The 57,671-nt window shown below is 67.4% G+C and carries 45 protein-coding genes (2 of these 45 cut by a window edge); 30 read left to right on the top strand and 15 right to left on the bottom strand.

Annotated elements, in window-relative coordinates; all coding sequences use genetic code 11:
* The 15 genes in view from ACVKN3_RS03835 to ACVKN3_RS03765 are tightly spaced (at most 31 nt apart) and all read left to right on the top strand, a layout consistent with a single transcriptional unit that may run on beyond the window.
* Window positions 1-142, top strand: the 3' portion of a protein-coding gene (locus ACVKN3_RS03835) for a sugar 3,4-ketoisomerase (protein ID WP_354515777.1). It extends 287 nt beyond the left edge of the window; the window shows 142 of its 429 coding nt (coding positions 288-429); the start codon falls outside the window, past its left edge; the stop codon is at window positions 140-142.
* Window positions 139-804: an acetyltransferase gene (locus ACVKN3_RS03830; RefSeq protein WP_354515779.1), complete on the top strand. Its 666-nt coding sequence runs from the start codon at window positions 139-141 to the stop codon at window positions 802-804. The genes ACVKN3_RS03835 and ACVKN3_RS03830 overlap by 4 nt, the downstream gene beginning before the upstream one ends.
* A gap of 8 nt (window positions 805-812) precedes the next feature.
* Window positions 813-1,766, top strand: coding sequence for a glycoside hydrolase family protein (locus ACVKN3_RS03825; RefSeq protein ID WP_285406562.1), 954 nt, complete (start codon window positions 813-815; stop codon window positions 1,764-1,766).
* A complete protein-coding gene (locus tag ACVKN3_RS03820; RefSeq protein ID WP_354515781.1) occupies window positions 1,753-2,685 on the top strand; it encodes a GNAT family N-acetyltransferase in 933 nt (310 codons plus the stop codon). The genes ACVKN3_RS03825 and ACVKN3_RS03820 overlap by 14 nt, the downstream gene beginning before the upstream one ends.
* Window positions 2,673-3,800 carry a DegT/DnrJ/EryC1/StrS family aminotransferase gene (locus ACVKN3_RS03815; protein ID WP_354515783.1) on the top strand — a complete coding sequence of 376 codons (1,128 nt, stop codon included), beginning with the start codon at window positions 2,673-2,675 and terminating at the stop codon, window positions 3,798-3,800. Before ACVKN3_RS03820 ends, ACVKN3_RS03815 begins: the two co-directional genes overlap by 13 nt.
* Window positions 3,797-5,047, top strand: coding sequence for an O-antigen translocase (locus tag ACVKN3_RS03810; RefSeq protein ID WP_354515785.1), 1,251 nt, complete (start codon window positions 3,797-3,799; stop codon window positions 5,045-5,047). The genes ACVKN3_RS03815 and ACVKN3_RS03810 overlap by 4 nt, the downstream gene beginning before the upstream one ends.
* A 2-nt stretch (window positions 5,048-5,049) precedes the next feature.
* On the top strand, window positions 5,050-5,997 hold the full coding sequence (locus ACVKN3_RS03805; protein ID WP_354515787.1) for a glycosyltransferase: 948 nt from the start codon (window positions 5,050-5,052) through the stop codon (window positions 5,995-5,997).
* A complete protein-coding gene (locus tag ACVKN3_RS03800; protein WP_285406553.1) occupies window positions 5,994-7,151 on the top strand; it encodes a hypothetical protein in 1,158 nt (385 codons plus the stop codon). The genes ACVKN3_RS03805 and ACVKN3_RS03800 overlap by 4 nt, the downstream gene beginning before the upstream one ends.
* Window positions 7,138-8,001, top strand: coding sequence for a Wzz/FepE/Etk N-terminal domain-containing protein (locus ACVKN3_RS03795; RefSeq protein ID WP_354515789.1), 864 nt, complete (start codon window positions 7,138-7,140; stop codon window positions 7,999-8,001). Before ACVKN3_RS03800 ends, ACVKN3_RS03795 begins: the two co-directional genes overlap by 14 nt.
* Window positions 7,998-8,819, top strand: coding sequence for a class I SAM-dependent methyltransferase (locus ACVKN3_RS03790; RefSeq protein WP_285406550.1), 822 nt, complete (start codon window positions 7,998-8,000; stop codon window positions 8,817-8,819). The genes ACVKN3_RS03795 and ACVKN3_RS03790 overlap by 4 nt, the downstream gene beginning before the upstream one ends.
* Before the next feature lie 4 nt (window positions 8,820-8,823).
* Window positions 8,824-10,032 (top strand): amidohydrolase family protein, encoded by a 1,209-nt coding sequence (locus ACVKN3_RS03785; protein ID WP_354515792.1) that lies wholly within the window; start codon window positions 8,824-8,826, stop codon window positions 10,030-10,032.
* Entirely contained in the window at window positions 10,026-10,724 is a 699-nt protein-coding gene (locus ACVKN3_RS03780) for a class I SAM-dependent methyltransferase (RefSeq protein WP_354515794.1), read from the top strand. Before ACVKN3_RS03785 ends, ACVKN3_RS03780 begins: the two co-directional genes overlap by 7 nt.
* The gene (locus ACVKN3_RS03775) at window positions 10,721-12,250 is read left to right on the top strand and encodes a B12-binding domain-containing radical SAM protein (RefSeq protein ID WP_354515796.1); all 1,530 of its coding nucleotides are present in this window, start codon (window positions 10,721-10,723) and stop codon (window positions 12,248-12,250) included. Before ACVKN3_RS03780 ends, ACVKN3_RS03775 begins: the two co-directional genes overlap by 4 nt.
* 31 nt (window positions 12,251-12,281) lie before the next feature.
* Complete coding sequence (locus ACVKN3_RS03770) at window positions 12,282-13,376, top strand: glycosyltransferase family 4 protein (RefSeq protein WP_354515954.1); 1,095 nt, start codon at window positions 12,282-12,284, stop codon at window positions 13,374-13,376.
* Complete coding sequence (locus ACVKN3_RS03765) at window positions 13,373-14,488, top strand: glycosyltransferase family 4 protein (RefSeq protein WP_354515798.1); 1,116 nt, start codon at window positions 13,373-13,375, stop codon at window positions 14,486-14,488. Before ACVKN3_RS03770 ends, ACVKN3_RS03765 begins: the two co-directional genes overlap by 4 nt.
* Here ACVKN3_RS03765 and ACVKN3_RS03760 read toward each other — a convergent pair.
* Together ACVKN3_RS03760 and ACVKN3_RS03755 are read right to left on the bottom strand one after the other, a co-directional pair.
* Window positions 14,472-15,692, bottom strand: a complete 1,221-nt coding sequence (locus tag ACVKN3_RS03760; protein WP_456991198.1) for a nucleotidyltransferase family protein — start codon at window positions 15,690-15,692, stop codon at window positions 14,472-14,474. The two genes, ACVKN3_RS03765 and ACVKN3_RS03760, sit on opposite strands and share 17 nt — an antisense overlap.
* Entirely contained in the window at window positions 15,689-17,155 is a 1,467-nt protein-coding gene (locus ACVKN3_RS03755) for a B12-binding domain-containing radical SAM protein (protein ID WP_354515799.1), read from the bottom strand. The genes ACVKN3_RS03760 and ACVKN3_RS03755 overlap by 4 nt, the downstream gene beginning before the upstream one ends.
* Before the next feature lie 166 nt (window positions 17,156-17,321).
* Between ACVKN3_RS03755 and ACVKN3_RS03750 the strand changes: the two genes are divergently transcribed.
* Genes ACVKN3_RS03750 through ACVKN3_RS03740 form a run of 3 tightly spaced genes read left to right on the top strand, consistent with a single transcriptional unit; the run spans window position 17,322 to window position 21,195 of the window.
* On the top strand, window positions 17,322-18,356 hold the full coding sequence (locus tag ACVKN3_RS03750) for an HPr kinase/phosphorylase (protein WP_354515801.1): 1,035 nt from the start codon (window positions 17,322-17,324) through the stop codon (window positions 18,354-18,356).
* The gene (locus ACVKN3_RS03745; protein ID WP_354515803.1) at window positions 18,350-20,047 is read left to right on the top strand and encodes an ABC transporter ATP-binding protein; all 1,698 of its coding nucleotides are present in this window, start codon (window positions 18,350-18,352) and stop codon (window positions 20,045-20,047) included. The genes ACVKN3_RS03750 and ACVKN3_RS03745 overlap by 7 nt, the downstream gene beginning before the upstream one ends.
* Entirely contained in the window at window positions 20,044-21,195 is a 1,152-nt protein-coding gene (locus ACVKN3_RS03740; RefSeq protein WP_354515805.1) for a pectate lyase family protein, read from the top strand. The genes ACVKN3_RS03745 and ACVKN3_RS03740 overlap by 4 nt, the downstream gene beginning before the upstream one ends.
* Here ACVKN3_RS03740 and ACVKN3_RS03735 read toward each other — a convergent pair.
* From ACVKN3_RS03735 to ACVKN3_RS03720, 4 genes are read right to left on the bottom strand one after another with little or no spacing between them, the layout of a single operon-like run.
* Window positions 21,170-21,535 (bottom strand): hypothetical protein, encoded by a 366-nt coding sequence (locus ACVKN3_RS03735; RefSeq protein WP_354515807.1) that lies wholly within the window; start codon window positions 21,533-21,535, stop codon window positions 21,170-21,172. The two genes, ACVKN3_RS03740 and ACVKN3_RS03735, sit on opposite strands and share 26 nt — an antisense overlap.
* Before the next feature lie 31 nt (window positions 21,536-21,566).
* A complete protein-coding gene (locus ACVKN3_RS03730; protein ID WP_354515808.1) occupies window positions 21,567-24,614 on the bottom strand; it encodes an efflux RND transporter permease subunit in 3,048 nt (1,015 codons plus the stop codon).
* A gap of 1 nt (window position 24,615) precedes the next feature.
* Window positions 24,616-25,704, bottom strand: coding sequence for an efflux RND transporter periplasmic adaptor subunit (locus ACVKN3_RS03725; RefSeq protein WP_354515809.1), 1,089 nt, complete (start codon window positions 25,702-25,704; stop codon window positions 24,616-24,618).
* Entirely contained in the window at window positions 25,701-27,203 is a 1,503-nt protein-coding gene (locus ACVKN3_RS03720) for an efflux transporter outer membrane subunit (RefSeq protein WP_354515810.1), read from the bottom strand. Before ACVKN3_RS03720 ends, ACVKN3_RS03725 begins: the two co-directional genes overlap by 4 nt.
* Window positions 27,204-27,298: 95 nt before the next feature.
* Here ACVKN3_RS03720 and ACVKN3_RS03715 point away from each other — a divergent pair, with 95 nt between their 5' ends.
* Window positions 27,299-27,985 (top strand): response regulator, encoded by a 687-nt coding sequence (locus ACVKN3_RS03715; RefSeq protein ID WP_036140696.1) that lies wholly within the window; start codon window positions 27,299-27,301, stop codon window positions 27,983-27,985.
* Complete coding sequence (locus tag ACVKN3_RS03710; protein WP_285406526.1) at window positions 27,982-29,184, top strand: sensor histidine kinase; 1,203 nt, start codon at window positions 27,982-27,984, stop codon at window positions 29,182-29,184. Before ACVKN3_RS03715 ends, ACVKN3_RS03710 begins: the two co-directional genes overlap by 4 nt.
* Here ACVKN3_RS03710 and ACVKN3_RS03705 read toward each other — a convergent pair.
* From ACVKN3_RS03705 to ACVKN3_RS03695, 3 genes are all read right to left on the bottom strand, one after another.
* Entirely contained in the window at window positions 29,172-29,990 is an 819-nt protein-coding gene (locus ACVKN3_RS03705; RefSeq protein WP_354515812.1) for a MipA/OmpV family protein, read from the bottom strand. The two genes, ACVKN3_RS03710 and ACVKN3_RS03705, sit on opposite strands and share 13 nt — an antisense overlap.
* A 107-nt stretch (window positions 29,991-30,097) precedes the next feature.
* Entirely contained in the window at window positions 30,098-34,144 is a 4,047-nt protein-coding gene (locus tag ACVKN3_RS03700) for a GH92 family glycosyl hydrolase (RefSeq protein ID WP_354515814.1), read from the bottom strand.
* A gap of 194 nt (window positions 34,145-34,338) precedes the next feature.
* Window positions 34,339-37,512: a TonB-dependent receptor gene (locus ACVKN3_RS03695; protein ID WP_285406522.1), complete on the bottom strand. Its 3,174-nt coding sequence runs from the start codon at window positions 37,510-37,512 to the stop codon at window positions 34,339-34,341.
* Window positions 37,513-37,874: 362 nt separating this feature from the next.
* On the opposite strand from ACVKN3_RS03695, the gene ACVKN3_RS03690 reads away from it, so the two are divergent.
* From ACVKN3_RS03690 to ACVKN3_RS03655, 8 genes are all read left to right on the top strand, one after another.
* Window positions 37,875-38,342, top strand: coding sequence for a hypothetical protein (locus ACVKN3_RS03690; RefSeq protein ID WP_285406521.1), 468 nt, complete (start codon window positions 37,875-37,877; stop codon window positions 38,340-38,342).
* 131 nt (window positions 38,343-38,473) lie between these two features.
* Entirely contained in the window at window positions 38,474-40,729 is a 2,256-nt protein-coding gene (locus ACVKN3_RS03685; RefSeq protein WP_285406519.1) for a TonB-dependent receptor, read from the top strand.
* A 31-nt stretch (window positions 40,730-40,760) separates the two neighbouring features.
* Window positions 40,761-42,764 (top strand): serine hydrolase domain-containing protein, encoded by a 2,004-nt coding sequence (locus ACVKN3_RS03680; protein WP_354515817.1) that lies wholly within the window; start codon window positions 40,761-40,763, stop codon window positions 42,762-42,764.
* A gap of 19 nt (window positions 42,765-42,783) precedes the next feature.
* Complete coding sequence (locus ACVKN3_RS03675; protein ID WP_354515819.1) at window positions 42,784-43,794, top strand: dipeptide epimerase; 1,011 nt, start codon at window positions 42,784-42,786, stop codon at window positions 43,792-43,794.
* On the top strand, window positions 43,776-45,101 hold the full coding sequence (locus ACVKN3_RS03670) for a peptide MFS transporter (RefSeq protein ID WP_354515821.1): 1,326 nt from the start codon (window positions 43,776-43,778) through the stop codon (window positions 45,099-45,101). Before ACVKN3_RS03675 ends, ACVKN3_RS03670 begins: the two co-directional genes overlap by 19 nt.
* 10 nt (window positions 45,102-45,111) lie before the next feature.
* On the top strand, window positions 45,112-46,104 hold the full coding sequence (locus tag ACVKN3_RS03665; RefSeq protein WP_285406512.1) for an SIS domain-containing protein: 993 nt from the start codon (window positions 45,112-45,114) through the stop codon (window positions 46,102-46,104).
* Between the two features lie 39 nt (window positions 46,105-46,143).
* Window positions 46,144-47,787, top strand: a complete 1,644-nt coding sequence (locus ACVKN3_RS03660) for a serine hydrolase (RefSeq protein ID WP_354515823.1) — start codon at window positions 46,144-46,146, stop codon at window positions 47,785-47,787.
* Window positions 47,788-47,857: 70 nt separating this feature from the next.
* On the top strand, window positions 47,858-48,850 hold the full coding sequence (locus tag ACVKN3_RS03655) for an alpha/beta hydrolase (protein ID WP_354515825.1): 993 nt from the start codon (window positions 47,858-47,860) through the stop codon (window positions 48,848-48,850).
* 285 nt (window positions 48,851-49,135) lie between these two features.
* Here the strand turns inward: ACVKN3_RS03655 and ACVKN3_RS03650 are convergent, their stop codons facing one another.
* The 3 genes from ACVKN3_RS03650 to ACVKN3_RS03640 form a co-directional block, all read right to left on the bottom strand.
* Window positions 49,136-50,035 carry an IS3 family transposase gene (locus tag ACVKN3_RS03650; protein WP_354515827.1) on the bottom strand — a complete coding sequence of 300 codons (900 nt, stop codon included), beginning with the start codon at window positions 50,033-50,035 and terminating at the stop codon, window positions 49,136-49,138.
* A 213-nt stretch (window positions 50,036-50,248) separates the two neighbouring features.
* Window positions 50,249-50,683, bottom strand: a complete 435-nt coding sequence (locus ACVKN3_RS03645; RefSeq protein WP_354515829.1) for a hypothetical protein — start codon at window positions 50,681-50,683, stop codon at window positions 50,249-50,251.
* Window positions 50,684-50,781: 98 nt separating this feature from the next.
* A complete protein-coding gene (locus tag ACVKN3_RS03640; RefSeq protein ID WP_354515831.1) occupies window positions 50,782-51,591 on the bottom strand; it encodes an RHS repeat-associated core domain-containing protein in 810 nt (269 codons plus the stop codon).
* A 392-nt stretch (window positions 51,592-51,983) separates the two neighbouring features.
* Between ACVKN3_RS03640 and ACVKN3_RS03635 the strand changes: the two genes are divergently transcribed.
* Complete coding sequence (locus ACVKN3_RS03635) at window positions 51,984-52,400, top strand: heavy metal-responsive transcriptional regulator (protein WP_354515832.1); 417 nt, start codon at window positions 51,984-51,986, stop codon at window positions 52,398-52,400.
* Window positions 52,397-54,583: a copper-transporting P-type ATPase gene (locus tag ACVKN3_RS03630; RefSeq protein ID WP_354515834.1), complete on the top strand. Its 2,187-nt coding sequence runs from the start codon at window positions 52,397-52,399 to the stop codon at window positions 54,581-54,583. Before ACVKN3_RS03635 ends, ACVKN3_RS03630 begins: the two co-directional genes overlap by 4 nt.
* An 11-nt stretch (window positions 54,584-54,594) precedes the next feature.
* Here ACVKN3_RS03630 and ACVKN3_RS03625 read toward each other — a convergent pair whose 3' ends face one another.
* The 3 genes from ACVKN3_RS03625 to gcvP form a co-directional block, all read right to left on the bottom strand.
* Window positions 54,595-55,473: a bestrophin family protein gene (locus tag ACVKN3_RS03625; RefSeq protein WP_285407040.1), complete on the bottom strand. Its 879-nt coding sequence runs from the start codon at window positions 55,471-55,473 to the stop codon at window positions 54,595-54,597.
* Entirely contained in the window at window positions 55,470-56,141 is a 672-nt protein-coding gene (locus ACVKN3_RS03620) for a carbonic anhydrase (RefSeq protein ID WP_354515836.1), read from the bottom strand. Before ACVKN3_RS03620 ends, ACVKN3_RS03625 begins: the two co-directional genes overlap by 4 nt.
* A 312-nt stretch (window positions 56,142-56,453) precedes the next feature.
* Window positions 56,454-57,671, bottom strand: the 3' end of a protein-coding gene (gene gcvP / locus ACVKN3_RS03615) for an aminomethyl-transferring glycine dehydrogenase (protein WP_354515838.1). Its footprint extends 1,653 nt past the window's final position; only the last 1,218 of its 2,871 coding nucleotides appear in the window; its start codon lies beyond the right edge, outside the window — the gene reads right to left on this strand; its stop codon occupies window positions 56,454-56,456.

Below are 57,671 nucleotides of genomic sequence, written 5' to 3'. Positions count from 1 at the left end.
GCTTTACGATTTCAGCGACGACTGCGTGCTGATGGTGCTGGCCGACCAGTACTACGACGTGGACGACTACATCGTCGATTACGACGCGTTCCTGCGCGAAGTCAACGGCGTGGCGGCCTACGCCGAAGGCGGTGCCGCATGAGTCGCCCCCTGGTGCTGGTGGGTGCCGGCGAGTTCGCGATGATCGCCTGCGAATACTTCGAGCATGACAGCGACCGCGACGTGGTGGCCTTCAGCGTGGAACGCGACTACATCACGCAGCCGATGCTGGCCGGCCGGCCCGTGGTGCCGTTCGAGACGCTGGCCCAGAGCCATCCGCCCGGCGACTTCGATGTCTTCGTGGCCATTCCCGCCAGCCAGCTCAACCGCCTGCGCATGCGCCTGTACATGGAGGCGAAGGCCCGGGGCTACCGGTTCGCCACCTATGTCAGCTCGCGTGCCTTCGTGTGGCGCACCGCCGAGATCGGTGAGAACAGCTTCATCTTCGAGGGCAATGTCATCCAGCCCTTCGTCGGCATCGGTGACAACTGCATCCTGTGGAGCGGCAACCACATCGGTCACCGCACGGTGGTGCGCGACCACGTCTTCATCGCCTCGCATGCGGTGATCTCGGGTTACTGCGATATCGGGCAGGGCAGCTTCATCGGCGTCAACAGCACGTTCAACGACCACGTCACCGTGGCTGCCGACAACCTCATCGGCGCCGGGGCGCTGGTGACCCGCGATACCGAGCCCGGCCGGATCTACGTCGGCTCGCCGGCCCGTGCCGTGCCCGGCAAGTCCAGTCTCGACGCGAAGCTCTGAGGCGCGCCATGTTCGTGTGGACGCGGAAGGGACTGGTGTTCGACACGGCGCGGCAGGGCGTGGGCGGCTGGATGCGGCACTCCGCACTCACCCCCACGCCGTATCGCCTGGACGACGAGCGCATCCGCGTCTACGCGGGGTTTCGCGACGAGGACGGTGTCAGCCGGATCGGCTACGTGGATGTGCGGGCGGACGATCCCTCGGTGATCCTGGGCGTCAGCGCCGCGCCCGTGCTGGATATCGGCCGCGACGGCTGCTTCGACGACAACGGCGTGATCCTGGGCGACGTGGTGGACGGGCCGGGTGGCCTGTACATGTTCTACGTCGGCTTCCAGCGGGTGGCCAAGGCGAAGTTCCTGGCCTTCACCGGGCTGGCGCGTTCGATCGACGGCGGCCAGCGCTTCTTCCGTACGCAGGAGACCCCGATCCTGGATCGGGCCCACGGACGCAGCACCATCGGCGCCGTGCATACCGCGCTGTACGACGAGGGACGCTGGCGCCTGTGGTACGCGGTGGGCGACGACTGGGAATCCATCGACGGCTGCGACTTCCCGCGTTACCACATCCGCTATACCGAGACGGACGACCTCACGCGGCTGCCGCGCGAGGACCATGTCTGCCTGCTGCCCCAGGGCACGGAATACCGGATCGGTCGTCCCCGCGTCTATCGGCTCTACGACCGCTACGTGATGTATTTCACGCGCGGCAACGTCACCGGCGAGTATTTCCCCGGTGTGGCCTATAGCGACGACGGCCTGGCCTGGACGCGACGCGACGAGACGCTGGGCCTGGCACTGGCCGAGACCGGCTGGGACTCGCGGGTGGTCTGCTATCCCGCCCTGATCCGCCAGCGCGACACGCTGTGGATGTTCTACAACGGCAACGACATGGGCGTGGACGGTTTCGGCGTGGCACACGCCCACGATGCATGGCACGAGGAGGCGAACGGTGCTTGCGGTTAGGCCATATATCGCCGCGGATGCCGCGAACTGGGACGCCCTGGTCGCGCGCTCGCGCAACGGCAACCTGCTGCACCGGCGCGGCTACATGGATTACCACGCGGACCGCTTCATCGACGCGTCGCTGGTGGTGGAAAAGGCGGGCGAGATGGTCGGGGTGTTTCCGGCCAGTGCGCACGACGACGGCATCGTCAGCCATGGCGGCCTGACCTATGCGGGCCTGATTTCCACGGCCGCGCTGCGCGCCGAAGCCATGCTCGATGCGTTCGCCGCGATCGGCGCGCACTACCGTGGGCGCGGTGTATCGCGGATTCTCTACAAGGCGGTGCCACGCGTGTTCCAGTCGGGGCATGCGGACGAAGACCTCTACGCGCTGCACCGGCTCGGTGCGCGGCTGGTACGGCGCGACCTGTCGTCGGCGATCGCGCTGCGCGAACCGTTCGCGTTCTCGCAAGGTCGCCGGCATGACATCGGCAAGGCGCGCAAGGCCGGCATCGACGTGACCCCGGGCGACGACCTGGAGGGTTTCCACGCCCTGCTGACGGACGCGCTGCGCAGGCACGATGCCTCGCCGACACACCGCCTGGACGAGTTGCAGCGGCTGCGCTCACGGTTTCCCGAGGCCATCGCGCTGCACGAGGCACGCCGTGACGGCGAGCTGCTGGCGGGCGTGCTGGTCTACGACTTCGGCCGCGTGGTGCACACCCAATACATGGCAGCCTCGGAACAGGGCCGGGCGCTAGGCGCCCTCAGCCTGACACTGGAGCACCTGATCCGCGACACCTATGCGGACCGCCAGCACTTCAGTTTTGGCATATCGACGGAGCAGGGCGGCCAGGTACTCAATGCCGGGCTGGTTGCGCAGAAGGAATCCTTCGGTGCGCGCGCCGTCGTACACGATTTCTACGAGTGGACGCCGTGAGCGACGTTCCCTTCCTGCCGCTGGGGCAGATCAATGCCAGGTTCGCCGATGAACTGAAGGCCGCCGCGGCGCGCGTCATCGATTCGGGCTGGTATGTCCTCGGCGACGAGCTGGCCGCCTTCGAGCGCGAGTTCGCCGACTACTGCGGCGTGGCCTGCGCGGTCGGCGTCGGCAACGGCCTGGATGCGCTGTCGCTGATCCTGCGTGCGTACAAGCAGCTGGGCATGTTGCACGACGGCGACGAGGTGATCGTGCCGGCCAATACTTTCATCGCCAGTTTCCTCGCCATCAGCCAGAACGGCCTCGTGCCCGTACCGGTGGAGCCGGACCCGCAGACCTTCAATCTCGATCCGCAGCGCGCGGGCGCCGCCATCGGGCGGCGTACCCGCGCGATCATGGCGGTGCACCTCTATGGCCAACTGGCCGACATGGACGCCCTGGGCGAACTGGCGCGCCGGCACGGGTTGTTGCTGATCGAGGACGCCGCCCAGGCGCACGGCGCGCTGGACGCGCAGGGCCGTCGCGCCGGTGCCTTCGGCGACGCGGCGGCCTTCAGTTTCTTCCCGACCAAGAACCTCGGCGCACTCGGTGATGCGGGCGCAGTGGTGACCGACGACGCGCAGCTGGCGGCGTGCGTGGCGGCCCAGCGCAACTACGGTTCCGTCGAGAAATACGTGCATCCCCAGCAGGGCCTGAACTCGCGCCTGGACGAGATGCAGGCGGCGCTGCTCCGCGTGAAGCTGCGTTACCTCGACAGCGATACCGCCGTGCGCCGCCGCGTGGCGGCACGCTACCGCGCGGGGCTGCGCCATCCGCAGATCCTGGTGCCGTCGACGCCCGAGGAGGGCCGCCATGTCTGGCATCTCTTCGTCGTGCGCTGCCGCCTGCGTGCCTCGTTGCAGCGTCACCTGCGGGCGAGGGGCATCCAGACCCAGGTGCATTACCCCACGGCGCCGCATCGGCAGCCGGCGTATGCCTCGCTACGCGCGTTGTCGCTGCCGGTGACCGAGCGCCTGCAGGACGAGGTGCTGAGCCTGCCGATGGGTCCCACCCTGGGCGACGCGGACATCGACCGCGTGATCGCCGCCTGCGCGTCGTTCGACGGGTCTGCATGAGCCTCGTCCGCACGGGTTTCTATTCGGCGCTGGGCACGGGTGCGCGACTGATCGCCGCGCTGGTCGTGATCAAGCTGGTCGCGGCGTACGCCGGCCCCGAGGGCGTCGGCAAGCTGGGCCAGTTCATGGGCCTGATGTCGGTGCTGGCCGTGCTGGCCGGGGGCGGCATCGGTTCGGCCATCGTCAAGTACGTGGCCGAGTTCCGCGACGATCCCGAGCGGGTGGCGCGTTTCCTCGCTGCGGCGCTGTGGTATTCGCTGTGCGCGACCCTGTTCATGGGCGTGGCTGCGCTGATCTTCGCCCGCGGGTTGGCGTCCTGGCTGCTGGACGATGCGGGTTACGCGGGCCTGATCCGCATCCTTGCGCTGGCGCAGGTGGGCATCGCGCTGCTCAATTACATCCTGGCGGTGGTCAACGGTTTCATGGATGTGCGCCGCCTGGCCCTGATCCAGGTCACCGGCTCGGTGCTGGGGATCGCGCTGGCGCTCTGGCTGGCGCGCGGATGGCACCTGTACGGTGCGCTGCTCGCGCTGGTGCTGGGCCAGGTGCTCTGGCTGGTGGTGGCGGTGCCCACATGGTGGACCAGTCCGTACTTTCACCGCGGCATGCTGCGCTGGCGCTTCGACGGCGAGATGGTGCTGCGGCTGGCGCGGTTCTCCGTGATGACGCTCAGCTCCGCGCTGCTGCCGCCGCTGGTCACCCTGGTGGTGCGCAACCGCCTGGCCGGCGAGTTCGGCTGGGAGCAGGTGGGCTACTGGCAGGCGGTGACCCGCGTGTCGGACGCCTACCTGCTGTTCCTCACCGCGGCGATCAATATCTACTACCTGCCCAAGCTGGCCTCGACCCGCGAGCGCGGCGCGCTGGTGCGCGAGCTCCGCCAGGGTTTCCGCATCGTCGTGCCGGTGGTGGCGGTGCTCGCCCTGGCCGTGTACGTGCTGCGCGCGTGGATCACGCAGCTGCTGTTCACCGACGCCTTCGCCCCGGCCAATCCACTGTATGGCCCGCAGCTGGTGGGCGACGTGGTCAAGATCGCCTCGTTCATCCTGTCGTACGTGATGCTGGCCAAGGCGATGACGCGGCTGTTCGTCGTCTCCGAATGCGTGTTCGCCGCCAGCTACCTGGCGCTGGTCTTCATCCTCACCGCGCGGTTTGGCGTCGTCGGCGCCATGTACGCGTTCGCGATCAACTACGGCGCCTACCTCGTGTTCAATATCGTGGTGGTGCGCCGTTACCTGGGGGGGCTATGACCATGGCGGCACAACCGGTAAGGAACGTGGCGGCGATGCCGCTGGTCTCCGTGCTGATCCCGGCGTTCAACCACGAACGCTTCGTCCAGCGCTTCCTCGACAGCGTGCTGGAGGACCCGTACCCGGCCAAGGAAATCGTCGTGATCGACGACGGCTCGACCGACGGCACCGCCGATCGCATCGCCGCCTGGGTGGCGCTGCACGAGGGCGAGTTGCCGATCGAATTCGTGCGGCGGGAGAACAAGGGCATCACCGCCACGCTCAACGAGCTGGTGGCGCGGGCGCGGGGCGAGATGCTGCGCCTGGGCTCCAGCGACGACTACCTGCTGCCGGGCGGCCTGGATGCCCAGGTACGCTACCTGCTGGCCCATCCGCGCAAGGGTGCGGTGATCGGCGATTCCATCGTGGTGGACGGGGAGGGACGCAAGCTGCACGACAGCGGCATGTGCGACCTGCACCAGGCGGACAAGCGCCTGTACCGCACCGATGACGGGATTCGCCGCGCGGTGATCACCCGCTGGGCCGTGGGCGGCCCGGTGACGCTGATCCGCAAGAGCGCGCTCGAGACAGTGTCGCGCTGGACCGAAGGCTTGCGGATCGACGACTGGGACCTGTTCCTGCGCCTGGCCGCGCACGACGCGCTGGGCTTCATCGACGTGGGCGTGTGCGCCTACCGCCTGCACGAGACCAACCTGAGCAAGACCACGCACGTGGCCACGCGGATCATCAACCTGTCCGAGGCACGGCAGGTGGCGATCCGCCGCGCCGAACTGTTCGACGAACCCTATCGCAGCCTGCTTCGCGCCGAATCGCAGTACCTTGGCGCGAAGATCGCCTTCCTGCACAAGCGCTACACGCGCGTGGCGCTGCACCTCGCGGTGTATGCCGGCCTGGTGGTCACGTCCCGCCTGCGTTTCGCCGCGCCGCATCGTCCGGAGCAGGCCACGTGATGCAGCTGCTTCGCTGGCCCTCGGCCTACCTCGGCCTGCCGATCCTGTTGGCCTGCAGCCTGACGCTGCTGACCTACGACCTGCCGGACGGTTACCTGGCCGGCATCCTGCTGCTGATGACGACGGCGGCGGCGATCCTCTTCGTGGATGCCTTCTCGACGACGCGCCTGCCGGCGATGGCGTCGTTCCGCCGGCATCGCTACGCGGGCACGCGCGACGCATTCGTGGCGCTGGCTTTCGCGGCGATGGTCGTGATCGCGTGCCTGGTCGACCTCACCGCGTTTTCCATCCCCCTGATCGACAACCCGGCCTCGTACGCCACGATGGAGAACGGCCGCGAGCACGTGCGGCACATCTCCGACATGTGCTGGACCCTGCCGTCGATCGGCCTGCTCTGCGTGCGGCGCCGCTGGCTGCGCAACGCGCTGATCCTCGTCGGGGTGGTTTTTCCCATCCTGGTAATCGACCGCAACCGGCTGTTCGCCGGGCTGATCGCGATGGGCCTGGTGATCGTGTTCCGGCGTGACGAGAGCCGGCCGTTACCCTGGAAGGTCATCGGCCTGCTGGCGCTGGCCGGCGGCGTGGCTTTCTCCGTGCTGGGCACCTTGCGCTCGGGCTCGATCGAGCATGTCACGCTGCCGTTCGGCTCGCTGTACCTGGCCATGCCGCAGGCGATCAAGTGGCTGCTGCTGTACACCAGCGCGGGGCCCTACAACTTCGGCGGCATCCTGGCCCGGCACTACGTCAACGCCGATTTCCTGGTCAACCAGCTGGTGCCGTTCAACGGCTCGGTGGCCACGGCGGGCACGGACATCCCGCTGGACGCCTCCAACATCAACATCGGTACGGAGTTCTTTCCCTTCGTCATGGCGATGGGGCCGCTCGGTGCCGTGGCGGCCATGGTCGGGCTCTACGCGATGCTGCGCTGGAGCGCCTGGCTGCTGCGCGGGGCCTCGCTGTTTCCCCTGCTGATCTTCCTGCGCGTGGCGTACGTGGCCGTGATGAGCCCGTTCGCGCCGCAGGCCTACACCTTCACCCATATCGGTTTCATCGTCCTGTGCCTGGCGATGCAGCTGTTCGCCGCCTGGCTGCCCGATCGCCGCGCGAGCGCCTTCCCCACACCCCTCGAAGTGAGTTCCCATGGAACCGGATGACATCTACCTGATCGACCTGTGGCGCGTGCTGTGTCGTCGCTGGCGCTGGGTGCTCGGCACGCTGGTGCTGGTGCTTGGCCTGACCTTCGCGTACGCCCGCGTGGCACGCAGCCAGTGGGAGGCGTCGGGCTGGATCCAGATCGGCCAGATCGCACCCACGCCCTCCGGCCAGGATCCGAAAATCGAGACCCTGCTGCGGACCATTGAACGCCTGCAGACCCGTGCGTTCCAGGATGCGGTGACCACCGGTGCGGGCCTGGCCGTGACCTCGCCGGAGGCGTCGCTGTACCGCGCCAGCCTCAAGTTCGATCCCGAGCCCTATGCCAACCTGATCCGCATGAAGGTGCGTGGCTATTCCGCGCGCCAGGCCAGCGACCTGGCCTATGCCACGGCGAACGCGCTGGCGGCGATCCACCGGCAGATCGGCGAGCTGCCACTGCGGCTGGCGCACCAGCACCTGGACGACATCCGCAAGGACCTGCGCATCGCGCTGGAGGATCGTGACCGCCTGACCCGCGAAGCGGCGGCAGGCGGCATGGGCGGCGGTGTGGCGGCCATCGCGCTGTCGAGGAAGAACGACGACATCCGCGGCTTGCAGCAGGCCGAGAGCGACATGGTGGCGCGGCTCATTCCCAACTACACCTTCGAGACCTCCATGCCGTGGCCAGTCTACGTGCCTGCGGACAAGGTCTCGCCGCATCCGGTGATGATCTGGGCGATCGGGCTGGTGATGGGCCTGCTGCTGGGCTGCGGGGTGGCTGTGGCCCGCGATGCCGCCGGCCGGGCACGCCGCGTTGAACCGAATGCGGCCGATGCGGCACTCACGGTTCCGGGCAGGAGAGACAGATGAGCGGTCGGCACACACTGGATGACACACAGCTGCTGGAAACGCAGCAGGCCTTCGACAGCGTGGCAGCGGATTACGATGGCCCGCGCGGCAACAACGAACTGATCCAGCGCATGCGCATCACCCTGTGGAACACGGTGCACGCCCAGGTGGCCGCGGGCGCGCGCCTGCTCGACCTGGGCTGCGGCACGGGCCTGGACGCCATCGAGTTCGCACGGCGCGGGTTCCGCGTGGTGGCCACGGACTGGTCGCCGCAGATGATCGCGCGCACACGCGACCGCGCCGAAGCCGCGGCCCTCACCTCGCGGGTGACGGCCACCCACCTGGGCATCCAGCAGCTGGACCGGCTGGAGGGCACCTTCGATGCCATCTATTCCAACTTCGGTCCGCTGAACTGCGCGCCCGACCTGCCCGCGGTGGCCGCCGAATGCGCGCGGCTGCTGGCGCCGGGCGGCACGCTGGTGTTCTCGGTGATGGGCCGGATCTGCCCCTGGGAAGTGGCGCACTACGCGCGCCGGGGCCGGTTCCGCCGGGCCGCGGTACGTGCGGCGCGCGGCGCCACCGCCGTGGGCATGAACAACCACACGATCTGGACGTACTACTACCTGCCGCGGGAGTTCTACCGCGCGTTCGCGCCGTCGTTCACCCTGGGCAGCTACCGCGCACTCAGCCTGTTCATGCCGCCGCCGTACCTCGTGGACCGCTACCGGCGTCGTCCCGCACGCTACGAACGGCTCGGCCGCTGGGACGATCGCCTCGGCGAGGTGCCGCTGTTGCGCGACATGGGCGATCATTTCCTGATCGTCATGCATCGGCGATAAGGCGATGACGGTGACGCGACGGTGCTCGGACGTCGACCTGCGCGGCGCGGTGACGGTGTCGCCGGAGGGTGTGTCGCGCCTGCCGATGGGCATGCGTGCGGGGCGCGTCGTCATCGCCGCGGGTACCACGTCGTATCGGGTGGACCTGCGCGATCATCTCGTCTTCCCCGGCCTGATCAACGCGCACGATCACCTGCACATCAACGGCGTGCCCCCGCTGCAGCATGCCGCGCCGTTTCCGAACAGCTACGCGTGGATCGAGGCGTTCCAGGCACATTTTGCCGATCCCGCGGTGGCCGCCGCGCTGGCCGTGCCCAAGGCGGCGCGCCTGCGCCACGGGGCACTGAAGAACCTGCTGGCCGGCACCACGTTCGTCGCCCACCACGATCCCGCGCATGCCGTGTTCGATGCGGAGGATTTTCCCGTCGGCGTGCTGCGCGGGTTCGGCTGGAGCTATGCGCTGGGCGGTCCCGACTACGGTCCGCCGGTGAACGAGAGTTTCGCGGCGTGTGCCACGGATCGTCCCTGGATGATCCACCTGGCCGAAGGCACGGACGAGGTGGCCGGCTCCGAACTGACTCGGCTGGATGCGCTGGGTTGCCTGGCATCCCACACGGTGCTGATCCACGGTGTCGGCCTCGGTGCGGACGACGTGGATCGCGTGATCGACGCCGGCGCCGCCGTGGTCTGGTGCCCGTCGAGTAACCGGGCGTTGCTGGGCCGGACGCTCGACCCGCACCGTCTGCACGAGGCCGGCCGCCTGGCGCTGGGTACCGATTCGCGCGTCAGCGGCAGCCGCGACCTGCTGGAGGAACTGCGGGTGGCCGGGTCACGCGACGGCCTGGCCGCCTCTTCGCTACTGGCCCTGGTGACCACCGATGCCGCCCGTATCCTGCGCACACCGGGGCGTGGCGAGCTGGTCCATGGCGCGCAAGCGGACATGGTGATCGTGGAGGACCGTGGCGGTCCGGCGGCACGCAGCCTGCTGAACGCCTCGCGGGCCGAGCTGCGCGCGGTAGTGCGCGGCGGCCTGCCGCGCATCGCCGATCCGGATTTCGCCGACTGGTTCGACGCCGCGGGTGTCGAGACGGTGGCGGTCACCCTGGACGGCCGGCCGAAACTGCTCGACCGCACGCTCGCCGATCCCGCCGTGCTGGCCCTGGAGCCGGGCCTGGCGCGGGTCGAAGCGCGCTCGCGGCAACGCGCATGCTGAGCGTCCCCGTGCTCGACCCCTCGGAAGCCTACGCCCTCTGGGCCGACAGCTATCCGCCCCATGCCCATAACCCCGTGATGCTGGCGGAGGAGCGCGCGATGCTCGCGCTGCTGCCCGGGCGCCTGGACGGCATGCGGGTGCTCGATGCCGGCTGCGGCAGCGGCCGCTACGTGCTGCACGCGCTGGCCCGCGGCGCCGCCCACGTCCGTGGCATCGACCTGTCGCCGCCCATGCTGGAGCGTGCACGCGGTGCGCTGGCCGGGCATGCGGATGCCGGGCGGGTGGCGTTGCACGAAGGCAGCCTCACCGCGCTGCCGGCCCCCGCCGAGACGGCCGACCTGACGGTATGCGGGCTGGTGGTCGGTCATCTGCCCGACCTGCACCCGGCGTTGGCCGAACTGCATCGCGTGACGCGTCCGGGAGGCCGCGTGGTGTGCAGCGATTTCCATCCGATCGGCGCGGCGCTTGGTTGGCAGCGTGATTTCCGCGCAGGCGGCGAACGTTACGCCGTCCGCCACACGCGTCACCTCTACGGCCATTGGCACGCGGCGTGCACCGCGCTGGGCCTGGCGATCGAGCGGGTCATCGAGCCGATGCTCGATCCCGCCGATATCCCTGCCGGCGCGCGATTCGATCCGGCGGCGCTGCACGTGCCCGTCGCCCTGGTGTTCCAGCTGAGGCGCCTTCCATGAATGCTTTCCAGACCACGCCCGCCGGTGCGCGGACGTTGCTGGTCAACCCGACCATCACCTCGCCGTCGAGCGCGCGGTTCCCGCTGTCGTTGCTGCACCTGGCCGCGGCGCTGGACCGCCATGGCGACAGCCGCATCGTCGATGGCAACGTGCACCGCGACGTGGTCGGCGCCACGCTGGACGTGTTGGCGCACGAACGCTTCGATGCCGTGGGCATCAGCGTCATGGGCGGTCCGCAGATCGAGCCGTCCATCGCCGTGTCGAAGGCGATCCGCGAGCGCTTCCCGCAGTTGCCGATCGTGTGGGGCGGCTACTTCCCCACGTTGTATACCGATACCGCGCTGTCGGCCCCGTATGTCGATTACGCGATCCGGGGGCAGGGCGAGGAAAGCCTGCCCGAACTGATGGCCGCACTGACCACACCGGGGCGCGACATGGCGACCATCGGCGGCCTGTCGTGGAAGCGGGACGGCATGGTGGTGCACAACCCCAACCGGCGTTTTTCGCTCGGCGACAGTGGCATCGTGCTGCCTTACGACAAGCTGGGCGATCCACGTCGCTACCTCGCGCGCACGTTCCTGGGCCGGCGTACCGTCGCGCACCAGGCGGCGATCGGCTGCCGCTTCCGCTGTACGTTCTGCGGCGTGGCCGCGATGTTCGGCGGCACCACGGCGCTGCCGACCGCGGCACGGCTGGAACGCGACCTGGGTTACCTCAAGCACGAACTGGGGGCCGACTCCGTCCAGTTCTTCGATCACAACTTCTTCGATCGCGAGGAAGACATGATCCCGCTGCTGGAAGTGATGGCGAAGCTGGAGATGCCCTGGTGGTGCTACGCCCGCTCGGACGCCTTGCTGAAGCTGTCCGAGAGCACCTGGAAACTGGTGCGGAAGAGCCGCCTGCAGATGGCGTATATCGGCGCGGAGTCGCCCAACGGCCAGATGCTGAAGGAAATCCGCAAGGGCACACGCCCGGACCAGACGCTGGAAGTGGCGGAACTGTGCCGCCGGCACGGGGTGATCCCGGAACTGTCCTTCATGGTGGCGCCGCCGGAGAATACGGAGGAAGAGACCCATCTCACGTTCGAGTTCATCCGTGAGCTGAAGAAGATCAACCCCGCGTCCGAGATCATCGTCTACATCTACACGCCGCTGCCGGAGTCGAGCAAGCACGAGAAGGATCGCGGCAAGCACCCCGGCATGGCGTTGCGCGACCTCAATGGCGATCCCGTGGTCTTCCCGACGTCACCGGAGGAGTGGATGCAGAAGCGCTGGGTGGATTACGCCTGCCATGCCGACGCCCCCTGGCTCACCGACGACCTGCGCCGGCATATCCAGGACTTCGTCACGGTGCTGCGTTGCCGCTTTCCCACCGTGCAGGACCTGCGTTCGCCGCCGTGGGCCAAGCGAGGACTGAGCGCGCTGGCCGCACGTCGCTACCGGCAGGGGCGCTACGACCGGCCGTGGGAACTCAACCTCGCCAACCGCCTAGTGCGCCTGCGCCTGCCACAGGTTTCCGGGCTGTAGGGTGCACGTCGCGCAGGTCAACGTGCAGCCCATGCCGGCGGCGTGCAGCCCCGAGGAGCTGTTCGTCCACTGGCCGTCGATGGCGGATATTCCCGAGGCGACGGCCACCGCCGGCACGCGGGTCTCGGTCGTCCAAGCCGCGGCATGCGACCTGCATCTCACCCGGCAGGGCATCGATTACCACTTCGTCGACCTGCGCGGCACGACGTCGGCGGCGACGCGCGCAGTGCGCTTCGTCGACGTGCTGTACCGGCTGTCGCCCGATGTGCTCCACCTGCATGGCCTGGGCTTCGCGCACGATGCCTTCGAGTTGCACCGACGGTTGCCCGACCTGCCCATCCTCATCCAGGACCATGCCGACCCGCCGCCGACCCGCTGGCTGCGCCTGCCGTACCGTCGCTGGTACGCCGCGGCGTCGGGGGTCGCCTTCACCTCGGCGGCCATGGCCATGCCCTTCACCTCGGCCGGTCTGTTCGCGCCCGGCACGCGTGTGTTCGCCATCCCGGAGTCCAGCAGCCGGTTCGTTCCGGGCGACAGGGCGACGGCACGCGCGAAGAGCGGCCTGCATGGCAGCCCGTGCGTCCTCTCGATCGGCCATCTCGCCGAAGGCAAGGACCCGCTCACCGTGCTGGAAGGCTTCGCGCGGGCCGCGCTGCACCTGCCGGACGCGCACCTGTGGATCGCGTTCGGCACCGCACCGATGCTGGCGCAGGTGCAACGGCGCGTGGCCGAGGATGGGCGTCTCGCCCGACGCGTGCACCTGCTCGGCAACCTGGCCCACGCCGATGTGCAGACCGCGCTCCAGGCCGCCGATCTGTTCGTCTCGGGCAGTCGCGCCGAAAGCTGCGGCTTTGCCCTGCTGGAGGCGCTCGCGTGCGGGGTCACCCCGGTGGTGACGGATATTCCCGCGTTTCGCGCACTCACGCTCGGGCGCATCGGCGAACTCTGGCCGGTCGGCGATGCCGGAAGCCTGGCCGCGGCACTGGTGCGTGCGTCGGCCGGGCGACCCTCGGCGGCCAGCGTACGCGCGCATTTCGACAAGGCGTTGTCGTTCGCGGCCGTGGGTAGCCACTGGGCCGAGGCGTATGCCGCGCTCGTGGGCCATCGACACGAGGGCAGGGCATGAAGCTGGCCATCGTGCTTCCCGGGGGTGTCGACCGCTCCGGCGAGTACCGGGTAATTCCCGTGTTCCTGGCGCTGATCGAACGGCTGGCCCGTCGGCACGAGGTGCACGTGTTCGTGCTGTACCAGGAGCCGCTGCCGGCCACATGGCGGCTGGTCGGCGCAAAGATCCACAACATCGGCCGGCGGCGATCGCGCCTGCGCGCCGTCGCGGCGATCCGCGCCGAACACCGCATCGCACCGTTCGACCTGGTCCAGTCGATCTTTTCCGGCGATTGCGGACTGATCGCCGTGGTCGCGGCGATGCTGATCGCTCGCCCGAGCGCGGTCCATGTGGCCGGCGGGGAACTGGTGGCGCTGCATGCCATCGGCTACGGCGGCCGCCGTGACTGGAAGGGTCGCCTGCGCGAAACCTTCGTACTGCGCTTCGCCGATGCGGTGACCGCGGCCAGTGCGCCGATCATTGACGCGTTGCGCGGCCTGCGGGTAGCAGCACGTCGCCTGCCGCTGGGCGTGGACCTCGACGCATGGCCGGTGCGGGCACCGCGTCGCCGCGCGCAGGGCACGGCGCGGCTGATCCACGTGGCCAGCCTCAACCGCGTCAAGGACCAGACCACGCTGCTGCATGCCATGGCGCGGGTGACCTCACCGTTCGTGCTGGATATCGTCGGTGTCGATACGCTGGACGGCGAGATCCACGCGCTGGCGCAACGGCTGGGACTGGACGACCGCGTGCATTTCCTCGGTTTTCGCACACAGCGGCAGTTGCAGCCGCTGCTGGTGGCCGCCGACCTCTTGCTGGTGTCGTCGTTGCATGAGGCCGGCCCGCTGGTCGTGCTGGAAGCCGCCGTGGCCGGCGTGCCCACCGTGGGCACCGCCGTCGGTCATCTCGTGGAGTGGGCCCCGGCGGCAGCGCTGGCGGTGCCGGTGAACGACGCCGGGGCGTTGGCCGGCTGCATCCAGCGGGTGCTCGACGACGAAGACCTGCGGCTGCGGCTTGCCAGGGAAGCGCAGCAGCGCGCCGTGGCCGAGGACGCCGACATGACGTCGCGCGCGTTCGAGACGCTCTATCGTGAGGTGCGCGCCCGCCGCGGCGCGGTCAGCCCGGACGACTGACGCCGTAGCCGAGTGCGGCGCGCACGACGTAGAGCGTGTCCATGCGCGGCACCGGCCGGGTCAGCCGGGTGAGTATCCGCCGACCGTGGCTGCGCTTCACCCAGGCCTGGCCTTGCAGCCACAGCTGCGTACGCGCCAGGTCGGCGCGCTCCTGCACGTTTTCCTCGGTGAGGCGGAAGCGGTTGCGCACGGCGCGGCCGATGTCCCGCATCGTGCGCGCCCATTCGATCCCGGGCAGCGCCTGTGCCCAGAGCGCGGAGCACGACAGTTGCGTGAGCGTGCGGCGGCGCGAGGTGCGCCGTAGCCAGCCGTGGCACTCGCCATCCAGCCGTGCGACCACCGCAGGCGGGATCGACCCGGGGTAGTACCGCGAGACCAGCGCCAGCGGTGGGAACGCCCACCATGCGGAGCCGTCGGTCCACAGCACGTCCCAGTCCGGGGTATCCATGCGTGCGGCAAGCAGGGCGATGTCGTGCAGGTGCAGCAGCCGGATACTGCGGCCGCAGATGTTGCCGGCGGCATGCAGCAGCAGGTGGCACATCAGGGCGCCGTGTGACGGGTAGGGCTGGATGCCCGGCTCGTGCAGCGGCACGCGGGCGGTGATGTCCACCGTGGCGATGGGCAACCGTTCCTGGATACGGGTGTGCAGCTCGATGTTGACCGGCGTATCGCGATGTTCGCCCAGGCCGACCGTCGGCGCGCCCACGGCCGGCTTGAACGCACGATGCCGCCAGTGCGCGAAGGATTCCACATAGCCCAGGTTCTTCAACAGCCCGGACGCGGCGTCGAGGTCGGCCTCGGCGACCAGCAGGTCGATGTCCGCCATCGGTCGCTCGCCAGGTGTGTAGACGCCCAGGGCATGCAGGGCCGAGCCCTTCAGGGCCACCAGCGAGACCGATGCCGCGCGCGCACCGGCATCGATACGTTCCAGCAGCGTCGCGATACGCCGGTGGCGTGCCTCCACATGGGCGCGCTGTTCGGCGAGGAACGGGTTCCAGCACGGGTGCTGCCAGCCCGTGTGCGCGGCCAGCAGGGGCGACACGCCATGCGCGGCGGCCGCGGCCAGGGCGAGCCGCCATTGCAGGTCGGTCCAGTCGGGCGTGGTGCTTTCCGGTGCCGGCATGGCCAGCTGGACGGCCAACGCTTCGGTCGCGTGCCGCAGTCCCCGGCGGATGGACGACAGTGGCGGCAGGCCCGCGCTCAAAGCTGGGTCAAGGCGATACGTCGCCTCGCCTCGCGCGGCACCGGCGTGGGATTCTCGTTGCGGTGCAGGTGTTCGCGGGCCACCAGCACATCCCAGCGGGCGTCCAGCGCGTCGCGCTGTGTCGCGGGTGCATGGCGCAGCGTGACCTCCTCGTGCAGCAGGTCGCGCACGCTGCGGTAGAAAGCGGAATCGTAGGCGCCGCGGAACATCATCGCCAGGTCGCCGCTTTCCTCCCAGTGTGTCTGGTGGCCCAGCTGGGCTTTCACTTCTTCGTAGAACGGCGTGCCGGGCAGCGGGTAGGACACGCTCACCCCCACATCGTCGGGTGCGGCGCGGACCACCAGGTCGCGCGTGGCGAGCAGGTCGTCCAGCGCCTCGCCGAGGTAACCGAGCTGGATGAAGAAACCGACGCGGATGCCCTGCGCGCCCAGTCGTTCGCGCGCGGCGATCAGATCGGGCACGCGCGTGCCCTTGGTCATGCGGTCCAGCACGCGCTGGCTGCCGCTCTCCGCGCCGATCCACGCCTCGGCGCAGCCGGCCCGCGCCAGCGCGGTGACCATGCGCTCGCTGGCCAGGTCCGCGCGCGTCTGGATCATGAAGGGGATGGAGCCGTCGTTCGCCTCGAGGTGCTCGGCGAACGCTGTGACCCAGTCCACGTGGAAACCGAAGATGTCGTCGGCCATCCAGATGTGGTCAGGCGCGTAGGTCGTCTTGAGGTAAGCCATCTCCGCGGCGACGTCCCCGGCGGGACGCTGCTTGTAGTGGTTGCCCCAGATCGGTTTCGCGCACCAGTTGCAGCGGAACGGGCAACCGCGCGATGCGGCCATGTTGAGGCTGAAGTAACCGTGCCGCTCGCGCCAGAACGTGCGGTAGCGCGGCATGTCGATCAGGTCCCACGCCGGCTGCCCGACCAGGCGTCCATCCGGTGGGAGGATGCCGGTGCGGTGAACCTGCGTCTGTCCCGTCACTCGCGTGGCAATGCCGGGCACGCCGTCGGTCCAGGCATGGGCGTCGATGTCCGGCCGTTCTGCGAGCCGGTCCGTCAGCGCGAGCAGGGCGGCGATGCCCTCGCCGATCAGCACGACGTCCGCCCCGGCGTCGAGGAAGGCATCGGGGTGATCCGAGGCATCCGATCCCGCGACGATCACCCGGGCGCCGGCCGCGCGCGCCTCGCCGATCATCCGGCAGGCCGCGTCGCGCATGCGGCTCAGGCACATCTTGGTAAGGAAGTTGAAGTTGTCTTCGTAGAAGACGACCAGATCCGGCGCGGCCTCCTTCAACGTGGGGGCATAGTCCGTGACGCCATCGGCCAGCATCGCGTCGAACAGCGACAGGGCATGGCCGCCGTCACGCAGCAGCGCCGCGATCTGGATCGTGGCCAGCGGGGGATAGGGTTTGCCGCGTTCCCACTGCTTCCGGTCGTCGCGAAGGAAGTAGGAGTGGCCGACCTGGATCGTAAGCATCGCGATTGAGCCTGTGCGCGGTTTGCCTCGTGAGTGCCGCTGCGAGCGGTATGGGTTGTGCTTTTTTGCGGCGGCAACCTTTGCCGGCCGGCGGCGCACTCACGATCACTATTCCGACCGTGGCGTCGCCGGTGTCACGGCGCGGCCCCGGCCAACGAGCGGCGAGATGGCCTTGACCAACCAGCAAGATCCCGACGTGACCGATCCCTTCTCGGAGCGCGCGGTGCTGCCGTTCACGGTATGCAAGGAACTGCTCGGCGGACGCTTTCAGTTCGACAGTAGCAGCGAGGCGTTGCTGGACCTGGTGGAGGCCGCGTATGGCGGACTTCCCGCGCAACGATGGCACGACGTGCCGTCGGTGTTTCGCGTCGAATTGCGGCTGGTCATGCGTAAACCGCGCCATGGCGCCGGGCCACCGCCCGCGGTGCGTACGCAGGCGGGCGCGGGCCTGCTCTGCGGTGTCATGGATGAATCCAACTACGTCGTGGTCTCGCCGGATCGACACCATGCGCTGGTCGTGGTGTCGCAGGACATGCTGGCGCATCCCTATCATGTTCGCTACGAACTGATCGAATTCGCCGTCTACCTGCTGGCGGCGCGCGGCATGGACCTGGTGCCGTTGCATGGTGCCTGCGTGGGCAAGCACGGGCGCGGTGTACTGCTGCTGGGCAGCAGCGGTGCCGGCAAGTCGACACTGGCGCTGCAGTGCCTGTCGCAGGGCATGGACTTCGTCTCGGAGGATGCCGTGCTGGTGCAGCCGGCGGGCATGCTGGCGACCGGCGTGGCCAACTTCCTGCACGTGCGGGCGGATGCGTTGCGCTTCGTCGACGATGAGGCGACCCGCCGCTGGATCGCCGCAGCCCCCGTCATCCGCCGGCGCAGCGGCGTGGAAAAATTCGAAGCCGACCTGCGTGGGCGCGCGCGAGCGCTGGGCACGCCGCTGGCCCTGGTCGGCGCCGTGTTCGTTTCCGACCGGATGGCGGCCGATCCCGATCGGTTGCTGGCGCCGCTGTCCCCCGAGGACGTGGCCGCGCGCATCGAGGTCGACCAGCCCTATGCCGCCGGACAACACGGATGGCGCCGTTTCCTGCATGGCCTGTGCGCGCTGGGCGGTCACGAACTGCGTCGGGGACGGCATCCGCGCGCATCGGCCCACGCCTTGCGCGATCTCCTCCGCCGGCACGACATGGCGGCATGCTGATGCCTGCCGGTGTCCGCTCGCGCGGCCCGTTGCGTTCGCTGGTGACCTCGCTCTCACCGGGTGACCGGATCGCCCTGGCCACCTATGTCGCCTTGTCGTTGGCCTCGGCGCTGGTGGGCAGCCTTGCCGCTCTGCTGCTGGTGCCGCTGATCCAGCCCGGCCAGGCGGCGCCCCTGGGCGCGATAGGCATTGCATGGCGGCCGCCGCCCGACCTGCAGGTGCTCGCCTTTCTTGCGGTTACCACGTCGTTCGCCTGGCTGCGCTGGCAGTCGGCACGTGTCGGTGCGCGACTGGTGGGGCGTTACGGCCTGGACCTGCGGCGACGTGTCCATGCCAGCCTCGTCGGTGCACCGCTGGCGTCGCTGGCCGATGCCACGTCGGCGGAGATCGCCAACGTGCTCACGTACAACATCGAGATCGTGGTGCAGGGTTTCACGGCGCTGCAGCAGTTGCTGGTGGCGGGCGTCACCGCGGCGGTCAGCCTGGCGTTCGCATTCTGGCTGTCGCCCGGCCTGATGCTGGCGACGCCGTTGCTGATGGCGGTGGCCATCGCCGCGTCACGGCTGTTCGGGCGCGAGCAGTCGCGGGTCAGCCGGCAGTACGTGACGGACATGACGACACTGTTCTGGCACAGCGAGGATTTTCCGCGGCGCCTTCGCCACGTACGCTCGTTCGGGCGCGAAGCCGCGGAAAAAGCGAGTTACGGCGCGATTTCCGCTCGCCTGGCCCATGGCTACGCGCGTCAGGTCGAGCTGGTCGCTTCCGGGCGGATGTTGCTGGAACTGCTGGGCGCGGCCGGTATCACCGCCGTACTGGTGCTGGCACGGCACTGGCACGGGATCGATCCCGCGTCCCTGATCGCCGTCTGCCTGCTGCTGGGCCGTCTGTTCCCGTACATGGTGTCCAGCCGGCAAAGCTTCCAGCAGCTGCGGTCCGCCGTGCCGGCTTTCGAACTGTGGGAACGCTATGCGCGACTCGGCGCCACCGCCGGGTCGGTAGCGGTCGCCACCTGCCCACCGGGCACGTTGCGGATCGTCCGCCTGCGGGTCGTGCCGCCCACCGAAGGCGTGGAGGTACGCGACCTGGACCTGGTGCCGGGCCGGATGATCCTGGTCTTCGGCGATTCGGGTATCGGCAAGAGCAGCCTCGTCGACGTGCTGGCTGGCATGGCCGAGCCCGAGGCATTCGAAGCCACGCTCGATGGTCGCCCGCTGGCGTTCGGGCGTTATCGCGACCTCGTGCGGCACGGTGCCTATGTCGGGCAGAACGTGCGGCCATGGCAGACATCGGTGCGCGAGTGCCTGCTTTGGGCCGCACCCGAGGCGGACGAGGCGGCCTTGCGCGACGCCCTGGCGGATGTGGGCCTGGACGTCCGGCTGGCGCGTGCGAGCGAGGGCCTGGATACCGCGTTGCACGGATCGTCCAGCCGCCTGTCCGGTGGAGAACTGCAACGCCTCATGCTGGCCCAGGTGATCCTGCGGCAGCCGGCGCTGGCCGTACTGGACGAGGCGACCAGCGCACTGGATGCCGCTTCCGAGCGGATCGTGCTGGAGCGCCTGAAACGCCGTCTTCCGCGTACCATCCTGATCGTCGTCTCGCATCGCGCGGACGTCGCGACGATCGCGGACCGCACGTTGCATCTCGGCTCGGTGACGGGCCGGTCGACCATCCCCGGGAAGGCGCCCGCATGACCATCAAACGAACGCTTTCGCTGGGTGCCCTCGCCGTGGCCCTGGGTTTGTCTTTGCCCGTGGCCGCCGTGCGTGCCGGTCACAGCGGACACGCCGCCACGGGTGGCTTTTCCACGGCGACCGGCTCCGTTGAGTCTGCGACGACGGTGGCGACGCTGGCGCAGCTTCGTGCGGCGGTCGCGTCGTCCCGGCACCATATCGTGGTGGACGGGGCGATCTACGGCGGTCCGGTGCCGGTCACGATCCTCTTCGGCAGCACGGCGTGGAATGACACGACGATCGAAGGCGCGCCCGGCGGCAAGGCGGTGCTGGAGAACATCCAACTGAAGTTCGACGGCGAACAACTGCCCGTGGGTCAGGCCATCGAGAACATCGTGGTAAGGAACATCACCTTCCACGGCCGCATCGCGGACTTGCAGGCCTTGCCGCCCCAGGTCTTCGGTACGCCGGACACCATCGGCATCAATTACGAGGGGGTGTCGCTTAGGCGGACGGTGAACGCGTGGATCGACCACTGCACGTTCTACGACACCAGCGACGACCTTCTGAGCGTCACGCTCGGCTCCGACGACGTCACGTTGTCGTATGACCATTTCTACTTCACCGAGGCCTGGCTGACCATGGACCCGGACCCTCTGTGGAACTGGGTCGGCCGCTATAGCGACCTGGCCAACGAACGGCTGGCCATGATCGTCGGCGCCAACCCGTCGGACTCCTACAGCTACGGGTCGCACGCGCTGCACGTCACGCTTCACCACGACTGGTTCGGTCCGCGGGTCAAGGGCCGCCCCTTGTTGCGCGGCTGGATCCACGCCTACGACAACTACTTCGACAATGCGTCGCCGCCATCGGCGGGGCCGGCCGCGCGGGCCGGTGCGGGACAGTACACGGCGTTGCAGGTGGGCAGCGGTGCGGTGGTGTATTCGGAAGCCAACTATTTCATGGGCACCCACCAGAGCAACGAGATCGGCCTGGACAAGCCCGGCGACGCCCATGCGTTCTACGAGCGTGACAACGTCTATCGGACGACGACCGGCCAGTCCGCCGTCGGCACGCCGTTCCTGCGGCCGCCGGTCGCCTATGCCTACACCCTCGATCCCGCTTCGGATGTTCCCGACCGCGTCAAGGGGAGCGCCGGGCCGCACTGAGCCCACCCTGGTCCGTCGTCGTCGTCGTTGTCGGCACGGCACGTACGCGGCCCGTGCGTCCGCTGACGTCGGCAACCAGCGTCTTCAGCCCCTGCAGAGCGGCCGCGATGTTCTGCTCGGGTACCGCGATACGGATGGCTGCCTTACGCTGGAACGTCTGGATCGTCACCCCGCGCAGCAACGGCGGGCTGTTGCGCGCGAAGCGCCGGAACGCGGCCCGCCAGCGTGGCGAAGGGGTCGGGTCGAGGATGGCGTAGACGGTCTCGTACCCGGGCGGTTGCGCCCCGGGGTCCATGTCCAGGTAAAGAATACGTACTGGCGTGTCGTGGTGTTCGCGCATGGCGACATTCTCCGCGGGATGGATGACAGAATCAGGTGCGAAACAGCGTGTCGTAAAGCAGCGGAATGAGGCCGAGCGTGACCAGCGTTCCCAGCAGCAGGCCGCCGATCAGCGTGATGGCCATGCCCGTCCACAGCGGACCGGCGAACAACATCAGCGGTATGAGCCCGACGATGCAGGTCAGCTTGGTCATCACGATGGGGCGCAGGCGTTTGACCGCGGCTTCGATCACCGCGTCGTGGTGGGGCAGGCCCTCCGCGATCTCCGCGTCGATACGCTCCAGCAGCAGCACGGCGTTGTTGACGATGATGCCGGCCAGGGCAAGCAGTCCGAACGTGGCCATGAAGCCGAACGGATAGCCGCTGACCACCAGCGCGAGCGTCGCGCCGATCAGGATGAAGGGGATGCTGGCGACGATGATGAACACCTTGCGGAACGAGTTGAACTGCCAGACGAACAGCAGCAGCATCCCGCCCAGGGCCAGCGGCATGTACTGGGTCAACACGGCATTGGCTTCCGCGGAGTCCTCGATCTCGCCGCCCAGGTTGATCGTGTAGCCCGGCGGAAGGGCGATGCGCGCGATGGCGGGCGCGAGGCGGTCGGCGATCTCCTGCGCGGTGAGGGAGGGGTTGCGTGCGGTCACCGTGATGGCGCGGCTCAGATTGCGCCGTTGCACGACACCTGGCTCGGAGTCCAGCACGACGGATGCCACGGCGGCCAGTGGTACGGGCCCACCGTTCGCCTGGCCGTCGGACGGATAGACCACCGTATCGCCGGGATCGGCATCCGAGGCGCGTTCGGTGGCGCTGCCGCGCAGGACCACCGGCACGCTGGTACCGCCGTCGTCGATGGCGGTGGCCTGGTAGCCGCTATAGCGCAACTGCAGGGCGTGCAGCACGTCTTCGCGGGTGATGCCGACAGCGTGCATCTTCGCCGGGTCCGGCACGACCCGGTAGCGCGGAATGCGCGGTCCCCAACTGTCGAGCGTGTCGACCGTGCCGGGCAGGGCACGTAGCACGGCCGCCACCTGGTCGCCCAGCCGGCGCAGCGTGGCTTCGTCGGCTCCGGTGACGCGATAGACCGCCACGCCGGCTTCGGTGGCACCCAGCGAGAAACGCTTCGGTTCGGCGTGCAGGTTGGGGAAGCGATCGGCCAGGTAGTGCTGCGAACGCGCGATGACGGTATCGATATCCGTGCCGGGCCGCACGGACACGGTGAAATAGCCGATGTTCGGACCGGGCAGCGGCGGGTTCAGCCCGAGCACGATGCGCGGGCCACCATCGGCGACATACCCGATGCTGTCCTCCACCTCCGGGTTGGCCTTGCGGTCGCCCAGCCAACGGCTGATGCGGGTGACATCGTCCAGGGTCTGCCGCGCGTCCACGCCGGCCTGGAAGGTCAACGGGATCTGGAACTGCAGGCGATCCGAACGCGGCAGGAAGTCGTAGGGCAGGCGCGATAGCGTCCACCCCGCGCCGCCCAGCAGGGCCAGCATCACGCCCACGTAGAGCAGCTTGTGTGCGAGCACCCAGCCGATCACCCGACGGTAGCCGCGATAGAAGCGCGACTCGTGCGCGGCGTCGTCCGCGGCGTCCGCATGGACGCGGGCGAAATGGAAGCACAGCAACGGCGTGACGGTCAGCCCGAGGAACCACGAGCCCAGCAAGGTCACCGCCAGCACGATGGCCAGCGAGCGCAGGTATTCGTTGGTACTGGTCTGGCCCAGGAAGAACGGCGAGAACGCGAGCACGATGACCAGCGTGGATACCAGCAGCGGCACGGCCAGCGTGCGTCCGGCCTCGATGCAGGCCGAGCGACGTTCCTCGCCCGCCTTGAGTCGCCGCTCGATGTCCTCGGCGATGACGATGCCGTTGTCGACCAGCAGGCCCAGCGCGAGGATGATCGCCGCCATCGACACCATCTGCAGCTCGATGTCGAACGCGCGCATGACCAGCAGCGAACTGAGGATGGTCAGCGGCACGATGGCGCCCACCACCAGGCCCATCCGCCAGCCCAGGAACAGCATGACCACGGCCATGACGATCACCACCGTCTCGCCCATCACGTGGTGCATCTTGCCCATCTCACGCGTGACCACATCGGGCTGGAACGTCACCACGTGCGCGGAGAAACCGGCCGGGAGCGACTGGCCCGCCGTGGCCAGGGTGGCCTTCAACGCACGGCCGAAGCTGGCGATCTCCAGGCCCTCGGCCATGGACACGGAGACCACGACGGCCGGCTGGCCCTGGTAGACGGCCGCGCTTTGCGGCGGATCGGTGGGCATCGCGCGGATGACGGCCACGTCGCCCAGCGTCACGTCGCGAGCGCCGCCCTCGTGGGGCACCGTGAGCGTGACGCGTCGCAGGTCGTCCACCGAGTGCATCGCGCCGTCGACGCTGACCGACAGGCCCAGCCCCGAGACCGAGGGTTGCCCGGCGGAGGCGATGGCGTCGACGGCGGCCAGCTGGCGGCCGACGTCCATCGGTGTCAGGCCCAGGGCAGCCAGCTTGCTCCGGTCGAACTGCACATACAGCTGGGTATCCTGCATGCCGTAGAACGCCACGCGCTCCACGCCCTTGAGCGCATACAGCTGCGCGCGGAACTGCTTCAGCGGCTCGCGCATCTGCGCCAGCGAGAAGCCCGGCGCGGTTACCGCGATGGAGGCGACCGACACGCGGCCGAAATCGTCGTCGAGGAAGGGTCCTATCGTCCCCTGCGGATACGTGGGCGCTACCTCGGCCAGCTTGGACCGCACCTTCTGCCAGAGTGCATCCAGGTCGGTTACCGCGTCGTACGCGGTCAGCTGGATGACCACGGCACCGGGCCGCACGGTGGTGGCGATGGTTTTCAGGCCGCCCAGTTCGCGTAGCCGTTCTTCTGCGGGACGTGCCAGGACATCTTCGGCCTGGCGGGTATCCAGCCCGGGCAGGCTGATGGACACCACGGCGTCGCGCACGGTGACGGACGGTTCTTCCTGCGAGGGAAAGTGCAGGAAGGTCCAGGTGCCGGCGACGAGGATCAGCGCGGCGATGAACAGGGTGAGGCGGCTGGCGCCGAGCGCCGAACGGGTCAGGAACATGTCAGTGGGTCTCCAGCTGGCTGGCGCCTTCGAACGCGTGCACCGACTGCCCGTCGACCAGGAACGCGGTGCCCGCGACGACCACCTGTTCCCCCGCGGCCAGGCCGCCGCCGATCAACACGCGATCGCCCGAGCGACCGCCCACGACCACCTTCCTGCGATGCACGTGCCCGTGGGTGGTGTCGAAGACGAACACGGCGTCATCGCCGGCCCGGGTGCCCGGCACCAGCGCGGTGAGGGGAATCGACAGCCGACCGGCGTCAGCGCCGCTCAAGCGCAGCGGCAGCAACTGCCCGGCGGTGAGGGCCGATGGCGCACCGTCGGTGCGGAAAATCGCTTCCACCGTCGCGCCCTTGTCTTCGTGGTCGGACAGCTGCGCGAGATGCACCGTGACCGGCGTGGTGTCGGCGGCCACGAGCGTCGCCGCGGCACCCGGTGCCAGCGACGCACGCAGCGACGCCGGCAGTGCGGCGACCACCTCGAACTGGCCCTGGCCATCGAGGGTCAGCACCACCTGGCCCGAGGCGACATCGTGGCTGGGTTCCTCCGCACGCGACACCACGTGTCCGGCGAACGGGGCGACGATGTCGCCATGGGCGAGATCGCGCGCGGCCAGGGCCACGGCGGCATCGGCGGCAGCGGCCTTGCCGCGCGCGGCCTCGTCGGCGGCCTTGGCCATGGACAGCGTGGTCTTCGAGGCCGCGCCGTCGTCGAACAAAGCCACCTGCTGGCGCAGCTGCTCCGCGCGGTCGGCCGCTTCGGCATGGGCGGACGCGGCTTCCGCGCGGGCCTGGACCAGGCGCAGGCGGATCGGCTCGGGATCGAGCCGTGCCAGCACCTGACCCTGGGTGAAGGCGTCACCGGGCTTGACCGCGATGCTCGCGATGCGGCCGGCCACGTCGAAGCCGAGCCGGGCACGCTGCGCCTGGCGCACTTCGGCGGTGACCGTATAGGTCGCGCCCGGCGCGGGGGCGACATCGGCCAGCAGCACGGTGCGCGGCACGACGGTTTCGCGATGCGGTTCGCTGCACGCGGCCAGCAGGCAGGGCAGCACCAGGCCGGCGGCCAGGAGGGAAAAACGTGTGTTCACAACGAAGCTCCGTGAAAGGTGGACGCGCCGGGGGCATCGGGCAGCGTCACGCCGTAGAAGGCGCGGAAGACGGCGACGCGGTTGAGCGCCTGGTCGCGTCGGGCGGAAAGGCAATCGATCTGCACCTGCGCCGTGTCGATGGTGTGGACGAGCACCTGGGACGGGTCTTCCAGGCCTTGCTGATGCCGTGCATACGCCTTGGTCAGTCGCGCACTGTCAGCGGCGCAGGCGGTGTCGAGGCTTTGCACGCGCGCCGCCAGCGCATCGCGGGCACCGAGCGCATCGGCCACATCGCGGAACGCCCGCTGCACCGTGGCTTCGTAGTCGGCCACCGCGGTGTCCTTGCGTGCCTTGGCCAGGTCCAGGTCGGCGCGCCTTGCGCCACCGTCGAACAACGGCAGCGTGAGCTGCGGCAGGAACGTCCAGCCGCCCGTGGCCGCACCGAAGAGATTGTCCAGACTGGACGACACATGGCCCACCGACGACGACAGCTGGATCGACGGGAAGAAGGCCGCACGCGCCGCACCGATGTTCGCGTTGGCCGCGCGCAGGCGCTCCTCGGCGCGCACCACGTCAGGTCGCTGCAGCAGCACGGTGGAGGGCAGCGATGCCAGCGAGTCGGCGGCGGTATCCGTGCGGCCGATACGGTCCAGGTCCACCACCGGCGTGGGCAGCGCGTAGCCGGTCAACGATTGCAGGTAGCGCAGCGCGTCGTCGTGCCGGCGCTGGGCCTCCAGTCGCGCGGCGTGCACGCGCGAAGCCTGGTCGATGCGCTCCTGCAGGTCGTCGGCGGAGATCGTGCCCACGGCGTACTGCTTGCGCGCATGACCGGTCAGCGCTTCACCGGCCTGGTCGGCGTAGACCAGCTTGCCGGCCACCTCGACGGCGGCGCGTTCGTCGACATAGGCCGCGAGTACGGCGGCGATCAGTTCGCCGCGTGCCTCCTTCTGCCCGGCTTCGCTGGCCAGGTAGTCGTACGACGCCGCGTCGGACAGGCTGCGCAGGCGGCCGAAGAAGTCGGGCTCGAAGCGGCCGTCCAGCGTGGCCGACTTGAAATCGCGGTTCAGCATCGCCGCGGCGGTGGGATCGTCCATCTGCGTCTTGTCGCGCTGCAGGGTGGCGCCCAGTTGCGGGAACAGCGCGGCGCGCTGCCCCGCGACGCCCGCGCGGGCCTCGGCCACCTGCGACGCGGCGGCACGCAGGTCCGGATTGGCGGCGAGTGCCGTGGTGACGATGCGGGTCGCTTCGGCGTCCGGCGCGAAGGCGCCGAGGAAACGGGCTTCCTCCATCGACAGCGCCGCCGTGGACGGTGTGGCACCGGCGGTCGTCGGCGCCTTCGGCACCACGCGCTCGCCGAGCGTCGCCGGCATGGCGACCGACGGTCGCTGGTACGCAGGCGCCAGCGAACACGCGGAAAACGGCAGGCACGCCACGACCAGCAGCAGGAGTGCTACGGAATGGGGCCAGAGGATTCGATCCTGACGGAATGACCAACGCACTGCATGCTCCCGGGCTGATAAGCTGGGCGCATTGTCAGAGACGTATCTCAAGGCTTCATCGGCCTTTCTTCAAGATTTCATCAAGGGAGAACGCCATGGTGCGACGTGTGCTCGTCGTGGAAGACGATGCCGACAGCGCGAGCATCCTGCAGGCCTATCTGCTGAAGGATGGTTTCGATGTCCATATCGCACCCGATGGCCAGCGCGGCATCGAGGCCCACGCGCAGTGGCATCCGGACATCGTGTTGCTGGATGTCATGCTGCCGCTGGTCAGCGGCACCGACGTGCTCTCGGCTATCCGTCGCAGCAGCCAGACGCCGGTGATCATGCTCACGGCCCTCGGCGACGAGCCCGACAAGATCGGCGCGTTGCGCTATGGCGCCGACGACTACATCGTCAAGCCTTATAGCCCGCGGGAAGTCGTGGCGCGCGTGCACGCCGTCCTGCGGCGGTCGGTGCCGGTATCGCCCACAGTGGCCTCCTATGTCGAAGGCCCGGTCACCGTCGATACCGAATCCGTGATGGCCACCGTGGCCCATGCGCAACGGGGGACGGTCGTCCTGGATCTCACGCCCACCGAGTTCGGCATCCTCGCGCTGCTGATCCGCACACCGTTCAAGGCGTTCACGCGCGCGGAGCTTCTGGAGGCCTGCCTGCCGGACAGCGATGCGCTGGAGCGGGTGGTCGACACGCACGTGCACAACCTGCGCCGCAAGCTCGAGGCCCTGGATGTAACCGGGGTGCTGGTCACCGTGCGCTCGGTCGGCTATCGCTACCGATGACGCGCACCGATCCGTCGAAGCCCGCTCGCGGGCGCTCGCTATGGCGCTGGGTGGCGGTGCGCATGAGCCTGCTCGCCCTGGGCGTGGTGCTGACCATCGCGTTGTGCATGTGGCTGCGCTTTGCCATCGAGGCCTACACGATCGAACGGCGCATCCCGCCCGCCATACGCGATCGCATCGCCGTGCTCAGCGACGCGCCGGAAAGGCACGAGCCGGAGCTATGGGGTTACCTGCGCCAGTACTACCGGCCGCAGGATCTGGTGCCCGGCTTGGTCGGTTCCGACTGGCTGCTGTTCTACGCGCTGGTGCTGGCCTCGGTGCCGGTGATCGTGCTGCTGGGCCTGGTCGCGTCGCGGCCGCTGTCCCGCCAGTTTTCCATCGTAGCCGCGACCGCGCGACGGGTCACGCAGGGCGACTTCTCCGCGCGGGCCGAACACGTGCCCAACGCGCCGGACGAGCTCAACCGGCTGGCCGCGGATTTCAACGCCATGTGCGAGAAGCTGTCGCGCTACGAGCGCGAGGTGCTGGACTCCAGCGCCATCCTCGCGCACGAGCTGCGCACGCCGCTCAACGCGGCCATGGGTCGCCTGCAGGGCATCCTCGATGGCGTATTCGAGCCGCAGCCGGAACAGCTGGGCATGATCCTGCGCCAGCTGGTGCAGCTGAACCGCCTGGTCTCCGACCTGCATTTCCTCTCGGTGGCGCGGGCGGGCGAACTGCGCCTGAGCGAAGACCGTTTCGACCTTGCCGAGCTGATCGCCGAACGGGTGGCCTGGTCGTCACCGGCGCTGGACGAGGCCGGTATCGCGTGCAGCGTGGACGGGCCCGCCTCGTTGCGCTGGTACGGCGACCGCGACCGCCTGGGGCAGGTCGTTTCCGTACTGATCGAGAACGTCATCCGCTATGCGGCCGCGGGGCGGTCGCTGCGTATTCGACTTACCGACGAAGGCGGTGCGCCGCGCATCGCGGTCGAGGATCGCGGCCCGGGCGTGCCGCCCGACGAGCTGCCGCGCATCTTCGACCGCTTCTGGCGCGCGGAACACTCTCGCGGCCGGCATTCCGGTGGCAGCGGGCTGGGGTTGTCCATCGCCAGCGTGGTGGTGGAAGCCCACGGCGGCACCATCCACGCCGCCAACCGTGCCGATGGCGGTTTGCGGGTGACGGTCGCGTTGCCGCTGCGCGGCGGTTACAGCGCGTAGTTCATCGCCACGGCCGATGTGAGCGCGGTCCGTCGCGCCACGATCGGGCTGTCGGAGGCCTTGCCGGTGTAGCGCAGCCCGCTCAGCGTGACGCTGGTCGACCAGTGTGGGCTGAACACGTGGGTCCAGGTCAGCGTGCTGGAGTAGGCATACACGCCGCCCGCAGCGCGGTAAGGCGTGAAGCGGGTGCGCGTGGCCTGGAGCGGCGACACCCCGAAGTAGGCCTGGTTGAATGAGGCGTTGCCGGCATGGATGTCCGCGTTCCAGGTCAGCATGTCGCTGTCGCGCTGGATCAGCGCCCATTGCAGCCCCGCGCGGAAACGGGCGCGGTGGGTGCCGTCCCTCAGCGAGTACTCGGCCTCGGCGCTGGTGGAAAGCACCGGGCTGAACTGCTGGGCCACGATGGTGCGGCTGACGACGGAGCCGGGCACGTCGCCCATGCCGCGCAGTTCGTCCGCGCCCGGTCGCAGGCCATCGTCGCGGTCGCGGCGGCCGAAGTCGTAGTGCAGGGCCTCGCTGACCGAGAAGCCGCCCTGCGTCTGGTATTGCGCGCCAACGCCGCGCAGCGTGTCGATGAACCACGGGCCCTTGGCGATCGAGACGACGGGCAGCACCTGGATGCGGTCGCGCTTCGAGCCGGCATAGCGCGGCGCGGATACCGCCGCCACGCCGACCACGGCCTGCAGCGCGTTGGGATCGGGCGAGGACGCCGGCGCGGCGTCCTGCGCGCCGACGACGGTCGTCACGGTGGCCAGGCCGAGTGCGGAGAGGGTGCGCGCGGCACGAAAGGATCTTAGCGATGTCATGGAAGGTTCCTGAGGGGAGGGGCAACCGTGAGGCTAGGCGCCGATCGTCAAGATGACCTTCATGGATCTTCAAGATTTGATGGAGACGGGTGTCGCCGGCCCCATCGTCAGGGCGAGCTGCCCGCGCGTATCGTGGCCTCGTTGATGGCGCGCACACGGGCCTCGTCCACCTTCTCGACCTTGCGGTCGTAGGTAAACAGGCCGTTGTGCTCGCCTTCCACGTCGGTGATCTGGGTATACACCGCCCCCGACACACCGATGCCCGGGCCCTTGTCACGCAACACCGCGGTGTTGGCCACGTAGCCGTCGTTCAACGCGGCGGCATCCTTCACCTCGCCGTACGGGTTGATCGGCGTGTTCGGCCATACATGGCCGGGGACGCCGAGGGTCAGGCCACCATGCTCGCCGTCCATCGAGGCGCGGGTGGCATCCGGCGCGGGCAGGCCGGGTCCCTGGTAATCGTGGATGTCGATCATGTCACCCGCCATCGGATCGCCCTTGGTATCGCAGCAGTTCGCGCCGCTGCGTGCGTCGACCAGCCTGGATGGATCGCGCCGCTTGATCTGCGCGGCCAGTTCGGCGGCGGAGGGAACGCTCCACTGGCCCCAGCCCTCGTTGAAGGGGATCCAGCCGATGATCGAGGTGTCGCCCTTGAGCTGGTCCACGATGGCGTCCACATCGCGGCGGAAGCCGGCCTTGTCGGCCTCGCCCAAGGCGTCGTTGTGGCCGTTCGGCAGCGCCGGCATGTCCTGCCACACCATCAGTCCGATGCGGTCGGCCCAGTAGTACCAGCGTGCCGGTTCCACCTTGATGTGCTTGCGGATGGTGTTGAAGCCGAGATCGCGGGTCTTCTGGATGTCGAACCGCAGCGCCTCGTCGGTCGGCGCGGTGTGGATCCCGTCGGGCCAGTAGCCCTGGTCCAGCGTTGCCAGCAGGAAGGTGGGCTTGCCGTTGAGCACCACGCGATTGCGGCCGTGCACCTTCGCGATGCCGATGCTGCGCAGGCCGGCATAGCTGGTTGCCTCGTCGCGCGTGCTGCCCGCGACCAGTGTGGCCTTGAACGTGTAGAGGAACGGGTCCTGAGGGCTCCACGGCCGGGGGTGCGCGATGCCAAGGCGCAGCGGTGTGCCGGCGGGTCCGCTGGCCTCGCCCACCGGCGCGCCGTCCGCATAGGCGGTGACATGCAACGTGGCGCCTGCCGCGTCACCCGCGAGCGTCGCGCTCACGGTGAAGGCGTCCAGGCCGGTGGCCGGCAGGATGTCCAGCTGTGCCAGGTGGACGGCCGGCGCCGGTTCCAGCCACACCGTCTGCCAGATGCCGGAGGCGGCGGTGTAGAAAATACCCTCGGGCTTCAGCCGCTGCTTGCCGACCATGACGTTGGCGCCATCCACGGGGGCATGCACGGTGACAAGGATTTCCTGTGGGCCCCTGGCTTTCAGCGCGGCCGTGATATCGGCGCTGAATGACGTATAGCCGCCCGTATGGCGTGCCACCTGCGTGCCGTTGACGTACACGGTGGCGTCCTGGGCCACCGCACCGAAATGGAGCAGGACCCGCTGGCCGTTCGCCGTGAACGTGGCCGGCACGTCCACGAGGCGACGGTACTGCATGAAGTCCGCATGTTTTTGCACACCGGACAATACGGACTCGGCGGGGTAGGGCACCAGGATGCGGTCCTTCAGTGCCTGGCCGAACACGGGCGGTGTGTCCACATCGCTTGCCGCGTACTCCCAGAGGCCGTTGAGGTTGGACCACTGCGGATGCTCCAGCGATGGGCGTGCCAGTTGCGGGCGCGGGTACTCGGGCAGCGCGTTGTCGGGCGATACCTCCGCAGTCCACGGTGTGGCCAGCGGAGGCACCTTGCCGCTCCATGTGGCGGCCTTGGCACTCATGGACGGTGGCGCATCCCCGGGATCGCTGCCCCAGGCGGTGTTCGGTTTCGGGCCCATCGTCAGCACCAGCGTGGCGCCATTGGCGATGTCCGCATGGCTGAACCAGGGTTTGTTCCAGGGCTTGCCGTTGAGCGTGGCGGACTGGATATACGGGTTGGCGTCCGTGTTGTCGCGCGCGACGATCTCGAACACCTTGCCGTTGCCCAGGCGCAGACGCACGCGGTCGAAGATCGGGCTACCGATGATGTACTCCGGCCGCGACGGATCCACGGGATAGAAGCCCATCGCGCTGAGCACGTACCACGACGACGTGGAGCCCTGGTCGTCCATGCCGGGATATCCGTAGCCGGTGGCGTCGCTGCCGTACATCTGGCTGAGGATGCGACGTGCCAGTGCCTGGGTCTTCCACGGCTGGCCACTCCAGGCGTAGAGATACGCCGCCTGCTGGTCCGGCTGGTTGCCCTGCACGTACTGGCCGATCAGGCCGGTGCAGTCGCGGCAGATGCCCTTGGCCGTATAAGGCGTGGCGAAGAACGCGTCGAGCTTCGCGTTGAATCCGTCACGGCCGCCCAGCAGCTGCACCAGTCCCTGCACGTCGTGTGGCACCAGCCACAGCGTGGACCAGCCGGAGGCTTCCTTCATCATGAAGTTGTAATAGGGCTCGCCGGGATCGAACGGCGTTATCCAGGCGCCGTCGGCCGTGCGGCCACGGAAGAAGCCGGTCGAGCGATCGAACACGTGGCGGTAGTTGCCCGCGCGACGCTCGAACATCGCCGCATCGTCGGTCTTTCCCAGGCGGCGCGCCAGGTCGGCCAGCGCGTGGTCGTCCCAGGCGTATTCCAGCGTGGTAGCCACGCCCGCCTTGCCGCCGGCGTACGGCGGGCTGGGACTGCCTTCCGGCACGGTGTCGGCGATCCAGCCCTGCGTATCGTATTCGGCAAGGTAACCGCGCGGCCCCTTCGGGTCCGTGGCGTTCTTGCGCAGGTACTCGTACGCGGCGGCGTAGTCGAAATCGATGCCGCGCTGCCAGGCGCCGTCATAGAGGAACACCGCATGATCGCCGTGGAACGAGGTGTTCATGTAGCCGCGCTCGCGTGCGCGATCCAGTTCGGAGCGCATGATGTCCTTCACCACGTCCGGCTGGAGCAGCATCAGCAGGGCGATCTGGTTGCGTCCGGTATCCCAGAACGGCACGGGGCCGTACTGGTCGTACGCCGCGAGCCGGTCGTGCCCGGTGCTATCGGTGTAGTGCTCGCCCTTGCGCGCGATCATCCGCGGGCTGGCGAAGGAATGATAAAGCGTCGAATAGAACAGCATGCGCTGCTTCGGCGTGCCGCCTTCCACCTGCACGCGATCGAACAGGCGTGCCCAGATATCGCGCGCCTTCGCGTGCACGCGGTCGAACTCCGGGTCGCTGTCCTGCGCGTGCAGACGCTGTTCGGCTTCGGCCGCACTGTGGCCATGGGCGATGCGCAGCACTACCTGGTCACCGGCTTTCGTGTCGAAGGTGACATAGGCGCCGGCATAGTCGCCGGAAACCGTGCGGCGACCGGCCTGCACATCCTCGCGTCCCAGCCCCTCGCCCTGGTGGTTCACCTCGGCGTGGAAGCTGCCGAAGACAGTGAACGGGCGGGAAAACTCGGCGACGAAGAACGGACCGTCTGCGTCGTGATCGTGCCGTCCGGCCTTGGCCACGCCGCGGATCGTTCGATCGCCGACCACCTCCACGTCACCGCCGTCCCTGCGCAGGTTGAGCACGACGTTGGCGCGGTGGCTCTCGGGGAAGGTGAAACGCATGAGGCTGGTCCACTGCGTGGCCGTCAGCTCGACCTTCGTGTGGAACGTGGCCAGGTCTACGGCGTAGTAACCGGGTGACGCCTTCTCGGTCGCCTTGTCGTACGCGGCGGTGGTGTAGTCGGGTGGCACCGTCCAGTCGCCGACCACGGGCATCACCATGGGAGCGCCGCGAGCGCCGTACGTGGAGCCGCCGCCGGTGAATCCGATCATGGCGGGACGACGGTAATCGTAGGCCAGGGGTACGCCGGTGGCGAAACCCAGGTCGGTGTTGATGTTGACCGGCGCGGCCTCCGTGGCGCTTTCCGGCAGGCTGGCACCAGGCGTGGTCATGCCGGTGTACAGCGGCTCGCCCGGCGGTGGCGCATTGCCGATCAGGTCCTGCCGATCGAGCGGCGCGGTGCCGACGAGCGGGTTGGCCAGGTCCACGGGCGAGGGGGCCGATGCCGTGGCGGCCCGAGCTGTCACGTGAGGTTCGGCGGCGGTCCGGTCCGCGGCGACGCCAGCGGGCGCAAGGCCCGCCAGCAGCAGGAGCAGAAGGGTGCGGCCGTACGGAAACGGCCCGCGGGGGCATGCAGGGGAGCGCATCATGGTCGGGTCCAGGCAGGCGAAACGGTTGCGGGGCCGGGCATGACGCACCGGCCCCGCTCGTACGATCGTGCTCAGCTATCCGCACCGAACTTGTAGGTCACACCCACGTAGTACTGGCGCCCGGGATACAGCAGCTGGACCAGCCGGGCACGGGTATCGCCACCCAGGTAGGTATGCGGCGTGGACTTGGTCAGGTTGATGACCGAGGCGGTGACCATGAAGTGCTTGTTGAACTCGTAGTCGCCGTTCACGTCGATCTGGTGGTAGGGCTGCGCGTAGATGGGCAGGCCCGAGGCCAGGCCCTGCATCGTGCGGCCGGTCCAGTTGTCGCTGGCGCGCAGCAGCAGGCCGTTCTTCTCGTAGAACACCGACACGTTGGCCGCGTACTTCGCGCTGCCGATCAGCTCGGACTTGCCCACTTGCGTGTCGCCCAGCGAGACCGGCGTTTCGTTGGTCTTGTTGAGCGTGTAGTTGCCGATGTAGCCGAAGCCCGAGTCCCACGTGTGCTGCGTGTAGAGCTCGATACCCTTGGACGTGCCCGAGCGACCGTTGGCATTGGTGCTGTACTGCATGAAGTTGGTCTGGGTGCCGCCGACGTTCACGTCGACGTTGTTCACCGTCACCGGTACGACGAAGTTCTTCACTTCCTTCTTGAACAGGTCGATGCCGACCACCGAGTGCTCGGCGTAGTACCACTCGCCGGCCAGGTCGAACTGCGTGGCCGTGAACGGCTTCAGGTCCGCGTTGGCGCCGCTGCCGTACCAGCCCGGCAGTGGGGCGCCGAATTGCTTGCGGTCGTTGTAGTACGCCTGTGTGTTGTTGGTCAGGCTGCCCAGCTGCGCCAGGTCGGTGTAGTTGGCCCGGGCCAGGGCCTGCGAGCCGGCGGCACGGACGATAAAATCGTCGGCGATCGTCCAGGCGACGTTGAAGCTGGGCAGGAACTTGTTGTAACGCTTGGTGGTGCTGGAGTTGGTGAAGTCCTCGATGACCGCCACCTCCCGCGGCAGGTACTGGAAATCACCCGGTGCGCAGGCGCCGCCGCCCGCATTCACGCCCGAAGCGGGGCAGATCAGGATGTTGCCCGCCGCATTGTGGTAATACACCGCGTTGTTGGTGGTGACCTGGTTGGCCACGGTAAGGTCCTGCTTCGTGGTGACGAAGCGCACGCCCACGTTGCCACGCACGGTGCCCGTATCGAAGTTGGCCTGCACGTAGGCCGCGGCGATCTTCTCCCCGATCGACGACTTGTTCTGCGGCTTGTTGTAGAGCACGCGGTCGTACGTCGAATTGAGATGGTTGTAGTAGGCGGGAAAGTTGATCGCCGGGAAGGTGCTGTCGTTGTAGGCCTCGCTGCTGCCATCCAGCGAGTTGGCCAGCAGGAAGCCCGGTGGCAGCTGCCCGGCGTTCGGGTCGCAGGTCTGGAACTGCGACGTGGTGCCCTTGCAGTACCAGCGCACTTCGTTGCTCTGCTGTTCGGCATGGGCATCGGAGGTCTTCACGCCGAACTGCAGCGACTGCATCCAGTGCGAGTCGAAGGCCCAGGTGAAGTCGGCCTGCGCGAAGTTCTGCGAGTTGCTGGTGTTGACCATGTTGGAGCCGGTGGAGCCCAGGTCTACCTGGCCGGCACCGTTCTGCATGTTCTGCAGCGTCTGCCCGTCGGCGCTGAGCGTCGGCTTGCCGTTGAGCGTCCACGCGGCGCCGTTGCTGCCGTTGACCCACTGGCCGTCGACGAAGTTGCGCGGCTTGGCGGCCATGCCCAGTTCCACCGAGGGGCCGCCCTTGGCCCAGGTGCGGCCGACGTTGAACGAGCCGCTGAGGCTGCCGCCGTTGTCCCACTCGCCTTCCAGGTTCAGGGTCTGCGAGGTGGCCTTCTCGACGGAGTAGTTGCCGTTCAACCACGGAATCTCGGTGTTGCAGACGTCCACGGCCTGGCGGACCGCGCCGGTGGACGGGTTAACGGTGGCGTTGCAGCCCACGCCCGCGGCGGGTAGCCGGTAGTTGGCGCCGGTGACGATCGTGTGCGAAGGGTCGAAGGTCAGCCCGTTGGGCGCGAGCAGGCGCCCTTGCTGGTCGGCGTAGTTGCTGCTGCCGGGCAGGCCCCACTCGGGTACTTCCAGCGTATTGGTGATCTGGGTCTGCTGGCGCTCGAAGCGGAAATAGTTGCCGGTCAGCAGGAAATGGTCGCTGGGCTTGAACTGCATGGTCGCCTGCGCGCCCTTGGTCTTCAGGTCCAGCTCGTTGCGGGTGGTGGAGAATTGTTGCGGCATCCAGAAACCGTTGGACACGTTGCCGGCCTGGTCGACCACGCCGCCACCGGGCCACAGGTCGATGTTCGAGTTGACGTCTGCGGCATAGGTGCCGCCATGGACGTTACGCGGCGGCTGCGTGCACGCATCGCGGTCGGTACAGTTGTCCGACCACCAGTGCCAGCTTCCCGCGTCGGCGGAGTGGGTGGTGGCATGGCGCTTCTGGTAAGAACCCGCTACCAGCACGCCGAAGGTCTCGTCCTTGTTCTTCCACGACCACAGCGCGGAGCCTTGCGGCTCCAGCTTGCTGCTGGTGTCCGAGCCCGCGGCGGTGCCGGTCACGAAGCCTTCGTTCGCGGCCATTTCCAGGGGGCGGCGCGTACGCAGGTCCACGTTGCCGCCGATGCCGCCCTCGTCCAGGCGGGCTTCCAGGCTCTTGTACAGCTTGATGTCCGAGAACATGTTGGCGGGGAACAAGGTGTAGTTGAATGAGCGTGTGAGGCCGGCCGAGGTGTCGGCCGAGGCGACATAGTTGCCGTTCAACTGGGTGAGGGTGAGCTCGGGTGCGAGGCCGCGGATGCTCACCGTCTTGCCTTCGCCGGATTCGCGGCTGATGACCACGCCGGGCACGTGTGCCAGCGCATCGGCGATGTTCTTGGCGGGAAACTGGGCGATGTTCTGCGCGTTGATCACCTCGACGATCGAGTTGGCCTCGCGCTTGTCCTGCACGTTCTGGTCGATGGACTGGCGATAGCTGGTGACAACCACGGCATCCATGGTGGTGGGACTGCCGGGCTCGCCGGCTTTGGGTTTATCCGTCTTGCGGGTGTCGTCATGGGGCTTTGCCTGCGCCGGTGCGGTGCTGGGTGCGGCAGATGGCGTGGATGCCTGCGCGAAAGCCGGCGCAGGAAGGACAAGACAGCCGGCGACGGACAGTGTGGCGGTGGCTAAGGCGGCGCAAAGCGGCTTGCGCGTGAGCAAGCGTGGCAGATAGGTCATGTGAATGTACTTCCCTCGAGTCGTATGCGCCGCGACGGCGGCGTGGAGATCCCCCGATCGTCAATGCCCTGTACATGACCTATGTCTGCACGCGTTCCCCCTTTGTCCTTTCGGACCCCGACCCCGACGGCCCGGGCACATCGCGAGCGACAGGCGGCACCTGCGACGCGTGTTCCCGATGGAATTTTTCCTGCACGAAATCCCCGGGCCCGTCTTCGCGACATGGCCCGACTTCTCTTACTTGGATCGATCTAAATCCCCTGGCAGGAATTAGGCCGTCAAAGCGGCGGCGTGTCACGCTGCGCCGCAAAAAATCACGCATGCAAAGTGCGACGTGATGCTCATTTCATTAAGCTGACACGATGACGAACAACGACATGCGTATCGGCGCCGCGCTCGCCGACATCGAACACGACCTCCGCCGGCAACTGACAAGCGATGCCTTCGTGATCGGCAGCGCCGCCGTATGCCTCGTCGGTGCGGACATCGACGTCGCCGACCTGGATATCCTCACCACGACCGACGATGCCAGGCGTCTGGAGCAGGTGTGGCAGTCCCGCCGACTGCACGACTACCTGCCGTCGGACGGCGGGTTGTTTCGCTCGCGCTTCGCGCGTTACGCGTTCACGGCGATGCCGGTGGAGATCATGGGCGGCCTGGAGGTGTGTGTGGAGGACGCGTGGCAATCCGTGCGAATCGATGAGTCGCGCCCCCTGGATGGGTACGCCGCGCGTCTTCGCCTGCCTTCGCCGGCGGAACTGCGACGCGTTCTCCATCTGTTCGGGCGGGAGAAGGACTGTCGCCGTGCCGCCGTCCTGCGCGACATGTAGCGTCGCTTGCCGTCGCCATGGTTGTTGGATGGGGATTCACTTTAAGATAGATATGTATCATTGACACGGTTCTGATAACGAGATAACAATGGCTCCCGGGGATATCCATCCACGTGTTCCGGGGAAATGTCATGGCGTGTCGCCGTTCGCTGCCCAACCGTCGCGCTGCCTGCGCAGCCATCGCCGTTGCCTTGATCGGTCTGGTCAGGACCACGCCGGCCCAGGACGCCCCGCAGGACCCGAAAACGAAGGGCGACTCGCGACAGGCCCAGGACCTGACCGCCGTCGTGGTGACCGCCAACAAACGTGCCGAGAAGCTGCAGGACGTACCGATGGCGGTATCGGCGGTGACCGGCGAAGACCTCAAGCGATCCGGTGCGGTCAGCTTCGCCGACTACGCCACCCAGGTGCCCGGCCTCAACATCATCTCGACCTCGCAGGGGCAGACCCAGCTCGTGCTTCGCGGCATCACGTCCGGCAGCGGGCAGGCCAACGCGGCGGTGAGTACCTATATCAACGACGCACCCTACGGCTCCAGCACGGTCTACGCCGGCGGCGGCCTGCTCACCCCCGATCTCGATCCGGCCGACCTCGAACGCATCGAGGTGCTGCGCGGCCCGCAAGGCACGTTGTACGGTGCCAACTCGCTCGGTGGACTGGTGAAGTTCGTCACGGCCAAGCCCGACGCCAGCCATGCGTTCGGTTACGTGTCTGCCGGCTACAGCAGCGTATCGGGCGGCGGCAGCGGCTTCAGCCAGCGCGCCATGTTCAACGTGCCGCTGATCGCGAATACGCTGGCGCTTCGGGTCAACGCCTATTCGCGCAAGGACCCGGGATACATCGATAACGTTGCCACCGGCGCGTCGCGCGTGAACGAAGATACCGTGCGCGGGGGACGGGCGGAGGTGCTCTGGACGCCCGTGGACAAGGTATCGGTCAGCCTTTCCGCACTGGCGCAGAACCTCGCCAGCGATGGCCTAGCCAACACCGGCGTGGACGTGGATCCCGCGACGTTGCGTCCGCTCTACGGCTACCAGAAGCAGAGCAGGGCGGCCGGCACGGGGTTGTTCAAGATCCGCTATCGGTTGTACGACGCCACGGTGAACGCCGACTTCGGCTGGGCCAAGCTGGTGTCTTCCAGCAGCTACAGCACGCAGAAGGTCAACACGAACCAGGATGTCACCGCGGCTTACGGCCCGCTGCTCAATCCGCTGTTCGGCGTGAATAACGGCGGTTACGCCATCGCCAACCCGATCACCCTCGGCAAGTTCACGCAGGACCTGCGGTTGCAGTCGCCGGAAGACCAGACGCTGGAATGGCGGATCGGCGCGTTCTACACGCGCGAGCACACGACCAACGCCCAACGCGTGCTTGGGTTCGACGCCGCCACGGGCGCTCCCCTGGATCTGCCGCCATTGGGCAGCATCGACGTGGGGCCGGGCATCTTCAAGGAGTGGGCGGCCTACGCGGACGTGACCTGGCATGTCACCTCGCAACTGAGCATCCTTGTAGGCGGGCGCTACAGCAAGGACCGCACGACGTTCGCGCAGACCGGCTCCGGCCTGCTGGTGGGCGACGTCGGGTTCCGTACGCGCAGCACGGATAGCCCGGCCACCTTCCTGTTCAACCCCAGCTTCAAGTTCAGCGACGACGCCATGGCCTACCTCCGTGTCGCTTCCGGCTTCCGCCCCGGCGGCGCGAACGTCGGCGTGCCGCCGGGCCTGGGCGCGCCGGTGAGTTTCGGGCCGGACAAGCTGACCAGTTACGAGCTGGGCTTCAAGGCCACCGTGCTCGACCGGCGCATGTCATTCGACGCGGACGTGTTCTACATCGACTGGAGCCACATCCAGCTGACCTCGACCTCCGGTGGTTTCAGCTTCCTGGGTAACGGTGGCAAGGCGAGAAGCCAGGGCGTCGAAGCCAGCTGGAAATTCACGCCGGCACGGGGCCTCGTGGTGTCGGCCAATGCGAGCTATACCGATGCCACCCTGACCGCCGATACGCCGCCGGGCCTTTATGGCTATGACGGCGACCGCCTGCCGTGGGTGCCGAAGTGGAACGCCACGGTGGGTGTGGACTATGACTTTCCGCTCGGTGGCGGATGGTCGGGCACGCTCGGCGGCACCTATAACTACGTGGGCTCGCGGCGCACCGACTTCCTCCCTGTGCCTGGGCCGCGCCTGACCGCACCCAGCTACCACGGCATCGACCTGCACGCGGGGGCGTACTACGGCGACTGGACCCTGCAGGCGTACGCCAAGAACCTCACCAACCAGCGCGGCATCACATCGCTCACCTCCGAGACCATCGATCCGCAGGGCAGCCCCTTCGCGGCGTCGTACGTGCCGCCGCGCACGGTCGGCGTGAACGTCATCTACGACTTCTGATTCGCTCGTCCATCGTCAGCCGGGAACGCCCATGCATCGCCTCACCAAGCTCATCGCCGCGTTCGTCGCCACGGCCGCGGTCGGGATCGTATCGGCACAGGTGCCTGCGCCGATGCCATCGCCCGTGCCATCACCGACGGCACCTACCTCGGGGGCGCACGACGAGGTCGCGATGCCACCGGCATTGACCGGGCAGGACCTAGCGGTGTTCTACGACGGGCTGTTGCCGTTCGCGCTCCAGCGCGGCGACGTGGCCGGCGCGGTGATCTCCGTGGTGAAGGATGGCAGGATCATCTTCGCCAAGGGCTACGGCTATGGCGACCTGAAGACGCGCGCGGTGCCCTCGCCGGATGACACACTGTTCCGGCCCGGCTCCACCTCCAAGCTGTTCGCCTGGACGGCCGTGATGCAACTGGTGGAGCAGGGCAAGCTGGACCTGGATCGCGATGTCAACGGTTATCTCGACTTCGCGCTGCCACCGCGTGACGGCAAGCCGGTCACGCTGCGCGACCTGATGACCCACTCGGGCGGTTTCGAAGAGAGTGCCAAGGGCCTCATCACCGGCGCCGGTGACAAGCAGGTCACGCTGGGCGATTACCTGAAGTCACACGTGCCCGCGCGCATCTTTCCCGCTGGCGAGGTGGTGGCTTATTCCAACTTCGGTTGCGGCGTGGCCGGCTACATCGTGGAACGCGTATCGGGCCAGCGCTTCGAGGATTACGTCAGGCAGCACATCTTCGTGCCGCTGAACATGCGTCATTCCACCAACGACCAGCCGGTCGTGGCGCCACTGGCGCCACTGATGGCCAGCAGCTACCGGACTGCCTCGGATGGCGAGCCGCAGCCGTTCGAAGTGGTCCATCCCGCGCCGGCCGGCGGCATGAGCAGCACCGCGACCGACATGGCGCATTTCATGATCGCCCAGCTGGAAGGCGGCAGCTATGACGGCGCGCGCATCCTGCAGCCAGCCACCGTGGCGGCGATGCACACGCCGCAGCGCACGGCCGCGCCGGGCCTCAACGGTTTCGACCTGGGTTTCTACCAGGAAGACAGCCACGGCCAGCGCATCGTCGGCCATGCCGGCGACCTCAACTACTTCCATACCGATTTGCACCTGATGCTGGACGCGCACGTCGGCTTCTTCATCTCGATGAACAGCGCCGGTAACGAGGGCGGTGCCGGGGTGATCCGCGCGGCGATGTTCCGCGCCTTCCTCGATCGCTACTTTCCGGATCGCACGGCTGCGCCGCCGACCGCCGCCACGGCCGGTGTGGATGCAGCGCGGGTTGCCGGCTGGTACCTGTCCAGCCGCCGCAACGACAGTGCCATGCGTCCGCTCTACCTGCTGACGCAGGTGCAGGTGGCCGCGATGCCCGACGATAACCTCGTCATCTCCGCGCTCACCGACGATGCCGGTGCGCCGATCCGCTGGCGCGAGGTGGGTCCGCTCGCCTATCGCGAGGTCGGCGGCAGCCGGCATGTCACCTTCGTGGCCGATGCGCAGGGTGCCATCCGCTACTGGGCTACCGATGCGGAGCCGCCGGTGTTCCTGTTCCAGCGGGTGACGGGCCTGGAGGCGCTGGGATCGGTGCGCTGGCTGGCGTCGCTGGCATGCCTGGTCGTCCTGGTCACCCTGGTGCTGTGGCCCCTGGGCCGTGGCTTGCGCCGGCACTATCGCCATGCGCTGGTATTGACGGCAACGCAGCGGCGCACGCGCCTCCTGTCGCGACTGGGCTCGCTGGCGCTGTTCGCCGCGGTGTTCGGCTGGTTGCTGATGCTGGTGGTGTTGTCTGCGACCGGGGCGGTGCCGCTGGTGCAGGGCACGATCACACCGTGGCTCTACGTGCTGTATGTCCTGGGGCTGCTCGGTCTGGCTGGCGGGGTCGCCATCGTCGTGCATGCCGTGCGGGTATGGGTGGCACCGCGTCGAAGCGCGTGGGTACGCGTGGGCGAAGCGCTGCTGGCGGTATCCGCCCTCTACCTGGCCTGGTTCATCGTGGTTTTCGGCCTGATCAGCTTCAGCGCCCGTTATTGAGCACGCTTCCGGAGTCGTCATGCAAAGCACCCTGATCCATCGTCTGCAACTGCAGGCGAGCATCGAGACGTGGCCGACCAAGGCCCCCTTCCACATCACCGGCTACACCTTCAACGCCTTCGAGGCGGTGGTGGTCACCCTTCGCGACGGCGACCTGGTCGGCCGCGGCGAGGGCCTGGGCGTCTATTACCGTAACGACACGCCCGTCGCGATGCTGGCGCAGATCGAGGCGTTGCGTCCGCGCATCGAGGCGGGCCTGACCCGCGAGCAACTGCAACAGCTGCTGCCGGCGGGTGGGGCGCGCAACGCGCTGGACTGCGCGCTGTGGGACCTGGAGGCCAAACGCAGCGGCCGGTCGGTGTGGGAACTGGCGGGGCAGGATGCACCGGTGCCCTTGCTGACCACCTTCACCGTGAGCGCCGACGAGCCGGAGGTGATGGTCCGCGATGCGCTGGCCTACGCGACGGCCCGTGCCATCAAGCTCAAGCTCACCGACGACGGACGCAACGCCGAGCGGGTGGCCGCCGTGCGTGCCGCGCGGCCGGACGTGTGGCTGATGGTCGATGCCAACCAGGGCTTCACGCGCGAGTCGTTCGCGCGCCTGTTGCCGACGCTGGTGGAGGCGCGCGTGGACGTGGTGGAACAGCCGTTTCCGGTGGGTAACGAGGCGTGGCTGGACGCCCTGGACTGCCCGATCCGCTTGGCCGCGGACGAGAGCGTGCAGGACCGCGCCGACCTGCCGACGCTGGTCGGCCGCGTGGACATCGTCAACATCAAGCTGGACAAGTGCGGTGGCCTCACCGAGGCACTGGCCCTGGCGATGGAGGCGCGCCGGCTCGGCTTCGACCTGATGGTGGGGAACATGTCAGGCTCGTCGCTGGCCATGGCCGCCGCCTTCGTCGTCGGCCAGCAGTGCGACGTGGTGGACCTGGACGGGCCCACATTCCTGACCCGCGACGTCGCGCCGGCCGCCACTTACGAGGACGGCAACATATGGTGCCCGGAAACCCTGTGGGGCTCGCCGCTTTGAAGGCAGGCCCGGGCCGCGACTGGTTCGGCCATCCGCGTGGCCTGAGCGTGCTGTTCCTGACCGAGATGTGGGAGATGTTCTCCTTCTTCGGCATGCGCGCGATCCTGGTCTACTACATGACCAAGCACCTGGACATGAGCCAGGAGCACGCCTCGCTCGTGTACGGCGCCTATGCCGCGTTCGTCTACCTCACGCCAGTGGCCGGCGGCGTGCTGGCTGACCGCTGGCTGGGCAAGCGCAACGCCGTGGTCATCGGTGCCGCGGCGATGGCCCTGGGCCATTTCATGATGTCGTCGGAGGCGTTGTTCTACCCGGCGCTGGTCACCATCGCGCTGGGCAACGGCTTGTTCCTGCCCAGTCTGGCCAGCCAGATCGAGGGGCTGTATCGCGACGGCGACGTGCGCAGCAAGAGCGCGTACAACATCTACTACGTGGGCATCAACCTGGGCGGTTTTCTGGCGCCGCTGGTCTGCGGCACGCTGGGGGAGGCGTATGGATGGCACTGGGGTTTCGGTGCCGCGGGCATCGGCATGCTGCTGTCGCTGGTGATCTACCTGGCGGGCAGCCGTTACCTGCCGCCGGAGCCGGCACGCGGTGCGGCGATGCGCGCCGCGCGCCCGCCCCTGGACCGCGCGGCACGCGACCGGTTCGCCCTGCTGCTGGGCATCGCCGCCATCGTGGTGGTGTTTCGTGGCGCGTACGAACAGAACGGCAACACCATCGCCCTGTGGGCCGACACCGGCATCGACCGTCAACTCGCCTCGGGCTGGGTGATACCGATGACCTGGTTCCAGTCGATCAACTCGCTGGCCGTGTTCGCATTCACGCCGTTCCTGGTGGCGCGGTGGTCGCGCCTGGCCCGCCAGGGCGTCGAGACGCCGTTGCTGGGCAAGATGGCGTTCGGTGCCGCCGTGGTCGGCGTGTCGTTTGTGGCGCTGGGCGCCGTCGCGGCATGGAACGACGCGCACGGCACGCGTGCGAGCTGGCTGTGGCTGTTCGCCTGGTTCGTCGTATTCACCCTCGGCGAGCTGTACATCCTGCCGGTGGGGCTGGCGTTGTTCGGCCGGCTGGCACCGGAGGGGTTTCGCGCCACCAGCATCGCCACCTGGTTCTTCGCCGGCTTCGTCGGCAACCTGCTGGCCGGCGCGCTCGGCACCCTGTGGAGCTGGCTGGCGCACGGATGGTTTTTCGTCATGGTGGGCGGGGTGGCCGGCTTTTCCGCGTCGCTCCTGTATATGCTTGGACGACGCCTGGGCGATGTTGGGCGGCACGGAACGACGGAAGCCGCCACGGCGATGACACGGTGAGTACGAGACGATGAGCAAGGACATCAAGAAGAAGCTGAAAAGCCGCTGGGATACCTTCACCACGGCCGAGCAGAAGATCGCCGCGCACCTGCTGCAGAACATCGACAGCATCCCGTTCGAAACGGCCGCGTCGCTGGGCAAGCGCGTGGATGTAAGCCCGATGACCGTGGGCCGCTTCCTTCGCAACCTGGGCTACGAGAACCTGGGTGAACTGAAGGAAGAACTGCGCACGGGCACGCCGTGGCTGCAGCTGTACAGCAACCCCGGCGGCGTGGATGCCGCCTCACCGTCCGAGGCGTTGCAGTCGGAGATTCGTGGCCTCACCGCCGCGCACGCGCTGACGCACACCGCGGAATGGGCGCCCATCGTCGACTTGCTGGTACGTGCGGATCGTGTCTCCGTGACCAGCTTCCACCACGGCCGCTTCCTCGGCCTGGGTCTGGCCAGCCTGCTGCAGCACGTCAAGCCGCGCACCGTGTTCGCCGACGGCCTGGATGGCGCTTACGCGGATGTGCTGCTCGACGCCACGCCGAACGGCTGCGCGGTGCTGATCGATTTTCGCCGGTATTCCCGCCATTTCCGCCTGCTGGCCGAGGAAGTGGCCCGGCGCGGCATCCCGCTGGTGATCCTTACCGATGCGTCGTGCTACTGGGCACGCCAGCTCACCGATCATGTGCTCATGTTGCCGATCGACGATCACCGCGCATGGCACAACTTCAGCGCCGCCAACAGCCTTTTCAGCCTGCTGATCGGCGCCGTGAGCAACGAGATGGGCGACCGCTTCGAGCGCATCGGCGACACCACGCAATTGCGCCAGACGTTCGTGGGCTACGTCGAAGCGCCTGCGGCCGGGCATCCGGCGACGGAGAAGGGCTCCGTGAAGAAAACCGCCACGAGAAAAACCGTCGCGAAGAAACCCGCGCTCCGGAATACCTCCGCTGGTCGCGCGAGCACGAAAACCTCCGCGGGCGCGCCGCGCAAGCCGCGGCCGCCCAGGGCCTGATCCCGACCGTTCCCCTCCTGCCGCCAGAGGCCGATGCCGATGACCGTGCTACCGCGTGCGTGCCTGCTCCTGCTGTTGACGACGGGCAGGCTTTCGCCGGCCCTTGCCCTGGCCGAGACCGGCGCCGGCGTGCCTGCCGCGCCGACGGAGGCGACGCCGGCAACGTCTTCATCGAGCGCGCTCGACGCCTATGCGGCGCGGGCGATGCAGGCCTTCGATACGCCGGGCATGGCGGTGGTGGTCGTGGACGACGGCAACACCTCGACGCATGCCTATGGGGTGAGGAAGCTGGGTGCGGCGGAGCGCGTGGACGCCCATACGGTCTTTCCCCTGGGCTCCAATACCAAGGCCTTCACCGCGACGGCGCTGGCCATGCTGGTCGACGGCGGGCAGCTGCGCTGGGACGATCGGGTCGTCGACCGGTTGCCGGGCTTCCGCATGTACGACGCGCAGACCTCGGGCGAGATGACCATCACCGACCTGCTGGTGCATCGCAGCGGCCTGGGCCTGGGGCAGGGCGACCTGATGCTGGTGCCACGTACCGACCGCACGCGCGCGGAGCTGGTGCACGCCATCCGCTACCTGAAACCCGCGCACGCGTTCCGGGCCGACTACGATTACGACAACGTGCTCTACATCGCGGCCGGACAGCTGCTGGAAGCCGTCAGCGGCCAGCGCTGGGAAACCTTCATGCAGCGGCGTGTCCTCGACCCGCTCGGCATGCGCGACACCCAGGTGAGCATCGATGCACGAACGCCCGACCAGGTGGCGCTGCACGCGAAGATCTCCGGGCCGCTACGAGGCGCAGGCCCGCCATCGGTCCTCACCCAGGTCATGACCGGCGATGTGTTCGCTCCCGCCGGTGCGTTGATGAGCAGCGCGGCGGACATGGGCAAGTGGCTGCAGGTGCAGCTCGACCATGGCGTCATGCCCGATGGAAAGACCTTGTTCAGTCCGGCGGCGTCCACGGCGCTGTGGACGCCGCACACGCTGATGCCGATCACCGCGAGACCGCCGTCGCTGGCGCTGGCCGAACCGCAGTTCCTGGCGTATGCCCTCGGCTTCGAGGTGCGCGATTACCGCGGGCAGAAGATCGTGACCCATCTGGGCGGCGTGCTTGGCGGTATCTCGGCCGTGGTGATCGTGCCCGCGAAGCGTTGCGCCTTCGCCGTGATGATCAACTCGGAGGATGCCGGCACGTTGTTCGCCATGCGCGAACACCTGCTGGACCGCTGCCTGGGGCTGCCGTCGCCGGACTGGATCGCGGCCTATCGGGATGCGATGCGGCAGGAGGAGACCGATGCACGCAAGGCACTCGCGACCAGCGCCGCACCGACCCTTGGCGACCGCGGTCCGTCGCTGCCGCTGGCCGACTATGCGGGCGTCTATCGTGATCCGTGGTACGGCACGATCACGATCGCCAAAACCGGCAAGGGCCTGACCATCCGTTTCGACCGTTCGCCCGGCCTGGAAGGGCCGCTGGAGCATGTGCGCCAGGACACGTTCCGTACGCGCTTCAAGGTGCCCGGTGACGAGGATGCCTATGTCATCTTCGCGCTCACGCCCGAAGGCGGCATCGACCGGATCAGCATGAAGGCGGTGTCACCGGTGGCGGACTTTAGCTGGGATTTCCAGGATCTGATGTTTACGCCGGTAACGGCGGCGGGCATCGAAACGCCCTGAGAGGCGTCGGTTGCCTGGGTAGCGCTGTTCGTGCGTCAATGACCGCTGTCGGCCAGGGGAAACGCAACGGATGGCTTATCGCACCACGTTTGGACTGCTGGCGCTGTGCGCCTTGGTGATTGCCTGCTCACGTCCCGGTGCCGAGCCACCGGCGACACCCCTCCGGCCCCCCGCGTCTACGGCCCGGTCGGCGATGGCGCCACCGGCGCCCGCCGAAGCCATGCCGCAACCCTACGTACTCGAGGGCACCGAGGTGCGTACGCTGCACGCCGAAGGCACGGATCGCGATTACCAGGTGTTCGTCAGCTTGCCGCGTGACTACGCGGACCATCCCGAGCATCGCTACCCCGTGCTGTTCGTCACCGACGCCAACTATGCGTTCCCGCTCATTCGCAGCATCGCGCGTCGCGTGGGCGAGCACGAAGGCGGTACCGAGGCCTTCATCCTCGTGGGTTTGTCGTATGCCGTGGGCGAGACGCCGGAGTACAGCCGGCGCCGTGACTACACCCCAACCCCCGATGGCGATCCCGAACTTACTTCCGACATGCCGGGGCGCGCCGTCGTCCATGGCGGCGGCGAAGCCTATGCCCGTTTCATCAAGAACCAGGTCTTCCCGCTGATTGCCGGGCACTACCGGGCCGACATGCAGCGGAAGATCTACGCGGGCCATTCGTACGGCGGGTTGCTCGGCGCGGATATCCTGATCCACGATCCGGGCATGTTCCAGTACTACATCCTGGGCAGCCCGTCATTCCAGTTCGCCAAGGACGCCGAGTTCGCGCGCCTGCACGAAGCGATGGCAACGCGGCGCGACATGCCCGCCAACGTGCTGATCGTGCTGGGCGGCTACGAGTCGCTTTCGCCCGGCTCGCACGATCCTCGTTTCAACCACAGTACCGATATGGTCGCCGGTGCCCGGCGCTTCGTCGCCGAGTTGAAGGCGAAGCATTACCCGGGATTGCATATCCAGATGACCACCGTGGAGGACGAGGATCACCTGACCGTGTTCCCGGCCGTGATTACGCGAGGGTTACTCTGGGCGTTGCCGGGTAAGGCTAGATGATCTGGCGCTGTTGTTTGATGCCGCTTTCCGGACAGTGTTAACTGTGACTATGAGATAGCTGCTTGATTCTTAGAAGCTGCAATTGCCATCGACTACTTCAAGGTGATATCGAGCTATCTGCGCAGTGGGGCTGTTTGGGAAGGCTGCCGACGAACGCAGAGTCGGCGAGAAAGCCAGAAATGGAGCGAAACGCCAGAGGTATCTCGCGGAGATAAGTACCTACAACCCGGGGAAGTGGCGAGTGGTTGTCAAATCCGGGCAAGCTCATACCGACGTCCACCGCCTTCAGTAGCGGTCCGATCTTGAGTTCGGAATTAATGTGGCTTTTTTTGCGTATGCAGCGAGAGTCAGCCTGCCAAGCGTTCTCTTCGGCCGCTCTTCGTTGTATTCCCGTCGCCAGTTTTCGATCTCGGTTCGAGCATGCAGCAGGCTGAGAAACCAGTGTTCGTTGAGGCATTCATCGCGAAGCCTTCCGTTGAATGATTCGATGTACGCTTTCTGATTCGGCTTGCCTGGCTCGATCAGGCGCAGCTGCACGCCGCGTTCGCGTGCCCATGCGACCATGGCCTTGCCACAGAACTCCTTTCCGTTATCGCTGCGAATGATCTTCGGCAGGCCCCGAGTGACGGCCAGGCGATCCATGACGCGCGTTAAGCCGATGCTTGAGATTGCCCGCTCGATCTCGATGGCGACTGCCTCATGTGTAGCGTCATCGACTATCGTCAGGCACTTCAATACGCGCCCTTCGGCGGTGCGATCGAAGACGAAATCGATGGACCAGACCTCGTTTGCGCCCGCGGGCCGAAGCAGCGGCTGCCTATCAGCTGGGGGCACCTTTTTCCGCTTCCGCCGGCGCACCTGCAGGTTCGCCTCCTGGTACAGGCGCTCGACTCGTTTGTAATTGACCATCTGACCGGCCTGGCGGCGCTTCAGGTAGATCATGCCGACGCCGTAGCGTTTATGGCGATTGGCCAGCGCGCAGATAATCTCGCGCAGATCGACGTTGGGGTCGGGCCGCGGTTCGTATCGGTAAGCGCTTGCGCTCATGCCGCCGAACTTGCTTCGCCACAGGTAGTAAGAGGCTTCACTGAAGCCGTGCTTGCGACATAGGTCCTTGACCGGCATGCCTGCCTCGGCCTCGTGCAGGAAGCCGATGATCTGCTCTTCGGAAAAACGCTTCTTCACGTCCAATCTCCTTCTTGTGGGGGATTGAACTCGAAACCGGGGCGCTACTCAAATTTGGGGGGGGACGTCGGCGTGACGGCTAATCCGGCTGCGCGCTTGCTGGACGATGACATCCTGAACGGATTGCTCGATCGCTCCACGGGCTAATGGGATAGTGTGTCGATGCCGAGGGGCGCTGCTCATACTCGCCAATCCAACGAGCTCCTCCTCAGATCACTGGGAAACTACTTCTTCTATGGATACCGCACCAAACTGAGTGACCCTGTTTCGCACGGCCTTCTGGTACGGCTCTAGGCTGTGCGTTGTATTGCAACTCCAAAACGAAAAATCAAATACCGACGACGGCTTTTTGTTCTTTGTACGAATGGAAATTTTTGATGCCCCTTTCGCATCGAATATTTCCAAAAAACTTATGCTCAGAAAGTCCGCCCCCTCCGCTCTACCAACATAGCTAGCACCCAGGGCAATGGGCTCCTTGTCGGATTGCAAGAACGTGATGAAGTCCTGGCGTCGCTCCGGCCGAACCGTCACCCGCAACGCGATGGGGCTCACCTCGCCCGTCGCACAATAAGATTGGCTGGAAACCGCCGGCTGTATCCATCCGACTAAAGCCAGAGCGAACAGCATATTGCAGCGTATTGCGCGCATGGATGGTTTCCTGTCGTTGAGCCGAGTTCCTACACGAGCGAATTTAGCGAGTCAATTCGTAGATGCGCTGTCCATCGTCGGAATTATCGACTCGGCAGTCATTGACTAGGTTCCAAAAAGGAATCCGCTGCATCGTTATAAGCACCTTGATGAGAGTCTTGATCTTTGTTCATTTGCCATGATCCGGATATTCCAAGTGCTTTCCATTCATCGCGACTCTGATGGATTCCCTCATGTAAAAACTCAACCTGTTGCGTCCTTTCTGCATCTCCATAGATGGTGCGACCGGGCTGTAAGCCAGCCTGTTCAACATGGGTCGTGTTTCGCTGTGTATACATAGCTCCAGATTCGGAGGGATCGACGCTGATGACGCGCCTCCCCAAATTTTGGGCAATCGAAGTGCCTGAAATAGAAAATGAGTAAGCCTTGCCCCCACTCTGAAACGATATAACCTGGGTCTTTCCCGAACTAGCTGCCGCGTTGACTGCCGTCGTAAGTGCCTTTTCCACTCCCGCATAGGTTTTATGGTCTTCCGCCGTGGCATTTCGGGTTACATTCCTTCCATTCACCGGCGTGACGACTTGGTCAATCTGACACGTGTAGGTTTTATCGGCTTGCGTACAGGTACGTCCATCGGGATCGACATATCGAACGGGATTGTCATTGGCATAGCCATGCCGATTGAAGCTAAAGATATTCGCCGCTGTCGGCGAAACAGGGTCCACGCTTGAGAAGCGCCCTGTCGCAGCGTCGTAGTATCTTTGTTGCATGTAGATAAGATTAGTATCTGGATCAGCCACATGTCCCGTGTATCCCGGTCCATGGTGTGACGTACCTGATGCGATCGTTCCGTATGGCGTGTAGTCGGACGTTGTAATGATGTTGCCTTGCGCATCGGCTTCCGCCAAGACAGTGCCTTGGGGATCGGTATAATAATAGGTGACGGTGCTGTTTTGCTGAGCGTGAGCGAACTCACTGACCCAAAGCAATAGCACTCAAACAGCGACGACAGCTGCTCGACCGATAACCATCCGTTGATCCCCTGTCCGTTACCCGGTCCGCCATTGCGGGCGTGTCGCCGCGATGTAACCAATAATAGGCAGAGGCGTCAAGCGACTTCCGGCACTTTCGTGATCGGCACACCGCAAACGATCAAGACCGTCCAGTGTGTTCTGAGTGCTCTATTGATCATGGGCAAAGCGTACTTGCGCCTAGTGACAAGATAAAGGGCACCCGACAACCTCTCCTCATGGCGATGCTATTGACTCTTGACCTTGATAAAGGGTCTAGACTTATCCCCATGACCTCACCCGCCTCCCTCACCATCGGCCGCATCGCCCAGAGCGCCGGCGTCGCCATCGACACCATCCGCTTCTACGAGCGCGAAGGCCTGCTGCCCGCCCCGAAGCGCCGGCCCTCCGGTTACCGCGAATACGACGAGTCCGCGGTATCGCGCCTGCGCTTCATCCGTCGCGCCAAGGACCTCGGTTTCACGCTGGAGGAAATCCGCGAACTGTTCGCCCTTTCCTCCGACCGCCACAGTGGCGTGGAAGGCGTGCGCGAGCGCGCCGCGGCGCGTCTCCAGGCGATCGACGAACGCATCGCCGAGCTGCAACGGGTACGCAGCGGCCTGTCCGAGCTGGTCGAGGCCTGCCCCGGACACGGCGCGCCGGAGGATTGCCCGATCCTCAAGGCGCTGGCGGAGCCGGGGGCATGAGCCACTGCTGCTCCCACGGCACCGCCGCGACGCACGCGCCCACGGACGCGCGGCCTGTCGCCCCGATGCCCGCCGGCACGACGTACACCTGCCCGATGCATCCGGACGTCCGCCAGCAGGGTCCCGGTGCATGCCCCAAGTGCGGCATGGCGCTGGAGCCTGCCGTGCCCAGCCTGGAGGACGACGACGGTGAAACGCGGGCGCTGGGCCGTCGGTTGGCGTGGCTCGTCGGCCTTACGCTTCCGGTGTTCCTGATCGCCATGATCCCGCACGTGGCTGGACAGGCATGGCACCAGCCGTGGGCCGCGTTGCTGGGTTGGGTGGAGGCGCTGCTGGCCAGCGTGGTGGTGCTGTGGGGTGGCGCGCCGTTCTTCGCGCGTGGCTGGCGCTCGCTGAACCCCTGGTCGCCGAACATGTACACGCTGATCGCGCTCGGCAGCGGCGTGGCCTGGCTCTACAGCGCCATCGCGTTCGCCGTGCCGTCGGCGTTCCCGCCGTCCATGCGCGACATGCACAGCCAGGTGGCCGTCTATTTCGAATCGGCCGCCGTCATCGTCACGCTCGTGACCCTGGGCGATCTGCTGGAGTTGCGCGCCCGTCGCCGCACGGGCGAGGCCCTTCGGGCGCTGCTGGGCCTGGTGCCGAAGACGGCACGGCGCATCGATCCGGACGGCCACGAGGGCGATGTCGCCATCGACAGCCTGCGCGTGGGCGATACGCTGCGCGTGCGTCCCGGCGAGACCGTGCCGGTGGACGGTACGGTGCTGGACGGCGAAAGCCACGTCGATGAGGCCATGCTTACGGGCGAAGCCGTGCCCGTGGCCAAGCGCGCCGGCGACCGCCTGACCGGCGGTACGCTCAACGGGCACGGGGCCGTCACCCTGCGCGTGGACCATGTCGGTGTGGACACCGTGCTCTCCCGCATCGTCGCCCTGGTGGCGGAGGCGCAGCGATCCCGTGCGCCGTTGCAACGCGTGGCCGACCGCGTGGCGGCATGGTTCGTACCCCTCGTCGTGGTGGCGGCGATTGTCGCGTTCGCGGCGTGGTGGGCCTTCGGTCCGGCACCGGTGCCGGCGCATGCCCTGGTCGCCGCCGTCTCCGTGCTGATCATCGCGTGCCCGTGTGCGCTGGGCCTGGCCACGCCCATGTCGATCATGGTGGCAAGCGGACGGGGTGCGCAGGCGGGTGTGTTGTTTCGCGATGCCACGGCTATCGAAGCGCTGCGCGACATCGATACGCTGGTCTTCGACAAGACCGGCACACTGACCGAAGGCCAACCCGTGCTGGCGGCGCTGCATACGTTCGGCGGCGACCGTGGCTTCGCGCTGGGCATGGCGGCCGCCGTGGAGCGGCCGAGCGAGCACCCGCTGGCGCGTGCGGTCATTGCGGCGGCGGACGCCGAGGGCATCGCGATCCCCGCCGTCTCCGGCTTCCAGGTGTACGTGGGTCGAGGCGTCAGCGGTCGCGTGGACGGGCACGACGTGGTGTTGGGCAACAGCCGTCTGATGGAGGATGAGCGCGTCGAACTGGGCGCGACGCACGACATCGCGGCGAAGGCGCGCGCGAAGGGCGCCACCGTCATGTACCTCGCCATCGATGGTCGTCTCACGGCGGTACTGTCGCTGTCCGATCCGATCAAGGCGTCGTCGAAGCCAGCGCTGGAGGCGCTGCGCGAGGCCGGCGTCAGGTGCATCATGCTGACCGGCGACACCGCGGCCACCGCCGACGCCGTTGCCGCGTCGCTACCGATCGATGAGGTACACGCCGGCGCGTCGCCCGAAGACAAGGCCCGCATCGTGGCTGAGTTGAAGGCGGCCGGGGCCCGGGTCGCCATGGCCGGCGACGGCGTGAACGACGCACCGGCACTGGCCACGGCCGACATCGGTATCGGCATGGGCAACGGCAGCGACATCGCGATCCGTAGCGCGTCGGTCACCCTGCTCAAGGGCGACCTGGCCGGCATCGCACGGGCGCGTGCGCTGTCCGAGGCCACGGTGAGGAACATCCGGCAGAACCTGTTCTTCGCCTTCGTCTACAACGCCGTGGGCGTGCCGGTCGCGGCGGGCGTGCTGTACCCGCTGACCGGCTGGACGCTGTCCCCGATGATCGCCGCACTGGCGATGAGCCTCAGCTCCGTCTCGGTCGTGACCAACGCGTTGCGGCTGCGCCGCGCGGCGATCTGACCGGGCGCTCCTTACCAGAGGATGCCGTTATCCGGCTGCACCGGTTTCAGTCCGTGCGCTTCGCCGAGCGAATCGCGCAGGTCGATCTCGATGCCGCGGGTGAGGGTGGTCAGCGGTACGTCGTCTTCGAGGTTCTCGAACGGATTCTGCATGTCGTTACCGATCTGCAGCAGGGCGAGGAACAGGAAGCCGGCCATCGTGGAACCCAGCGGGGTGTACAGGCCGAGTGTCTCGACCAGGCCCAGTGGCAGCAGGATGCAGAAGCCGTGGGTGAAGATGCCGGGGTAGGTGGCGTACTGCTGGGGCAGTGGCGTGTTCTTGATCCGCTCCATGCCGCCCTGCGCGTTGGAGATGTCCGACAGCGTGCGTGCAAGGCTGGCCAGCAGGATCGGATCGGGGCGCGCGTCGGCGATCAGCACGCCCGTGCGCGCGTGGATGGCATTGGGCAGGTTGGTCACGTGGCGCAGCCGTTCGATCTCGTCGGCGGGCAGGCGGGGCGTCAGTTCGTCCCACGGTGCCTGCCGGCGCAGGTGCATGCGCAGCGCGTGCACATAGGCGATCTGGCGATGCGCCACGGTGGCACCCACCGCGCGGTCCGGTAGCATGGTGCCGGCCTCGCGGGCCAGGGTGCGCGAGGCATTCACCATCGCACCCCACAAGGTGCGGGCTTCCCACCAGCGCGCGTACGCCGTGGTGTTGCGGAAGCTCAGGTACACCGCGACGGCGGAGCCGAGCAGGGTGAGCGGCAGGGCCGGGAATTCCGCGGTGAGCCGGGGATGGATCACGTACCAGAAGGCCGTGACCACGACGTCCCAGGCCAGCAGCCAGATCAGCGGCTTGCCCACGTAACGCAGGATGTGCCCCACATGGGCCCGGCCGGGGAGGATCACGCGTTGTGTTCCCGCTGGATGGCCTCGGCCAGGGGGATGAACTTGAGGGAGTCTTCGTCCAGCACGGCCACCTTGCCGTCGCCGATGCCGTAGACCCAGCCCTGCAGGGCGATGGTGTCGTTGGCCAGCGCGGCGGCCACGGCCGGGTGGGTGCGCAGATGGGTGAGCTGGAGGCGGACGTTTTCCTCGATCACCGCCTGCATCGCTTCGGCGCCTTCCAGCTTGCGTGCGAAGACGGCGCTCCGGGCGGCCTGCGCGTTGCGCAGCCAGGCCTCGACGGTGGGCAGGTCGCGGGTGGATTCGGGGTTGAGCAGGCCCTTCATCGCGCCGCAGTCGGTATGGCCGCAGATGACGATGTGGCGCACGCCCAGCACCGCCACCGCGTACTCCACCACCGCGGAGACGCCACCGAGCATCTCGCCGTAGCCGGGAACGATGTTGCCGATGTTGCGGCAGACGAACAGCTCGCCCGGCTGGGTCTGCGTGATCATCTCGGGAACGACGCGGGAATCGGCACAAGTAATGAAGAGCGTGTGCGGGCTCTGGCCCTCGGCCAGTTCGCCGAAAAGCTTGCGGTTTCCCGGTTCCGGGAAGACCTTGTCGCTGAAGTCCTCGACGCCGCGGAGAAGGCCGAGCAGGCTTTCGTTACGTGGGGTTTCCTGGGTCATGCGCATGGCCTTGGTAAGTGCGCCGCCCGGGCGGGCGGCTGTCCGGCACGCAGTTTAGGACAACACGAGGCCAAAGAAATTCGCGCGGGTATGGAAACCCGCAGGAGCGGGGGATGGGGGCGGTGGCGGTGGCGGGTGTAGGAGCGCACGATGTGCGCGAAATCATTCCACGGTGCGCGACATGGTTTCGCTATGCCCATCGGGCTGGCGCGCCAGCTCAATGGGTTGGCCTCAAAACATGTCGCGCACATCGTGCGCTCCTACGACGCACCGTCGGGATGTACCGGACGGACCCCCGCACTATCCGGGGGCTCAGGCCTCCGCGTCTTCCTTGTAGGCGTCGATGGGGATGCAGGCGCACATCACGTTCTTGTCGCCGTAGACGTTGTCCACGCGGGATACCGGCGGCCAGTACTTGCTGAACTTCAACGAGGGCAGCGGGAAGGCGGCCAGCTCGCGCGGGTAGGCGTGGGTCCACTCCGTGCCCGTGACCATCGCGGCGGTGTGCGGGGCACGACGCAGCGGGTTGTCCTCGCGATCCAGACGGCCATCTTCCACCGCGGCGATCTCTTCACGGATCTGGATCATGGCGTCGATGAAGCGGTCCAGCTCATGCTGCGATTCGCTCTCCGTCGGCTCCACCATCAGCGTGCCGGAGACCGGGAAGCTCAGGGTCGGGGCATGGAAACCGAAGTCGATCAGGCGCTTGGCGACGTCTTCCGCGCCCACGCCGGTGGCGTCCTTGAGCGGGCGCAGGTCGAGGATGCACTCGTGCGCCACCAGGCCGTTGCGGCCGGTGTACAGCGTCTTGTAGTGCGGGGCCAGGCGACGGGCGATGTAGTTCGCGTTGAGCAGGGCGACCTGGGTCGCCTTGCGCAGGCCCTCGGTGCCCATCAGCGTGATGTACATCCACGAGATGGGCAGGATGGACGCGGAGCCGAAGGTGGCCGCGCTGACCATGCCCACGTCGCCCTCACTGCCGAAGCCGCGGGGCAGGAACGGCGCCAGATGCGACTTGACCGCGCACGGGCCGACGCCCGGGCCGCCACCGCCGTGGGGAATGCAGAAGGTCTTGTGCAGGTTGAGGTGCGAGACGTCCGAGCCCCACTTGCCGGGCTTGGCCACACCGACCAGCGCGTTCATGTTGGCACCGTCGGTGTACACCTGGCCGCCGTGCTGGTGCACCACGTCGCAGATGGCGACCACGTCTTCCTCGAACACGCCGTGCGTGGAGGGGTAGGTGATCATGATGGCGGCAAGCCGGTCGGAGTACTTCTCGGCCTTGGCGCGGATATCGTCGACGTCCACGTTGCCGTTGGCGTCGCAGCGGGTGACCACCACGGTCATGCCACACATCTGGGCCGAGGCCGGATTGGTGCCGTGCGCGGATTCCGGAATGAGGCAGATGTCGCGGTGGCCCTCGTTGCGCGAGCGGTGGTACGCGCGGATGGCCAGCAGGCCGGCGTATTCGCCCTGGGCACCGGAATTGGGCTGCAGGCTGACCGAGTCGTAGCCGGTGCATTCCACCAG

The organism is Luteibacter sp. PvP120, assembly GCF_054055715.1.
Note: the sequence above shows the minus strand (reverse complement) of the source record. Positions and strands in the feature narration are given on the sequence as shown.

Coding starts and splice junctions, on each gene's coding strand:
- ACVKN3_RS03830 (WP_354515779.1), top strand. CDS start 139: ATGAGTCGCCCCCTGGTGCTGGTGGGTGCCGGCGAGTTCGCGATGATC.
- ACVKN3_RS03825 (WP_285406562.1), top strand. CDS start 813: ATGTTCGTGTGGACGCGGAAGGGACTGGTGTTCGACACGGCGCGGCAG.
- ACVKN3_RS03810 (WP_354515785.1), top strand. CDS start 3,797: ATGAGCCTCGTCCGCACGGGTTTCTATTCGGCGCTGGGCACGGGTGCG.
- ACVKN3_RS03805 (WP_354515787.1), top strand. CDS start 5,050: ATGGCGGCACAACCGGTAAGGAACGTGGCGGCGATGCCGCTGGTCTCC.
- ACVKN3_RS03795 (WP_354515789.1), top strand. CDS start 7,138: ATGGAACCGGATGACATCTACCTGATCGACCTGTGGCGCGTGCTGTGT.
- ACVKN3_RS03790 (WP_285406550.1), top strand. CDS start 7,998: ATGAGCGGTCGGCACACACTGGATGACACACAGCTGCTGGAAACGCAG.
- ACVKN3_RS03785 (WP_354515792.1), top strand. CDS start 8,824: ATGACGGTGACGCGACGGTGCTCGGACGTCGACCTGCGCGGCGCGGTG.
- ACVKN3_RS03780 (WP_354515794.1), top strand. CDS start 10,026: ATGCTGAGCGTCCCCGTGCTCGACCCCTCGGAAGCCTACGCCCTCTGG.
- ACVKN3_RS03775 (WP_354515796.1), top strand. CDS start 10,721: ATGAATGCTTTCCAGACCACGCCCGCCGGTGCGCGGACGTTGCTGGTC.
- ACVKN3_RS03770 (WP_354515954.1), top strand. CDS start 12,282: ATGCCGGCGGCGTGCAGCCCCGAGGAGCTGTTCGTCCACTGGCCGTCG.
- ACVKN3_RS03765 (WP_354515798.1), top strand. CDS start 13,373: ATGAAGCTGGCCATCGTGCTTCCCGGGGGTGTCGACCGCTCCGGCGAG.
- ACVKN3_RS03755 (WP_354515799.1), bottom strand. CDS start 17,155: ATGCTTACGATCCAGGTCGGCCACTCCTACTTCCTTCGCGACGACCGG.
- ACVKN3_RS03750 (WP_354515801.1), top strand. CDS start 17,322: ATGGCCTTGACCAACCAGCAAGATCCCGACGTGACCGATCCCTTCTCG.
- ACVKN3_RS03745 (WP_354515803.1), top strand. CDS start 18,350: ATGCTGATGCCTGCCGGTGTCCGCTCGCGCGGCCCGTTGCGTTCGCTG.
- ACVKN3_RS03740 (WP_354515805.1), top strand. CDS start 20,044: ATGACCATCAAACGAACGCTTTCGCTGGGTGCCCTCGCCGTGGCCCTG.
- ACVKN3_RS03735 (WP_354515807.1), bottom strand. CDS start 21,535: ATGCGCGAACACCACGACACGCCAGTACGTATTCTTTACCTGGACATG.
- ACVKN3_RS03730 (WP_354515808.1), bottom strand. CDS start 24,614: ATGTTCCTGACCCGTTCGGCGCTCGGCGCCAGCCGCCTCACCCTGTTC.
- ACVKN3_RS03715 (WP_036140696.1), top strand. CDS start 27,299: ATGGTGCGACGTGTGCTCGTCGTGGAAGACGATGCCGACAGCGCGAGC.
- ACVKN3_RS03710 (WP_285406526.1), top strand. CDS start 27,982: ATGACGCGCACCGATCCGTCGAAGCCCGCTCGCGGGCGCTCGCTATGG.
- ACVKN3_RS03705 (WP_354515812.1), bottom strand. CDS start 29,990: ATGACATCGCTAAGATCCTTTCGTGCCGCGCGCACCCTCTCCGCACTC.
- ACVKN3_RS03695 (WP_285406522.1), bottom strand. CDS start 37,512: ATGACCTATCTGCCACGCTTGCTCACGCGCAAGCCGCTTTGCGCCGCC.
- ACVKN3_RS03690 (WP_285406521.1), top strand. CDS start 37,875: ATGACGAACAACGACATGCGTATCGGCGCCGCGCTCGCCGACATCGAA.
- ACVKN3_RS03685 (WP_285406519.1), top strand. CDS start 38,474: ATGGCGTGTCGCCGTTCGCTGCCCAACCGTCGCGCTGCCTGCGCAGCC.
- ACVKN3_RS03680 (WP_354515817.1), top strand. CDS start 40,761: ATGCATCGCCTCACCAAGCTCATCGCCGCGTTCGTCGCCACGGCCGCG.
- ACVKN3_RS03675 (WP_354515819.1), top strand. CDS start 42,784: ATGCAAAGCACCCTGATCCATCGTCTGCAACTGCAGGCGAGCATCGAG.
- ACVKN3_RS03665 (WP_285406512.1), top strand. CDS start 45,112: ATGAGCAAGGACATCAAGAAGAAGCTGAAAAGCCGCTGGGATACCTTC.
- ACVKN3_RS03660 (WP_354515823.1), top strand. CDS start 46,144: ATGACCGTGCTACCGCGTGCGTGCCTGCTCCTGCTGTTGACGACGGGC.
- ACVKN3_RS03655 (WP_354515825.1), top strand. CDS start 47,858: ATGGCTTATCGCACCACGTTTGGACTGCTGGCGCTGTGCGCCTTGGTG.
- ACVKN3_RS03645 (WP_354515829.1), bottom strand. CDS start 50,683: ATGCGCGCAATACGCTGCAATATGCTGTTCGCTCTGGCTTTAGTCGGA.
- ACVKN3_RS03635 (WP_354515832.1), top strand. CDS start 51,984: ATGACCTCACCCGCCTCCCTCACCATCGGCCGCATCGCCCAGAGCGCC.
- ACVKN3_RS03630 (WP_354515834.1), top strand. CDS start 52,397: ATGAGCCACTGCTGCTCCCACGGCACCGCCGCGACGCACGCGCCCACG.
- ACVKN3_RS03620 (WP_354515836.1), bottom strand. CDS start 56,141: ATGACCCAGGAAACCCCACGTAACGAAAGCCTGCTCGGCCTTCTCCGC.